Origin of the sequence: Vibrio sp. 661 (assembly GCF_033339315.1) — a bacterium.
Classification (GTDB): domain Bacteria; phylum Pseudomonadota; class Gammaproteobacteria; order Enterobacterales; family Vibrionaceae; genus Vibrio; species Vibrio alginolyticus.
Genome location: NZ_JAWOUJ010000021.1, coordinates 1 through 57,671 on the forward strand (window position 1 = coordinate 1; position 57,671 = coordinate 57,671).

Annotated in this window: 45 protein-coding genes (1 of these 45 running past the window's edge); 22 read left to right on the forward strand and 23 right to left on the reverse strand. The window is 43.7% G+C overall.

Annotated elements, in window-relative coordinates; all coding sequences use genetic code 11:
* Positions 1-6,251: tandem-95 repeat protein (locus R7P69_RS21920; RefSeq protein ID WP_318121691.1), on the reverse strand; the 6,251-nt coding region annotated here is incomplete at its 3' end.
* Between the two features lie 400 nt (positions 6,252-6,651).
* On the opposite strand from R7P69_RS21920, the gene R7P69_RS21925 reads away from it, so the two are divergent.
* From R7P69_RS21925 to R7P69_RS21950, 6 genes are all read left to right on the forward strand, one after another.
* Complete coding sequence (locus R7P69_RS21925; protein ID WP_017635971.1) at positions 6,652-7,962, forward strand: TolC family outer membrane protein; 1,311 nt, start codon at positions 6,652-6,654, stop codon at positions 7,960-7,962.
* Between the two features lie 2 nt (positions 7,963-7,964).
* Positions 7,965-8,579 (forward strand): OmpA family protein, encoded by a 615-nt coding sequence (locus tag R7P69_RS21930; RefSeq protein ID WP_005377354.1) that lies wholly within the window; start codon positions 7,965-7,967, stop codon positions 8,577-8,579.
* Positions 8,580-8,754: 175 nt separating this feature from the next.
* On the forward strand, positions 8,755-9,108 hold the full coding sequence (locus tag R7P69_RS21935; protein WP_005377352.1) for a DUF2750 domain-containing protein: 354 nt from the start codon (positions 8,755-8,757) through the stop codon (positions 9,106-9,108).
* Positions 9,109-9,294: 186 nt separating this feature from the next.
* Positions 9,295-11,265 carry a diguanylate cyclase domain-containing protein gene (locus R7P69_RS21940; protein WP_238951936.1) on the forward strand — a complete coding sequence of 657 codons (1,971 nt, stop codon included), beginning with the start codon at positions 9,295-9,297 and terminating at the stop codon, positions 11,263-11,265.
* An 87-nt stretch (positions 11,266-11,352) separates the two neighbouring features.
* On the forward strand, positions 11,353-12,051 hold the full coding sequence (locus tag R7P69_RS21945; RefSeq protein WP_054575004.1) for an IclR family transcriptional regulator: 699 nt from the start codon (positions 11,353-11,355) through the stop codon (positions 12,049-12,051).
* Positions 12,052-12,157: 106 nt separating this feature from the next.
* Positions 12,158-12,850 (forward strand): SDR family oxidoreductase, encoded by a 693-nt coding sequence (locus R7P69_RS21950; protein WP_054575005.1) that lies wholly within the window; start codon positions 12,158-12,160, stop codon positions 12,848-12,850.
* A gap of 198 nt (positions 12,851-13,048) precedes the next feature.
* On the opposite strand, the gene dkgB is transcribed toward R7P69_RS21950, so the two are convergent.
* Positions 13,049-13,849 carry a 2,5-didehydrogluconate reductase DkgB gene (gene dkgB / locus R7P69_RS21955; protein WP_213961103.1) on the reverse strand — a complete coding sequence of 267 codons (801 nt, stop codon included), beginning with the start codon at positions 13,847-13,849 and terminating at the stop codon, positions 13,049-13,051.
* A 112-nt stretch (positions 13,850-13,961) separates the two neighbouring features.
* Here dkgB and R7P69_RS21960 point away from each other — a divergent pair, with 112 nt between their 5' ends.
* Together R7P69_RS21960 and R7P69_RS21965 are read left to right on the forward strand one after the other, a co-directional pair.
* The gene (locus R7P69_RS21960) at positions 13,962-14,867 is read left to right on the forward strand and encodes a LysR family transcriptional regulator (protein WP_005377343.1); all 906 of its coding nucleotides are present in this window, start codon (positions 13,962-13,964) and stop codon (positions 14,865-14,867) included.
* Between the two features lie 132 nt (positions 14,868-14,999).
* Positions 15,000-15,905 (forward strand): TIGR03571 family LLM class oxidoreductase, encoded by a 906-nt coding sequence (locus tag R7P69_RS21965; RefSeq protein ID WP_238951937.1) that lies wholly within the window; start codon positions 15,000-15,002, stop codon positions 15,903-15,905.
* Between the two features lie 115 nt (positions 15,906-16,020).
* Here the strand turns inward: R7P69_RS21965 and R7P69_RS21970 are convergent, their stop codons facing one another.
* Positions 16,021-16,905: a LysR family transcriptional regulator gene (locus R7P69_RS21970; RefSeq protein WP_005377338.1), complete on the reverse strand. Its 885-nt coding sequence runs from the start codon at positions 16,903-16,905 to the stop codon at positions 16,021-16,023.
* Positions 16,906-17,064: 159 nt separating this feature from the next.
* On the opposite strand from R7P69_RS21970, the gene R7P69_RS21975 reads away from it, so the two are divergent.
* From R7P69_RS21975 to R7P69_RS21985, 3 genes are all read left to right on the forward strand, one after another.
* A complete protein-coding gene (locus R7P69_RS21975; RefSeq protein ID WP_005377337.1) occupies positions 17,065-18,246 on the forward strand; it encodes an MFS transporter in 1,182 nt (393 codons plus the stop codon).
* 143 nt (positions 18,247-18,389) lie between these two features.
* Positions 18,390-18,911: a TetR/AcrR family transcriptional regulator gene (locus R7P69_RS21980; protein ID WP_042523849.1), complete on the forward strand. Its 522-nt coding sequence runs from the start codon at positions 18,390-18,392 to the stop codon at positions 18,909-18,911.
* Positions 18,908-19,957, forward strand: coding sequence for an alcohol dehydrogenase family protein (locus tag R7P69_RS21985; protein WP_042523727.1), 1,050 nt, complete (start codon positions 18,908-18,910; stop codon positions 19,955-19,957). The genes R7P69_RS21980 and R7P69_RS21985 overlap by 4 nt, the downstream gene beginning before the upstream one ends.
* Before the next feature lie 205 nt (positions 19,958-20,162).
* On the opposite strand, the gene R7P69_RS21990 is transcribed toward R7P69_RS21985, so the two are convergent.
* Entirely contained in the window at positions 20,163-21,074 is a 912-nt protein-coding gene (locus tag R7P69_RS21990) for a GlxA family transcriptional regulator (protein WP_193843576.1), read from the reverse strand.
* Positions 21,075-21,188: 114 nt separating this feature from the next.
* On the opposite strand from R7P69_RS21990, the gene R7P69_RS21995 reads away from it, so the two are divergent.
* Together R7P69_RS21995 and R7P69_RS22000 are read left to right on the forward strand one after the other, a co-directional pair.
* Positions 21,189-21,707: a cysteine hydrolase family protein gene (locus tag R7P69_RS21995; protein ID WP_054579520.1), complete on the forward strand. Its 519-nt coding sequence runs from the start codon at positions 21,189-21,191 to the stop codon at positions 21,705-21,707.
* 120 nt (positions 21,708-21,827) lie between these two features.
* Entirely contained in the window at positions 21,828-22,589 is a 762-nt protein-coding gene (locus R7P69_RS22000; RefSeq protein WP_238951938.1) for a transporter substrate-binding domain-containing protein, read from the forward strand.
* 98 nt (positions 22,590-22,687) lie between these two features.
* Here R7P69_RS22000 and R7P69_RS22005 read toward each other — a convergent pair whose 3' ends face one another.
* Entirely contained in the window at positions 22,688-23,761 is a 1,074-nt protein-coding gene (locus R7P69_RS22005; protein ID WP_306416663.1) for a permease, read from the reverse strand.
* A 346-nt stretch (positions 23,762-24,107) separates the two neighbouring features.
* Here R7P69_RS22005 and R7P69_RS22010 point away from each other — a divergent pair, with 346 nt between their 5' ends.
* The gene (locus R7P69_RS22010) at positions 24,108-25,100 is read left to right on the forward strand and encodes a zinc-binding dehydrogenase (protein WP_225455482.1); all 993 of its coding nucleotides are present in this window, start codon (positions 24,108-24,110) and stop codon (positions 25,098-25,100) included.
* Positions 25,101-25,247: 147 nt separating this feature from the next.
* Here the strand turns inward: R7P69_RS22010 and R7P69_RS22015 are convergent, their stop codons facing one another.
* The 4 genes from R7P69_RS22015 to R7P69_RS22030 form a co-directional block, all read right to left on the reverse strand.
* On the reverse strand, positions 25,248-26,150 hold the full coding sequence (locus R7P69_RS22015) for a homocysteine S-methyltransferase family protein (RefSeq protein ID WP_053304412.1): 903 nt from the start codon (positions 26,148-26,150) through the stop codon (positions 25,248-25,250).
* A 276-nt stretch (positions 26,151-26,426) separates the two neighbouring features.
* Entirely contained in the window at positions 26,427-27,161 is a 735-nt protein-coding gene (locus R7P69_RS22020; RefSeq protein ID WP_005377326.1) for an amino acid ABC transporter ATP-binding protein, read from the reverse strand.
* A 14-nt stretch (positions 27,162-27,175) separates the two neighbouring features.
* Positions 27,176-28,123 carry an amino acid ABC transporter permease gene (locus tag R7P69_RS22025; RefSeq protein WP_005377325.1) on the reverse strand — a complete coding sequence of 316 codons (948 nt, stop codon included), beginning with the start codon at positions 28,121-28,123 and terminating at the stop codon, positions 27,176-27,178.
* A gap of 135 nt (positions 28,124-28,258) precedes the next feature.
* Entirely contained in the window at positions 28,259-29,047 is a 789-nt protein-coding gene (locus tag R7P69_RS22030; protein WP_005377324.1) for a transporter substrate-binding domain-containing protein, read from the reverse strand.
* Between the two features lie 461 nt (positions 29,048-29,508).
* Here R7P69_RS22030 and R7P69_RS22035 point away from each other — a divergent pair, with 461 nt between their 5' ends.
* Positions 29,509-29,853 carry a DUF3316 domain-containing protein gene (locus R7P69_RS22035; protein ID WP_005377323.1) on the forward strand — a complete coding sequence of 115 codons (345 nt, stop codon included), beginning with the start codon at positions 29,509-29,511 and terminating at the stop codon, positions 29,851-29,853.
* A gap of 610 nt (positions 29,854-30,463) precedes the next feature.
* Here the strand turns inward: R7P69_RS22035 and R7P69_RS22040 are convergent.
* Both R7P69_RS22040 and R7P69_RS22045 read right to left on the reverse strand, forming a co-directional pair.
* Positions 30,464-31,438, reverse strand: coding sequence for a porin (locus tag R7P69_RS22040; RefSeq protein WP_025768142.1), 975 nt, complete (start codon positions 31,436-31,438; stop codon positions 30,464-30,466).
* 140 nt (positions 31,439-31,578) lie between these two features.
* Positions 31,579-32,502: a LysR family transcriptional regulator gene (locus tag R7P69_RS22045; protein WP_085570005.1), complete on the reverse strand. Its 924-nt coding sequence runs from the start codon at positions 32,500-32,502 to the stop codon at positions 31,579-31,581.
* A gap of 378 nt (positions 32,503-32,880) precedes the next feature.
* Between R7P69_RS22045 and R7P69_RS22050 the strand changes: the two genes are divergently transcribed.
* The 3 genes from R7P69_RS22050 to R7P69_RS22060 all read left to right on the forward strand — a co-directional run bounded on the left by R7P69_RS22050 (position 32,881) and on the right by R7P69_RS22060 (position 38,278).
* Complete coding sequence (locus R7P69_RS22050; protein WP_238951940.1) at positions 32,881-34,050, forward strand: efflux RND transporter periplasmic adaptor subunit; 1,170 nt, start codon at positions 32,881-32,883, stop codon at positions 34,048-34,050.
* A 12-nt stretch (positions 34,051-34,062) separates the two neighbouring features.
* Positions 34,063-37,203, forward strand: coding sequence for an efflux RND transporter permease subunit (locus tag R7P69_RS22055; RefSeq protein WP_025768140.1), 3,141 nt, complete (start codon positions 34,063-34,065; stop codon positions 37,201-37,203).
* Positions 37,204-37,348: 145 nt separating this feature from the next.
* The gene (locus R7P69_RS22060) at positions 37,349-38,278 is read left to right on the forward strand and encodes a LysR family transcriptional regulator (protein ID WP_054575014.1); all 930 of its coding nucleotides are present in this window, start codon (positions 37,349-37,351) and stop codon (positions 38,276-38,278) included.
* A 1,211-nt stretch (positions 38,279-39,489) separates the two neighbouring features.
* Here the strand turns inward: R7P69_RS22060 and R7P69_RS22065 are convergent.
* Entirely contained in the window at positions 39,490-40,389 is a 900-nt protein-coding gene (locus R7P69_RS22065; protein ID WP_025768138.1) for a LysR family transcriptional regulator, read from the reverse strand.
* Between the two features lie 112 nt (positions 40,390-40,501).
* On the opposite strand from R7P69_RS22065, the gene eamB reads away from it, so the two are divergent.
* The 3 genes from eamB (at position 40,502) to queC (ending at position 42,460) form a co-directional block, all read left to right on the forward strand.
* Positions 40,502-41,086, forward strand: coding sequence for a cysteine/O-acetylserine transporter (gene eamB / locus R7P69_RS22070; RefSeq protein WP_025768137.1), 585 nt, complete (start codon positions 40,502-40,504; stop codon positions 41,084-41,086).
* A gap of 308 nt (positions 41,087-41,394) precedes the next feature.
* The gene (locus R7P69_RS22075) at positions 41,395-41,736 is read left to right on the forward strand and encodes a helix-turn-helix domain-containing protein (protein WP_025768136.1); all 342 of its coding nucleotides are present in this window, start codon (positions 41,395-41,397) and stop codon (positions 41,734-41,736) included.
* A gap of 67 nt (positions 41,737-41,803) precedes the next feature.
* A complete protein-coding gene (gene queC / locus R7P69_RS22080; protein WP_005377298.1) occupies positions 41,804-42,460 on the forward strand; it encodes a 7-cyano-7-deazaguanine synthase QueC in 657 nt (218 codons plus the stop codon).
* A gap of 267 nt (positions 42,461-42,727) precedes the next feature.
* Here the strand turns inward: queC and queE are convergent, their stop codons facing one another.
* A complete protein-coding gene (gene queE / locus R7P69_RS22085) occupies positions 42,728-43,378 on the reverse strand; it encodes a 7-carboxy-7-deazaguanine synthase QueE (protein ID WP_005377296.1) in 651 nt (216 codons plus the stop codon).
* Positions 43,379-43,594: 216 nt separating this feature from the next.
* Between queE and R7P69_RS22090 the strand changes: the two genes are divergently transcribed.
* On the forward strand, positions 43,595-44,404 hold the full coding sequence (locus tag R7P69_RS22090) for a Cof-type HAD-IIB family hydrolase (protein WP_238952353.1): 810 nt from the start codon (positions 43,595-43,597) through the stop codon (positions 44,402-44,404).
* A 160-nt stretch (positions 44,405-44,564) separates the two neighbouring features.
* Here the strand turns inward: R7P69_RS22090 and R7P69_RS22095 are convergent, their stop codons facing one another.
* The 10 genes from R7P69_RS22095 to R7P69_RS22140 all read right to left on the reverse strand — a co-directional run.
* Positions 44,565-46,010 (reverse strand): bifunctional NUDIX hydrolase/phosphatase PAP2 family protein, encoded by a 1,446-nt coding sequence (locus R7P69_RS22095; protein ID WP_025768134.1) that lies wholly within the window; start codon positions 46,008-46,010, stop codon positions 44,565-44,567.
* A 385-nt stretch (positions 46,011-46,395) separates the two neighbouring features.
* Entirely contained in the window at positions 46,396-47,727 is a 1,332-nt protein-coding gene (locus R7P69_RS22100; protein ID WP_238951941.1) for a trypsin-like serine protease, read from the reverse strand.
* Between the two features lie 191 nt (positions 47,728-47,918).
* Entirely contained in the window at positions 47,919-48,398 is a 480-nt protein-coding gene (locus tag R7P69_RS22105) for a GNAT family N-acetyltransferase (RefSeq protein ID WP_005377290.1), read from the reverse strand.
* Between the two features lie 189 nt (positions 48,399-48,587).
* Positions 48,588-50,465 (reverse strand): propionyl-CoA synthetase, encoded by a 1,878-nt coding sequence (locus R7P69_RS22110; protein ID WP_054866169.1) that lies wholly within the window; start codon positions 50,463-50,465, stop codon positions 48,588-48,590.
* 77 nt (positions 50,466-50,542) lie between these two features.
* A complete protein-coding gene (gene prpF, locus R7P69_RS22115) occupies positions 50,543-51,739 on the reverse strand; it encodes a 2-methylaconitate cis-trans isomerase PrpF (protein ID WP_238951942.1) in 1,197 nt (398 codons plus the stop codon).
* Positions 51,740-51,748: 9 nt separating this feature from the next.
* A complete protein-coding gene (acnD, locus tag R7P69_RS22120; protein ID WP_206225540.1) occupies positions 51,749-54,340 on the reverse strand; it encodes a Fe/S-dependent 2-methylisocitrate dehydratase AcnD in 2,592 nt (863 codons plus the stop codon).
* Positions 54,341-54,496: 156 nt separating this feature from the next.
* Complete coding sequence (gene prpC, locus R7P69_RS22125) at positions 54,497-55,639, reverse strand: 2-methylcitrate synthase (protein WP_033906152.1); 1,143 nt, start codon at positions 55,637-55,639, stop codon at positions 54,497-54,499.
* A 132-nt stretch (positions 55,640-55,771) separates the two neighbouring features.
* Entirely contained in the window at positions 55,772-56,668 is an 897-nt protein-coding gene (gene prpB, locus R7P69_RS22130; protein WP_005388185.1) for a methylisocitrate lyase, read from the reverse strand.
* Between the two features lie 12 nt (positions 56,669-56,680).
* The gene (locus tag R7P69_RS22135; RefSeq protein ID WP_042523755.1) at positions 56,681-57,394 is read right to left on the reverse strand and encodes a GntR family transcriptional regulator; all 714 of its coding nucleotides are present in this window, start codon (positions 57,392-57,394) and stop codon (positions 56,681-56,683) included.
* Positions 57,395-57,658: 264 nt separating this feature from the next.
* On the reverse strand, positions 57,659-57,671 hold the final stretch of the coding sequence (locus tag R7P69_RS22140) for a GFA family protein (RefSeq protein WP_017633774.1). 386 nt of this gene lie beyond the right edge of the window; only the last 13 of its 399 coding nucleotides appear in the window; its start codon lies beyond the right edge, outside the window; the stop codon is at positions 57,659-57,661.

Genomic DNA, 57,671 nt, shown 5'->3' on the forward strand with positions numbered 1-57,671 from the left:
TCCGTAACGGTGTAAGTGATTTCAGCATCGCCATTGAAGTTCTCAGCTGGTGTGAACACCAATTTGCCATCAACAATCTCAACTGTACCTTGGTCACTCGGCACAGACGCTGATTGGATAGACAGCGTATCACCATCGATGTCGGTGTCGTTTAGTAGGACATCAATCGTGACAGCGGTATCTTCTTGTGTTGTTGCCGCGTCATCTTTTGCCACTGGCGCATCGTTCACTGGTGTGACATCGACGTTCACCGTGGTGGACTCACTGACGCCACCGGAGGTAACGATGTAGGTAAAGCTGTCTGCCCCGTGGAAGTTGTCATTTGGCGTGTAAGTGACGCTGCCATCAGGATTGACCGAGACCGTGCCGTTCGCTGGACCGTGATTGGTATCCAGCGACACCACTTTATCGTCGCCTTCGAACGTGTCGTTACCTAAGACCTTGATGATGGTCGGCGTGTCTTCCACAACCGTCGCTTTGTCTGCCACGATGTCCGCCACAGGCGCAACCGTAAAGTTCACCGTTTGGCTAACGCTTTCACCGCTTGGATCGGTAGCAGTAAAGGTCAATGCTTCTGAGCCGTTCCAGTCTGCGGTTGGAGTGAACGTAGCAATACCGTTGACGATCGCCACTTGAATGTTGCTGTTGCCAGAGACACTGAAGCTCAGCTCGCCATCAACATTATCCACATCACTGAAGGCCGTATTCAGATCGATGCTGTATGGCGTAAAATCTTCCGCCAAGGTTTGGTCTGCAATGTTGCTTTCAACCACAGGCGTGTCGTTCACCGCATTCACGGTGACGTTGACCGTTGCTTGGTCAGTCAGTGCACCATCAGTAATCGTGTAAGTAATTTCAGCGTCACCATGGAAGTTCTCAGCTGGCGTGAACACCAACTTGCCGTCAACAATCTCGACTGTCCCTTGCTCACTCGGCACAGACGCCGATTGGATAGACAGCGTATCACCATCAATATCGGTGTCGTTTGGCAGGACATCAATCGTCACTGGCGTGTCTTCGTCAGTAACGGCATTGTCATTGGTCGCCACTGGCGCATCGTTCACTGGCGTCACATCGACGTTCACCGTGGTGGACTCTGATACCCCACCTGACGTAACGATGTAGGTAAAGCTGTCTGCACCGTGGTAGTTGTCGTTTGGCGTGTAAGTCACGCTGCCATCCGGGTTGACCGAGACCGTACCGTTAGCTGGACCGTTGTTGGTATCGAGCGACACCACTTTATCGTCGCCTTCGAACGTGTCGTTACCTAGGACGTTAATTATGGTCGGCGTGTCTTCCACAACCGTCGCGTTGTCTGCCACGATGTCCGCCACAGGCGCTACCGTGAAGTTCACCGTTTGGCTAACGCTCTCGCCGCTTGGATCGGTGGCCGTAAAGGTCAGCGCTTCTGAGCCGTTCCAGTCTGCGGTTGGAGTGAACGTAGCAATACCATTTTCTATTGAGACATTGACATTACTGTTGCCTGAGACGCTAAACGTTAACTCGCCATCCACATTATCCACATCGCTGAAAGCGGTATTTAGATCGATGCTGTATGGCGTAAAATCTTCCGCCAAGGTTTGGTCTGCGAGGTTGCTTTCAACCACAGGCGTGTCGTTCACCGCATTCACGGTGACGTTGACCGTCGCTTGGTCGGTCAGTGCACCATCGGTCACGGTGTAAGAGATTTCAGCGTCACCATGGAAGTTCTCGGCCGGTGTGAACACCAGTTTTCCGTCAACGATCTCAACTGTACCTTGTGTTTCAGGTACGGAAGCCGATTGGATAGACAGCGTATCGCCATCAATGTCGGTGTCGTTTGGCAGAACATCAATTGTCACTGGCGTGTCTTCGTCAGTAACAGCGGTATCATCGTTTGCCACTGGCGCATCGTTCACTGGCGTCACATCGACGTTCACTGTGGTGGACTCTGATACCCCACCGGACGTAACGATGTAGATGAAGCTGTCTGTGCCGTGGAAGTTGTCGTTTGGTGTGTAAGTGACGCTGCCATCCGGGTTGACCGAGACCGTGCCGTTGGCTGGGCCGTGATTGGTATCCAGCGACACCACTTTATCGTTGCCTTCGAACGTGTCGTTATCTAAAACCTTAATGATGGTTGGTGTGTCTTCCACAACCGTCGCTTTATCTGCCACGATGTCCGCCACAGGCGCTACTGTGAAGTTCACCGTTTGGCTGACGCTTTCACCGCTTGGATCGGTGGCCGTAAACGTTAGGATTTCAGAGCCGTTCCAGTCTGCCGTTGGAGTGAACGTAGCAATCCCATTGACGATCGCCACTTGAATGTTGCTGTTGCCAGAGACGCTAAACGTTAACTCGCCATCCACGTTATCCACATCACTGAAGGCCGTATTTAGATTGATGGTGTATGGCGTAAAGTCTTCCGCCAAGGTTTGGTCTGCAATGCTACTTTCAACCACAGGCGTGTCGTTCACCGCATTCACGGTGACGTTGACCGTCGCTTGGTCGGTCAGCGAACCATCGGTCACGGTGTAAGAGATTTCAGCGTCACCATTGAAGTTCTCAGCCGGTGTGAACACCAGTTTTCCATCAACAATCTCGACTGTCCCTTGCTCACTCGGCACAGATGCCGAGTCAATCGACAGCGTATCGCCATCGATGTCAGTATCGTTTGGTAGGACATCAATCGTGACAGCGGTATCTTCTTGTGTTGTTGCCGCGTCATCGTTTGCCACTGGCGCATCGTTCACTGGTGTGACATCGACGTTCACCGTGGTGGACTCCGATACCCCACCGGAGGTGACGATGTAGGTGAAGCTGTCTGTACCGTGGTAGTTGTCATTCGGCGTGTAGGTCACGCTGCCATCCGGGTTGACCGAGACCGTGCCGTTCGCTGGACCGTTATTGGTATCCAGCGACACCACTTTATCGTCGCCTTCGAACGTGTCGTTACCTAAGACCTTGATGATGGTCGGCGTGTCTTCCACAACCGTCGCTTTGTCTGCCACGATGTCCGCCACAGGCGCAACCGTAAAGTTCACCGTTTGGCTAACGCTTTCACCGCTTGGATCGGTAGCAGTAAACGTCAGCGCTTCTGAGCCGTTCCAGTCTGCCGTTGGAGTGAACGTAGCAATCCCATTGACGATCGCCACTTGAATGTTGCTGTTGCCAGAGACGCTGAAGCTCAGATCGCCATCCACGTTATCCACATCGCTGAAAGCGGTATTCAGATCGATGCTGTATGGCGTAAAGTCTTCTGCCAAGGTTTGATCTGCAATGCCGCTTTCAACCACAGGCGTGTCGTTCACCGCATTTACGGTGACGTTGACCGTAGCTTGGTCAGTCAGTGCACCATCGGTGATGGTGTAAGTAATTTCGGCGTCGCCATTGAAGTTCTCAGCTGGCGTGAACACCAACTTGCCGTCAACGATCTCGACTGTGCCTTGTGCTTCAGGTACAGACGCTGATTGGATAGACAGCGTATCACCATCAATATCGGTGTCGTTTGGCAGGACATCAATCGTCACTGGCGTGTCTTCGTCAGTAACGGCATTGTCATTGGTCGCCACTGGCGCGTCATTGACTGGTGTGACATCGACGTTCACCGTGGTGGACTCTGATACCCCACCGGAAGTGACGATGTAGGTAAAGCTGTCTGTACCGTGGTAGTTGTCGTTTGGCGTGTAAGTGACGCTGCCATCCGGGTTGACCGAGACCGTGCCGTTGGCTGGACCGTTATTGGTATCCAGCGACACCACTTTGTCGTCGCCTTCGAACGTGTCGTTACCTAAGACCTTGATGATGGTTGGCGTATCTTCCACAACCGTCGCGTTGTCTGCCACGATGTCCGCCACAGGCGCTACCGTGAAGTTCACCGTTTGGCTAACGCTCTCGCCGCTTGGATCGGTAGCCGTAAAGGTCAATGCTTCTGAGCCGCTCCAGTCCGCGGTTGGAGTGAACGTAGCAATGCCATTGACGATCGCCACTTGAATGTTGCTATTACCAGAAACGCTGAAGCTCAGCTCGCCATCAACATTATCCACATCGCTGAAGGCCGTATTTAGATCGATGCTGTATGGCGTGAAATCTTCCGCCAAGGTTTGGTCTGCAATGTTGCTCTCAACCACAGGCGTGTCGTTCACCGCATTCACGGTGACGTTGACCGTTGCTTGGTCAGTCAGTGCACCATCCGTAATCGTGTAAGTAATTTCAGCGTCACCATGGAAGTTCTCAGCCGGTGTGAACACCAGTTTGCCGTCAACAATCTCAACTGTACCTTGTGTTTCAGGTACGGAAGCTGATTGAATAGACAGCGTATCGCCATCAATATCGGTGTCGTTTGGCAGAACATCAATCGTCACTGGTGTATCTTCGTCAGTAACAGCGGTATCATCGTTTACCACTGGCGCATCGTTCACTGGCGTCACATCGACGTTCACCGTGGTGGACTCTGATACCCCACCGGACGTAACGATGTAGATGAAGCTGTCTGTGCCGTGGAAGTTGTCGTTTGGTGTGTAAGTGACGCTGCCATCCGGGTTGACCGAGACCGTGCCGTTGGCTGGGCCGTGATTGGTATCCAGCGACACCACTTTATCGTTGCCTTCGAACGTGTCGTTATCTAAAACCTTAATGATGGTTGGTGTGTCTTCCACAACCGTCGCTTTATCTGCCACGATGTCCGCCACAGGCGCTACCGTGAAGTTCACCGTTTGGCTAACGCTCTCGCCGCTTGGATCGGCGGCAGTAAAGGTCAGCGCTTCAGAGCCGTTCCAGTCTGCCGTTGGGCTAATGGTCGCGATGCCATTTTCAATCGACACCAACACGTTGCTGTTGCCAGAGACGCTAAACGTTAACTCGCCATCCACGTTATCCACATCGCTGAAAGCGGTATTTAGATCGATGCTGTATGGCGTAAAGTCTTCCGCCAAGGCTTGGTCTGCAATGCTGCTTTCAACCACAGGCGTGTCGTTCACCGCATTTACGGTGACGTTGACCGTCGCTTGGTCAGTCAGCGAACCATCGGTCACGGTGTAAGAGATTACAGCGTCACCATGGAAGTTCTCAGCCGGTGTGAACACCAGTTTTCCATCAATAATTTCGACAGAACCTTGGTCACTCGGCACAGACGCTGATTCAATCGACAGCTTATCACCATCAATATCGGTGTCGTTTGGCAGGACATCAATCGTTACTGAGCTATCTTCCTCTGTAATTGTTGTATCATTAGAGGCAATAGGCGCATCGTTAACTGAGTTTACTGTTACCGAAACTTGAGCTTCATCCTCTAACTCACCATCTGAGATGGTGTAGCTAATCGTTGCATTACCGTTGAAATTTTCAGCCGGAGTGAAAACAAGCTTACCATCGATAATCTCAACGATACCTTGCTCTTCTGGTACAGAAGCAGAGGTAATGATTAAATCATCACCTTCAATATCACTGTCGTTAGCGAGCACATCAATTACAACCAGGGAATCTTCGTCAGTTTGAATCGCATCATTAGTTGCTATTGGCGCGTCATTAACAGGCGTAATATCTAAGTTAGCAGTGCCATTAATAACACCACCATCATCATCAATGATGTCATAGGAGAATGACACTTCAGTGTCATCATCAGCTTCTGGGATGTAAGTCCAAGAGCCATCGCTGTTATCAATTAAGGTGCCATTCCCACTCTCAATAGTGACGTTTGTAATGACAAGAGTATCGGCATCATCAATATTGACATTCGATAGTAATTCTTCAGTAGTTATCGTGATTGGATCGCTATCTTCCTCAACAGCGCTTAATGTCACTGGAGAATTAGTAAGTGGCTTACTTGAGCCATCCCCACTTGTCTCGATACCTGTTGTGAAGAAGTCATTTAAGGTCAACGCTTGTGTTTCAGATAAGCCGAGGGATTCTAGGCCAATAGTTTCAAAGTTTGTTGAGGCTAGCACTTCAGTACCATCTCGTACAATCGTGGCACTATTTTGCAAACTGGAGCCACTATTTTCACCCGCTGCAGGTGCGAGTTCTTCATCAATAGCAGAAGGGTCTTGACCTTGCTCAATAGCACTAATAATCTGTGCTACATCGTCTGAAATATCTTTTAAACCTTGCTCTTGAGCAAGCTGAATTTTCAGGTCTTGAGGCGCAGCATCTGTCATTGCCACTATCACTTCACCTGGTAGAGGCTGCTGTCCTTCTGCAAGGACTCTCAGCTGCCCATCCAAACCTATTACGACGACTTGATTACCGAGTGGCACTAATGCTGTACGATCCATATAAACCTTAACCCTAAATAACTGTCAAGTTTTTGACTAACAATACTAATTTGCTATATATTGCCCGAATATATAGTGCAATAACAGCAATTTGATGCTCAATAAAGTAATTATGTGTCATACATCAATAAGAATCCAGATGCATAAGTGTTTTATTTTATTAAAATCTGGACTCTCGTTTCTAGCCATTACCTCCATGTTTAATTTGAGATCTTAATTCAATTTTTAGGCAGATTTAGTAGGTTGATTTATCAAAATTGAAACAAATGAACAGCGAATCAACAGGTTACTTCATCGCATATTAATGTTATTGTGCGCTAAATTATTGACGCCCTTATAAGTATTCCACTTATAAGCCCTATCACCTCGAGAATTTTTACCATTATCTAGGAGAATCACAGTGAAGTGGACTCGTGCCAACGCCTTTTGTATTGGTATGTTCACCGCTAGTCATGCTTTTGGGCAAACGCTAGAGCAAGCGGTTGAAAACACATTAAAAACCAATCCTGACATCAAAAGTGCGTTCAATGAATTCGTTAGCAAGCAGTATGTGAATGAAGCATCTGGTGGTGCTTACCTCCCATCCGTAGACTTAGATGCCGGTATCGGTTACGAAGGAATCAAACCCGCAGAGTCAGGGCGAGATTCAACCGATCTGACAAGAAAAGAAGCCACCGTGACACTAACCCAGCTAATATGGGATGGCTCAGCGACACTTAATGATATGGATCGAACAGCAGCTGATGCTGAATCGGTCCGTTATCAACTTCTAGCTGATGCCCAAGACACCGCTCTAGAGGTCGCGAAAGTTTATTTAGACTCAGTAAAAGCTTATGAAATTCTTACACTTTCCGAGAATAACTTGAAAGTGCATAAGAAGATCTATGAAGACATTAAAAAGCGAGTTAACTCAGGTATCGGTTCTACAGCAGACCTAACCCAGGTAGAGGCTCGTTTAGCAAAGGCTCACGGTAACTTGGTGGCAGCTCAGAACAACTTATATGACAGCCACACCACCTTTACACGCCTTGTCGGACAGTCACCACAAGGATTGATTTTCCCAAGAGCGGACCAAAACTTTATTCCCTACACCATCGATGAAGCGATTGACTTGGCATTCGAGTCACATCCAGTAATCAAAATTTCGGTAGCTGATGTGGACTCTGCAAAGTTCCAATACAAGCAATCTAAGGGAACTTACTACCCAACGATATCGGTAGAAGCGGCTCAAACATGGCGTGATGATGCAAGCGGTATCGAAGGAAGCAGCGAAGAGACAACAGCAATGTTACGTATGCGTTACAACCTCTTTAACGGTGGTAGTGACGTAGCCAACGCTGAAAGTTTTGCCTACCAACTAAATAAAGCAAAAGACCTAAGAGAACGTGCATACCGCCAAGTAGAAGAAGGTCTTCGTCTATCTTGGAGTGCGTTAGATTTAACACTTCAACAAAAAGAGTTCCTAGCGGATCACGTAGATTCGGCCTCTGAAACTGTCATCGCCTACGAAAAGCAGTATCGCATTGGAAAACGCACTCTGCTGGACTTGTTAAATACTGAAAACGAACTTTTCGAAGCAAGAAAGAACTACTTGGATGCTCGATACTCAGAGCAGTACGCCAAGTACCGCGTTATGAACGCGACTGGCCAATTGTTAAATGCCTTGCGTGTCGATGTACCTACAGAATGGAATGAAAAGGTGGAGTACTGATCATGAAACCAGTGAAGATTCTATTTGCATTGGGTATGCTCGCCATCACTCAACACGTTGTTGCTGAAGACGAATATGAGTATCGTCCTGTACCAAATGCAGAACAAATAGCAGATTTGCAAGATGACGATAACGATGGTGTCATCAATGCTCGAGATATGTGCCCAGGTACACCTGAAGGCTCAGAGGTCGACAACGACGGTTGTGGAGAATACATTAAAGCATCAGATAACATGCAAGTGCGGATACTTTTTGCTAACGACTCTGATGAGATCAATCCAGTCTTCAGAAGACAAGTCCGAGAGCTTTCCGACTTTTTAAAAGAGTACCCTACTACTTCGATAGAGCTGCACGGCTATGCTAGTAAAGTTGGTGGTTCAAAGCACAACCAAGATCTTTCTGAAAGACGAGCACGCAATGTCCGTGAAGCCCTACTAAGCTACGACATCGAACCGAGTAGAGTCCGCATTGTTGGTTTTGGTGACACTCACTTAGCACAACAAGGGACCGATGAAGTCAGCCATGCTTTAAATCGTCGAGTAACCGCATCAGTCGTTGGTTACAAAGGCGAGATAAAAAGAGAGTGGACAATATTCACAACTCTTCCAGAAAGGTAAAGTACCTGTTTTTGTCTGCTCTGCAAGCATAAAGCAAACAAAAACGAGTGAATACTTAACCTCAGAAAAGGAGCTTCGGCTCCTTTATTTTTACTCATTTCGACAACCGTATTATGCTTTAGGAATCGGCACTTTAGTGTTACTCTAGCCACGTCATACCAACGAGAGTTTTGAAATGAGCAAACTTACATCAGATATCCAAGCGAACCTTGACCTTTTTGTTGCAGAAACGAAAGAAAACCAATTGGTTTGGGGTTTACGCAATGAAGAAGGTTGGCTATCTTGCGATTCAACCGAATTCGAAAACAGCGAAGTCATGCCTTTCTGGTCTTCTAAAGAAGATGCAGAAGCACATAATGTTGAAGAATGGGCAGATTTTACTGTACTAGAAATCCCATTAGATATCTTTGTTGAAGATTGGCTTTTGACTCTTGCTGAAGATGGTGTTCTTGTTGGAACTAACTGGAACGATCAGTTAGAAGGCAAAGAAATGGAGCCTCAAGATCTAGCAAAGCTTTACATTGATTAAAGATTTCTGACCTCAACTTTATGTTGAGGTCTTTCTTTTTATGCCTCTTCTTTCAATATCTCGACCAAGTGCATAGTTTTACTACTCTTTTTCTTAGTACACCCAACTTAATCACAACGCTGATGCGTTAAAAGCGCTATGATAACTCAACTTTAAAGGCACCTTAAATTAAAGGCTCGTTTAAACATGCGCGTGCTCTATCCCTTGCTTGCGTCACTTTTGCTCACTCCAGTATATGCAAGCGACACTCAAGATATTGAACCAAACCAAAATATCACACAGTGGCACTCTGTCTACCAAACTACACTACGAAGCAACCCTGAGTCGGCATTGAGCATGCTTCAAGATCGCTACCATACAGCGAAATCGGACAGCGAAAAGCTCTACGTAAGTGGATTGATTTATGAATATATGTCAAACATAAATCAGCCTTACTACGGCAGCAGTCAAGTCTTAGACAACCCTTTTTCTCAATTAGAATCAGAATATATTCTTGCCTTAAATGAACGTAAGCATGGTAGTTACGAGGCCTCAGTAGATAGCTTTTCTTCTTTGCGACAGACAATGAAGAAAATATCCGATTCCGAAGGCAAGGCTCTGATGAACTATCAACTTTGTTATACGCTGAATCAACAAGGTCGTTATCACAAAGCAAACTTTTATTGCTCATCCTTAGAGAGCCACTTAAATCATAAGCATCAAGAAAACTTCCCTGTTGATCTTGCTTTGCGCGTAATAGCAAATAACTACAATTACCGCGGTGACTATGAAAAAGCCTTAAGTTTGTATCGACAGTTGATGGCCAACATGTCGACGCAAAGCGATCCTTCAGGGATTTACAATGACGTCGGCAATTTACTTGCAGAGCTGGGGCAATTTGAACAATCAGAGCAATATCTCATTCAAGCCCTACTGGTTCGCCAAGATGAAGGGACACCTCTTGAAGTTGCACAAGTCGAACATAGTCTAGGAGCGATGTACAGAAAATCCAAAGAACTCGATAAGTCCATCAGCCACTACAAAAATGCATTAACGATTCTCGAACAACTTCATTATCCATACGGGCAAGGGTTGACCTATTTAGGGTTATCTGCTGCTTTGGCCGATTCTGGGCAATTGGATACCGCGGTAGATTACATTGGAAGAGCATTAAACATTGCCCAAACTTATGAGAATACGCACCTTGAAACAGAGGGTCATTTGGCTGCTGGATTGGCATATTTAAAGAACCATACACCCGAAAAATCGATTGAACACGGTACAATTGCGTTAAGATTAGCGGTAAAAAACGCTAGGCCCTTATTGCAAGCGCAAGCCCAATTACTCCTCTCAAAAGCATACCAAGCTCAAAATGATTACAAAAAGGCACTGGAGCATCACAAGGCCTACTCGACGATTGAACTAACGAACCGAGACGCGAGTAATATCAAGGCGTTAGAGGCACTAGATCTCACTAAAAAAGAGTATGAATATGATCTACAAGTCGCGCAGTTGAACAACGAAACTTTTCTAAGTCAGTACCAGTTTGAAAAACTCACAGACCAACAACGCACTTATAATTTTGTTGTTTTCTGTTTATTGATTCTCCTCGCTCTGGCATTGATGGTTCAGCGACAAACACGCTTAAAAGCCAAAATAGACAGCTTAACGTGTGCATTAAACAGAGCGGCAATTATAGAGACGATTAAAAGCCAAACCTCCAAAGCGGAAGGAGACTTCCGCTACGTTCTAGCATTAATCGATCTAGATGACTTTAAGGCGATTAATGATCAGTACGGTCATTCGACTGGCGACTTAGTACTACAACAGGTATGCAAAGCGCTTAAAACTAAACTTAATAAGGGAGAGTACTTGGGTCGTTTAGGTGGAGAAGAGTTTATCTTGCTATTGAAAAACGTCGATGAGATTGACGTTCCCTTTAGAATACAAAGTCTGCATAAAACAATTTCAGAAAAGAGTGTACATTCGCTTAATAACCATCAATTGAATATATCTGCGAGTCTGGCCTATCTATCAACCTCAATGCCACTCACCAACTTTGATGAGCTCTATTCGATATTAGACCAAGCGTTATACAATGCTAAGAAGCAAGGAAAAAACTCCCTTGTGGACGCATACAACGAGCCGATCAGTTTAAGTGCTGAGTATATTCTCTAATAAAGCCAAACCACCAGCGTAGTGGTTTGTTATAGGTGGAAGCATCAGTAAGCCATTCAGATGCAACACCATCATCAAGGAGTCTTTGTGCCCAAGGCAAGAAAAAACATTCAGTCTCTAGAGCGAGGTTTTCTAATCCTCGAGTTGCTCTCGATGAGTGAGTCTCCCCTATCATTACAGACGATCAGTAATGCGATCCAGTTAAATAAGACGACTGTTCACGGGTTACTTGCGACTCTACACTCTCTTGGATATGTATCCAAACACAACCATAGCTACAGCCTAGGGTTTAGATGCTATGAACTGTCTAAGCCGATTGAACAAAAAAACGAAGCTATCCGACAACATTTTGTTCCATTGCTGAAAAAAATGGCCCAAGTGACTAACAACACAGCTTACCTCGCTGTACAAAGTGGCGCTAAAGAGTACTTGTATATCGATGCTATAGAGCAGGATAACCCTCTTACTATCCGTAGCCCGAGAGGGAAACGAGAAGGACTCACAACATCTGCGATCGGCAAAGTTTTTCTTAGTTTTGATGATGAGCTTCGTCGAACATTACGCCTTGAAAACCAAATATCCCCCACGTTAGAAACTGAACTTAATCAGGTTGTATTATCAGGTTACGCACTCGATTTAGAAGAGGCAGAGCCAAACCTCAATTGCTTAGCGATCCCCCTTTACTTGGATGGTAAGGTCGTTGCTGTTGCAGGTGTTAGCGGTGCTGCCTCCGAACTGACGGTCACTAGGCTAAAACACTTTGCCAGCATCTTTCTCAAATTTTAAGATTTGACAATGTCGAATCCTAGGCCATTTTTATACTGTTTTGATTACATGCTTATACGTCGCCTCTAATATGGTCGTTGTTCAACTCAACAACGTAGGAGAAGCGATGTCTACTGTATTAATCACCGGCGCTAACCGTGGCTTAGGCTTGCAATTTGTCCGCCACTACCTTGGAAAAGGTTGGCAAGTTATCGCAACTTGTCGTTCACCAGAAAATGCTAAGCAGCTCAATGAACTAGTAACCCAATCTAATCAACTTCAACTGATGGCTCTAGACGTCACTAACCAACAAGATATCGATCAGTTAGCCACTCAATTAGCGGATCGTCCGCTCGATCATTTAATTCTTAATGCAGGTGTATTAGGCGAAGAGTGTGCAAAGCTTGGCGAAATGACCCAGAAAAAATGGCTAGAAGTACTAAACATAAATACCGTCGCACCTGCCCTGCTAATTCAAGCCCTACAAGACAACGTTGCGAAAAGTCAGCACAAAACCATCGTGGGAATCTCAACCCGAGTTGCGAGTTTAAGCGATAACAGTTCAGGTAACATGTACAGTTATCGAGCATCTAAAGCAGCGCTTAATCAGGTTCTAGTATCAGCAGCACGCAATCTCGAATCGCGAGGAGTAAAAACTGTCGCAGTTCATCCCGGCTGGGTAAAAACCGATATGGGCGGTGAGGACGCAACCTTTTCTGCCGAGGAAAGTGTTGCAGGCATTGTTTCGGTCGCAGAACAGCTAACACTTGAGCAATCCGGAAGCTTCCGCGTATTTGATGGCTCTACAATTGACTGGTAACTGATCTCTAAATGACGTCTCCCGGCCAAATTGAAGGCCGGGAGAATACAGTAAACTAATAGGCCAAAAAGATAAAAGCTCGCACTATCGTCAGACAAGCGAGCCGTTATCGTCTATGGTGTTGTACTACCGTCAAACGCTGAGGAAGTCAGCGATTGCAGAGGTGTCATTTAGGCAATGATTTCCCGTGAAACTCACTCAATCATCCCACTCAGGCGCTAGCCCTTCAGGGTTTACTTCGCGGCCATTTCTTTCCAACGCATCTATCTTTGCAATCGCCTCTTCACTCAGATTAAGTTCAAGTGCTTTCAGGTTACTTGCTAAATTCTCTCGTTTAGTTGAAGACGGGATCACCGCGTAACCTTTTGACAAAGCCCAAGCAAGCGCGACTTGAGCTGGCGTGGCCTGATAGTCCTCAGCAATACCTGCAATAGTTGGGTCCCCAAGTACTTTCCCATATGCCAAGGTCATGTAAGACGTTACCTGAATATCGTTTTCCTGCATGAAGCTGACCAACTTACGATTTTGCAAATAAGGGCTAAGTTCGATTTGGTTAGTAACAATATTCTCTTTACCGACCACTTCTATCGCTTGTTGCAACAAGTCAATATTAAAGTTGGATACGCCAATATTACGGGTTAACCCTTGCGATTTAGCTTCAAGTAATGAAGCCATGTATTCGTTCAAGTTATTGTTATTGCCAGGCCAATGGATCAAGGTCAAATCCACATAATCTGTATTTAGCTTTTCTAAGCTCTCTTTTAGACTTGGAATGAGTTGTTCCGTGTTCATGTTATCAACCCAGATCTTGGTCGTAATGAATAGCTCATCACGTGCAATACCGGACTTTGTCAATACTTCACCGATTTCTGCCTCATTACCGTAAATCTGTGCAGTATCAATTACGCGGTAACCCACTTCTAACGCATTACGGACTGAATCCTTAACTACTTCACCCTCTAAACGAAACGTGCCGACGCCAAATGATGGTACTTTCATCTAAATCTCCTGAATTATCGATTTTATAGTTGATTCGAAGCAAAACTTTACGCCGCAAGAAACTTTCCGTAAAGTTAACAATAATCAAATCTAATTTGAAATATATTCAACAATGAAAGCTACTCTAGATGAAATGCGCACCTTTATGGCCGTGGTCGATACGGGTTCAATCAGCTCTGCGGCTGAACTGTTATCGATGACCGTCTCGGCGGTGAGTCGATCGGTATCTCGGCTAGAAGCCAAACTCGAAACGACCTTGTTAAATCGCACAACCCGTAAGTTAGATGTTACTAATGAAGGAACGATATACCTCGATAAAGTCAGACATATTGTAGAAGCAGTAGAGAATGCCGAAGCACAACTGAAAAGCCAGAAATATAAGCCCTCTGGCCTCCTACGAATAAACGCAGCTACCCCCTTCTTACTGCACGTACTAACGCCGCACATTGCTAAATATCAGAGCTTGTATCCGGAAGTCGAAATCGATCTCAATTCCAATGAGGAAAATATTAGCCTTTTGGGAACAAAAACCGATATTGCTTTTCGTATCGGTGAGCTACAAAACTCAACCATGCGCGCGATATTTCTTGGTAAAAGTCGGATTCGAATCGTCGCGAGTCCAGAGTATTTAAGACAACATGGTACTCCAACCTCAATAGATCAGTTACTCAATCACAAGCTACTTGGATTCAACAAGCCGGAGTATCTTAAGGAATGGCCGATCATGGATGATAAGAACAAACTTCTGCGTATTATGAGTAGCCTAAGATCTGATAATGGCGAGACGCTAAGATGTTTAGCCTTACATGGTGCGGGGATAGCTTGCCTGTCTGACTTTATGACCTACTCTGACCGACAAGCTGGTCGCTTAGTGGGCGTGCTTAGTGAACACACGCATAATGTTGAACAGCCAGTTCATGCGGTGTATTACAAAAATGCCAGTACCTCACGCCGGATCAGCTCTTTTATTGACTTCATCAAGCAAGAAATCAAGGTAGAGAACCACCAGTTCCTTTAAAGACCACCGCTGTTTGTGGCAAAACACTTTTGTCTTTTTGCCGCTTTTTCTCACAACAAAAATCTCATAGTGTCCTGAATATCAGGGAGGCACCTTGCCTCCTAGTACTCAAAGTAATAGTCAGGCTTCATAATGCATAAAGATTTAAGTAACAGATTCACCATCGGTGTTGAGCTCCCCCTAGATAATGACTGGACCCAAGAAGGCCAGACAAAACGCCTGCTCCAACGAAAACCATTCGGCGTACCAGACATGAGTGCACATAAACAGCGTATTATGTTAGCCGATAAGTTAGGCTTTAACGTAGCGTGGGTGAGAGATGTCCCGTTGTACGACCCTAACTTTGGAGACGCGGCACAAATTTATGAACCGTTCAGTTATCTTGGCTATCTCTCTGCGTGCACCGACAACATTCTACTAGGGACAGCAGCGATAGTATTACCGTTAAGACAACCTTGGCTAGTAAAAAAAGCCGCTGCGACCATCAACGAGTTAAGTGGTGACCGCCTGATACTCGGTGTGGCTAGTGGAGACCGTCCTAGTGAATATCCCGTTTTTAACGCTAACTTTGACAGCCGTGGCTCGGCTTTTCGAGAAAGTGTAGAGATTTTGAAAGATACGCAAAATGATAAGCTGGGTAACGATCTACAGTTATTACCCGAGTTTGCTGATATTCCTATCTATGTCGCAGGGTTAGCGCAGCAAAGTCCACAATGGATAGGAGAAAACCTAGACGGCTGGCTCGCCTACCCAGGCACACCTGATGATCATGAACACCGCGTTGCACTTTGGCGCTCCGTAGCGGGAAACAAACCCTACGCCAGCTTTATTCATCTTGATTTAGTCGATAACCCAAATGCACCAGTCGTTCGGCATCATTTTGGTATCCGGGCCGGAGTCAATGGCTTGAGCGATGAGCTAGAAAAAATGCAAGAAGCAGGAGTCAATCACATCGGGTTGCATTTCCGTCGTAATAGCCAACCAATTGAGAAATCAATGGAACAGATCGCTCAGTACGTGTTGCCACGCTTTAACTAAGATCAAATAAAAATATGTGCCACCTTACTAAGGGGTGGCACGCTAGGCTTGGCAGTTGAAAAAACAAAAGCTGCAATAACAACAAAACTCTTTTATTAAAACAACAATAATAGTGTTATTTTAAAGTAAGTCTTGGTTGAATAAAGTCGATGAACGCGGAAATACGTTTAGAGACTGAAGAAGATTTGTAGAACACGGCATTGACCTGTTCTCGTCCAGTATTTGTGATTTTTTCCGATTCAAACAATGCCACTAACCGTCCAGAATCAAGATCATCTTTCACCATAAAGCCAGATAAACATGCAATGCCGTTCCCTGCCAGCACTAACTGTCTAACCGTTTCACCACTGCTGGATAGGATATCAGGCTCTATCATCTCAAACCCTCGTAATGGCCACTGATTTAACACTTTAGCGCCAGAAAAACCGATCAAGTTATGACTGCGCAAATCGCTCACCGCTTCAGGGAAACCTCGTTTAGATAAATAACCAGGCGTGGCAACGATAAATAGTGGGCTTGTTCCTAAAGGTTTAGCATGCAGTGTTGAATCCGATAATCGTCCAATACGTATCGCCACATCGGTTCTTTTTTCCAATAGATCCACAAAACCCTCATTAGAGGTAAGATCGAGTTGAATATCAGGATAAGCCTCTTTAAATGGCTGAATTAACGGCACGAGTTGATGTAAAACAAATGGGCTAGCGGCATCAACTCTTAAGCGCCCCTTAGGTAATTCACCTCGTGTAATGATCTCTTCTTCAGCTTGCTGTATTTGTAGTAAACCTAAGCGAACCGCTTCAACAAACTGATGCCCTTCCTCAGTAACTTCCACTCTGCGTGTCGTGCGATTCAGCAAGGTTACCCCCAACTGTGATTCAACTTTACTAACCGCACGAGATACCCTAGCGACTTGAATACCTAGTGCATCAGCAGCGGAAGAAAATCCACCACTATCCACAACTGCCATGAGAATCTCTAATTCATCTGATCGGGTTAACATTTCATCCCCTTTCTTAATTGCGCATTTCCATCATTTATAGCAAAAGTATTTTGTAATAAACACCATTTTTCGCAACGAATAACTCTTTAATAATACACGACATGGAAACGGGCTATTCGTTTATCCATTCATATTCAATGATTATAAGAGAGAGTTGTTATGCCTTTAGCTTTACTTGCATTGACGCTTAGCGCCTTTGCTATTGGAACCACGGAGTTTGTAATTGTCGGTCTGATACCGACTATGGCCTCCGACCTCAACGTATCATTACCTTCAGCGGGTCTTTTAGTTAGCCTGTACGCACTTGGTGTCGCGGTTGGTGCTCCCGTTTTAACAGCGCTGACTGGTAACTGGAAAAGAAAGTACGTTCTGCTTTCTGTTATGGCACTGTTTGTTCTTGGCAATCTGTTAGCCTGGCAAGCACCTGGATACAACACTCTAGTTACAGCAAGGATACTGACCGGGCTTGCACACGGTGTGTTCTTTTCGATCGGCTCGACTATCGCCACTGGCCTAGTGTCAAAAGAAAAAGCCGCTAGCGCAATTGCTATTATGTTTACCGGTCTGACCGTAGCTCTAGTGACGGGCGTGCCACTTGGCACCTGGATTGGCCAGACATTTGGTTGGCAGGCAACCTTCCTAATCGTCGCGATCCTTGGAATCATCGCACTGATAGGAAGCGCTCTGCTAGTGCCGAGTAATCTGAAACAACCACCAGCAACCAAGCTGTCATCGCAAGTAAAAGTCTTGACTCAACCTCGTCTACTTTTGGTGTACGCAATCACCGCGCTCGGTTACGGTGGTACGTTCACAGCCTTCACTTACTTGGCTCCTATTTTGGAAGAAGTTTCGGGGTTTGGCTCTAGCGCTATCAGCCTAATTATGTTGGTTTATGGTGTATCAGTCGCATTCGGCAACATCTGGGGCGGAAAGATGGCCGACTCTATGGGGCCAATCAAAGCTCTGACAGCGATTTTCTCGGGCCTAATTGTGGTATTGCTCGTGTTTAGTGTCACAGCATTTAATCCAACTTCTGCAGTAGTGACCATTCTTGTCTGGGGTGCCTTTGCCTTTGGTAACGTTCCAGGACTTCAAGTTTATGTTGTCAAACTAGCAGAGAAATATTCACCTGATGCAGTCGACGTCGCTTCCGGTCTCAACATTGCTGCATTTAACGTAGGTATTGCACTGGGTTCTTGGGGCGGTGGCCTTATCGTGGCCAATGCTGGGCTGATGCACACACCTTGGATTGGCGCGATCGTAGTATTAGGTGCTCTACTACTAACCCGTTTCAGCGGAATGCTAGACAAGCGTGGAGAGCAGCACGCAACGGCACACTGATTCACGTTCCGAATATATAAAAATCACTTAAATTAGCCCGGCATTACGTCGGGCTTTCAATACAGAGTTTAAATACACCATTGACTGAGGTAGAAAGTTTATTCTACCCTTGGGTAAAACAAACGTTCTACCTGGTATGTCAAATAGTGAAAGAAAAAATCGCAGCAAGCCTAGAAAAAGCATTTAGTCAGTATGGCTTCGCCGAGCCGAGCGTACCCCAACTCAAAAACGCCTGCGAAGTCAGCCTGAGAACCCTGTACAAATACTACCCCTCCAAGGAAGCGATGATTGTTGCAGCTCTCGAGCATCGCCATCAAAGGTATTTGAGTTTTTTGCTCGAAGACGCCCCTGCCAATGGAACACCGGCTGTATTACACCTATTCACTCGCCTCGAGGATTGGATGAAGGAGTTTGCACCGAATGGCTGCATGTCCATCAATGCATTAGCAGCCTATCCAGAAAATCTATCGATTAATCAAGCAGTAAAACAACACAAATTGGCGGTCCGTCAGCTTATGCTCCAACTAAGTCAGCGAGAAGACCTCGCAACCACACTCTTCTTGTTACATGAAGGTTTATCCAACGCATGGCCGGTTCTCGGTCACGCTGCCTTTGCATCCGCTGAACACACTCTGCTAGAACTAATGAAGGAGAACAATCAATGACCACAATCCCGAAAGTAATGAAAGGCGTCCAACTTATCGGTCATGGTGGGCCAGATATGCTTCGTTACCGCGATGATATACCTGTGCCAGTCCCCTCGCCTGATGATGTATTGATCCAAGTAGCCGCCGCCGGAGTCAATAACACCGACATCAATACCCGAACAGCATGGTATTCTAAAAACGACGCCAATAGCATGGATGCAAGTTGGTCAGGAGACGCGCTATCTCTCCCTCGAATCCAAGGTGCCGATGTATGCGGTACCATCGTCGCTGTTGGTGAGAATATCTGCCCATCACGAGTCGGCCAGCGCGTGCTCATCGAACCATGTATTACGCGCTTCAACAGTCAAGCACTTAGCTTGCCTTGGTACTTCGGTTCAGAATGTGATGGTGGCTTTGCTCAGTTCACTGTTGTTGACAGTAAACATGCATATGCAGTGAATAGTAGTTTATCGGATATCGACTTGGCCTCCTTCCCTTGTTCTTATTCAACTGCAGAGAACATGCTTGTCCGCTCTAATGTCACAGCGAGCGATACCGTACTGATTTCAGGGGCATCCGGTGGTGTTGGCTCTGCCGCAATCCAACTGGCGAAGGCGCGTGGAGCATACGTCATTGCTATCGCCAGCCCAGAAAAGAAAGAACAGATCACGGCATTAGGAGCAAACCAAGTTATCCCTCGCGATGCAAATTTAACAGCGACTCTCGGAGAAAACAGCGTTGACGTAGTGATTGATTTGGTCGCAGGAGAGCAGTGGCCACAATTTCTTCAGGTACTAAAGCCAGGATCAAGATACGCTGTTTCCGGCGCCATAGGCGGCCCAATTGTCGAGCTGGATGTAAGAACTCTTTACCTTAAAGACCTAGCGTTATTTGGTTGTACCGTTTTGGCACCAGAAGTATTCGGTAACTTAGTTCGCTATATCGAACAGAACGCAATTCGTCCCTTAGTCGCGGAGTCATTTCCCTTGAACCAGATAGGTCAAGCGCAAGAAGTATTTTCACGCAAGCAACATATTGGGAAACTGGTTTTGGAAATCACATAGCTTTTGTGATTAACAACGACCTATACAAGTCATTGTAATTTGAGAACCCTTTAAGCATTCTACAAAATGTTCAGTAATTAGGAGTGCGCTACGGTTGGCTTAGCTTGTTATCCCTTTTCATCACGCTAAGCCAGCTTGTAAAAATATGCGGTGTTTGCTTCTGAGTTATAAATGTTTAATACCAACATTATCTTACTTCTGGCGTTCATGAACAGAACCGAGATCTGAACGACTTCGGTGTTAAACCTACGATTCTATTAAATATTTTCCTGAACGCGCTCACATCTTGGTAACCCACTCTAAATGATATTGCGTCAAATGTTAGGGTTGTCGACTCAAGTAAATCACAAGCTTTTTGTACTCTTAAGCTTTGTATGTATTGGTTAACATTGAAACCTGTCGCCTTTTTAAAGCGTCGCTGCAATGTCCTTTCTGTTAAACAACTCAACTCTGCAAGCTCTTTATTGCTCAGTTTTCCTTGATAATGATCGTTTATATAGTGCTGTATTTGAACAATTACCTCATCACCATGTTGGAAGTTTGGAGTAAACTGTTGATAAAAGCGTTGCTCTCTCGGACCAGTATCAATAACCAACATTTTTCCTAACAGGCGCATTACTGCCGGTGACGCAAATAAGGAAACCAACTCCAAACCTAAATCCACCCATGACATCATACCCCCAGCCGTAATGATCGTTCCTTCGTTAATAAGGATGGCTTCTTGTCTTACGTGGATATCGGGAAACTGACTCGCTAATGAAGGAGCCAAGCCCCAGTGTGTCGTACAAGACTTATTGGTCAACAACTGGGTTTGAGCAAGAATAAAAGTACCAGCGCAGGCGGAGGCTAAAATCGCACCTTTACTATATTGGACATTTAACCAGTCGAGTAGCTCTGGCTCTGGTTCTAAGTAATATTGACCAGTGCCGCTAGGCGGAATCATTACCGCTGTTTTCACATCGAAGTGCGTGTTTGACCAGTGATCCAATATCTCTACTTCAAAGTGCACATCAACGCCCAATTTAGCCGCCGCACGGTTTGCCATCTCGAAGAGTTCGCTTAAACCATATACGGAGGCTTGCGAGCTATCTGGGTAATTAACGAGTGCTATTTTCATTTATCTTCAAGTGTCGCTTTTTGACTCTTTTGTGTCATTTTAGACTCTAAAGAAGGTGGCTAAAAGTCTTTATATTATTCGTATCGCAATGATCCTCAATAAAAGGAAAAGAAAATGACTCAAAAAGCCCTACTTGTAATTGATTTGCAAAACGACTATTTCACGGAAGGAAAGTTTCCTTTATGGAATACAGAATCAACTTTAGACAATGTTAAGAGAGCAATAACTAAAGCCAATGAGCAAAACATTCCTGTGATTCATATTCAGCATATTGCCGATCCTGCCATGGGCATTGCCCCATTCTTCAATGAAGGCAGCGACGGTGCCAATATTCACCCAGAAGTTCTTGCTTTAGCGCCGAATTCCGAAATCGTGGTAAAGCACTTCGCAGATAGCTTTGAAGGAACACGTTTAGAAGAAGTATTGGCAAGCAAAAATGTAACGGAGTTACTTGTATGCGGAATGATGACACAAAACTGCGTGACACATACTGCTATTTCAAAATCTGCGGACAAGTATGATGTTTCGATCTTAATGGATAGCTGTACCACGGTCGATGAAATGATTCACAACATTGCACTTCACGCTGTCTCAACGAGAGTTCCCCTCGTAACTATTGAAGATAAGCTGTAATACACGCAAAACCTTTCGCTCACACAATGCGGGCGAAAGGTCACACATATATGCACTTTCATTGATATTTGCTTACTTTGTGTTAAACATTGGTTTCCAAACAGTTACAAGGAAACGTTTATGAAATGGATAGTCGTATTGTTTATTAGCTTATTTTCAGTTTTCAGCCATGCGAAAGAGTGGAAACAAATTCGCTTCACTGTTGAAGGGGCTTACCCCCCATTTAGCTGGACGACAAAAGAGGGAAAGCTAGAAGGGTTTGAAGTCGACCTCGCTAACGCGTTATGCAAAGAGTTAGAAGTAAAGTGCGTTATCTCAAAAATGGATTGGGATGGCATCATCCCTTCTCTCCTTAGTCGCAAGAACGATGCGATTATTGCTGCAATGACAATCACAGAAGAACGAGAAAAGAAAGTCGATTTCACCGTCCCTTATGCAAAAGTACCGACTCGTTTTATAATGAAAAATGATAGAGAAATCAACATGGATGACGGCAGCCTAAATCGTTTATCTATTGGAGTTCAAAGAGCCACAATTGGTGATAAGTACCTTTCTGCCTTGTATCCAGATATTGATATTCGTCGTTATGGTACGTTCGATGAGGCATTTACCGATCTACTCAATGGACGGTTAGATGCTGTATTTGGCGGCTCAATCGGTTTAAGTGCTGGTTTTCTTGAAACTGCACAAGGTAAAGGCTATCACTTTACTGGACCAGCGTTTACAGAGGAAAAGTGGTTCGGCCGTGGCATTGGCGTAGCAGTGAGAAAACAAGACAAAGAATTAAAAGCATTACTCGATAGCGGAATACAAAAATTGATCCAGAGCGGTAAGCATAAAACCATCGCCAGCAAGTATTTCTCCTATAGTATTTACGAGTAACCTCGTTATTTTTTTATAGTCTGCGCGGTATAGGAAACTTCCCTTTCCCTATATGGCGACAAAAACAGAGCCCTCTAGCAATCGCCCGAGGGTTATTTTTATAAAAAAGCCCAGCTATATAAGTAACCCGCTCCCATGGCCATCGTTAAGATAACGATTAGGAAGGCAGCGATCATTTGGTTCTTAAAAATTGATTTCAACAAAATCACTTCTGTAAGACTTGCGCCAGCACTACCAATAATAAGCGCCATAACAGATCCAAGAGCCATACCTTTTTGTACTAGTGCCGCGCTAAGTGGAATGACCGCCTCTGCACGGATGTACAATGGAATACCAATGATTGCTGCGACCGGAATCGCGTACCACTTCGCTTCACCAGCGAACTCCGCAATGAACTCCGTCGGGATGAAGCCATAGATAAATGAACCAATCGCAATGCCCATCATGAGATAAGGGAACACTTGCTTAAAGTCTTTCCAAGTTGATTGCCAAATACGTACCCAGCGGCTAGGCTCTTTCTCTTCCACGACTGTCGCTGTTGCACTACCGTCTGATGAACAGCAAGATACTTCCACTTTAGGTTCAGGTTTTGGTACATCACCACAACAAGATGTTTTCGCCGCAACTGGCGTAGGTTCATTGCAGGCGCTGGTATCACAGCTTGATGCTGGTCTCGCTTCTTCTTTTTTCTTGCTTGAATCTCCACAAGAAGTACCGCACGAAGAAGAACCTACCGCTTGATATGCTTCTGGTTTGACGTAACGTTCAAACCCTAGTTTTTCAAGTACATAGCCTGCTACCACTGATACTGACATCGCAATAGCAAAGTAAAATACCGCAACTTTCCAACCAAAAGTCACCACAAACAAGCCAATAATCACTGGGTTAAGCAACGGGCTTGCAAATAGGAACACCATCATAGGTCCAAAACCTGCTCTTGCACGCAACAAGCCTTTTAAGAAAGGAATGGTCGAACACGAACAGAAAGGCGTAATCGAACCTAGCAACGCAGCAATGAAGTAACCTTTACCCTTTTTCGAGCTGAGAATAGATTGAATTTTTTCTGGCGTTAGAAAATCTTGCAACACACCGACAATGTAGCTAATTGCCAGAAATAAGATGATAAGTTCGGTTGCTAGAAACGCAAACATATCCAGCGCTTCTTTAGCCATAGTTATAATTTCTGTATTCACATTTACTCTCCTCGTCATTTTTCGCTAACAAGCTTACCTGATAGACAAGCCTTTATTTCGACATTTTTGGAATTATAGAATCACAAAACAAAAGATCAATAAAATATTTCCATAAAAATGGAATAATAAAACTAGTCATTACTTATCATAAAGTTACATGTCGTTAGCTATGCAGACTGGTTGTCGATGATAATTTCAGAGCATCTCGAATCCTTTTTATCAAACATAACCTAAAATTATCAAAATAAGAAAAAACCATAATTATTGCAGCAGCACCCTCTGAGTTAGTATGACTTTCGACCATTCTTAATAATAAGGAAAACCTATGAGAGCGATAACTTACCAACGAGATAACGATACTTTCTCTTTATCCGAATTACCTACACCAAAACTAGAAACCCAATTTGATGTATTGGTTAAAGTTAACGCTGTTGGTTTGAACCCTGTCGATGCAAAAATTCATTATTGGTCAGACATGGTCACTAACATGGATAACAATTTTGTTGGCGGGTTAGACGTATCAGGAGAAATAGTCTCTGTAGGCGATGCGGTCGTTGATTGGAAGGTTGGCGATAAAGTGTTGTATCACGGAAACATGAGACGCCATCACGGTGGATTCGCTGAATTTGCTATCCATGATTCAAGAACGCTCATAAAGCACCCTCAGGTTCCGGTTGAAGTAGCAGCATCTACACCTTGTGCAGCCTGGACCGCATATCGCGCTTTGGTAGACAAGCTCGATATTTCAAATCGAAGCAGCATTTTTATCGCCGGAGGTGCTGGCGGCGTTGGAAGCTTTGCTATTCAGTTAGCAAAGACATTTGGTGTTGAACAGATCATTGCTACTAGTTCAGAAGCTAATCACGCATATTTGTCCTCGTTAGGAGCAACCCATATGATTGATTATCATCATGAAGATGTAGTTCAGCGAGTAATGGACATTACCGGAAATCATGGCGTTGAGGTTGCACTCGATTGTGTAGGCGGTGATAACGACCGAATTGCAACCTCGGTGTTAACCTTTGAGGGCGAAATGGTGGAGCTCGTCAAGACTGTCGACCCTTCTCAATATCCAGATGCCTTCTTAAAAGGCTTGGGCTTCCACCAAATAAGTTTGGGCTCTGGTCATGTCTTTGGCGAGAGAGGGTTTGCAAGTATCGTTAATGCCGGAAAGGAAGTGTCTGAGCTATTAGAAAATGGAGAATTGGAAGTACCGAAACTGAAGATCATCGGCTTAGAGGATGTAGGTAACGCACTCTTGGACATGCGAAATCAGAGAACAGTTGGAAAGATTGTCGTTAATCTGAACCAAAAATAATTAATAAAGATCTCGAGGCAAACTGGCAAAGTAATGAGCAAGTTAAAGCATCTTGTTACTTTGCCAGATATGAAAGACCTTTATTTTGTCTATAACGATGAATGAAAAACAAAACCTCTTGCCATACTTCCCTGCGCTTCACCAAAATTAGGCGTTTTCGAGAGTGTCTCTCCAAGTCGCTAGCAATTTAATATGACGTGGTTCAATCCCACAGCAACCACCAATAATGCTTGCTCCCTGCGCATGCCACTTTTTAGCATACTCAAGATATTCAGTCGGAGAGAAATGGCGAACTTCCTGAATGGTCTCGTTGGCTTGGTGCGCTTGCTTTATCGGAGCAAAGCTATTTGCGAAAACACCTATCGTCAATTCTCTACCTGACTCACTCAATACTGCTTGTGTATCTATGATCGCTTGCTCGACAACTTCAGGAATAGAGCAATTGAAAAAGATACCTGAAACATTTGTTTTCAACAGCGTATTAACCGCGACTTTAAGAGATTCCCCTGAGCGAAGGCGAGGCAAAGAGTTAGGCTCATCCATTAAGGTGAAAGCAATATAATTGGGCTTATCTGTTTTGGCTAAAATTATTGATAGAACTTCAACTTCAGCGAGGCTAGACACGGTCTCAGCTAACCAAATATCAACATATTGATCTTGAGCTTCAAATAACTCAGAAGCCACTTCCAGTGCCCTTTTCGGCTCGAATAATTCAGGCCTGTAAGACCCCATTACAGGAGGAAGAGAGCCCGCAACGAGCACTCTATCGTTAGAGCTGGTGACTACATCTCTGGCAATTTTAGCTGCAGATTTTGCTAACTCAGTCCCCCGTTTTGCATAGAGTTCCTCGCCTAAGTGAAATGGGACACATGCATAACTGTTAACAGTGATAATCTCTGCGCCAGCGTCTATGAAATTCTCATGGGCCATTTTTACATGTTGTGGTGATTCAATTAGCGCTTGTGCACTCCAAAGCGGCTGAGAAAAAGGGGCGCCAATACGTTTCAACTCTCGCCCCATGCCACCATCTAAAATTGTTACTTTCTTCATTTAGACATCCATACCGCCAAACATCCATAAGCTCTATTCAAACACAATTTTTATCAATTCAAAATGAAATTGTTATGTTTAAAGTGAACAAAGACTTAATGGCTGATTAAACACTTTAGTATTTACCAGACCTTTCATTTGGACCAAGCTAATGTTATCGCCATTAACTTCGAGTAAAAAGCCCATTATCTATGTCTCTCGGCGAGGCGAACGTTACGAGCCACAATAGTGCATGAAGTGATTGAGGGGCTAACCCTCAATCAAATTTTCTTTTTATTATAAGACCTTAGATAAAAATTTCTGCAATCTAGGATTGGAGGGGTTATCAAAAAATCGCTCAGGAGAGTCAGAAACCAAAAGCTCACCATCTTCCATAAACAACACCCTATCAGCGACCTCTTTTGCGAAACCCATTTCATGAGTAACCACGACCATGGTCATTCCGTCCTTGGCCAAATCTTTCATCACATCAAGAACTTCTCCAACCATTTCAGGGTCTAGTGCTGATGTGGGTTCATCAAACAACATAATGTTGGGCTTCATTGCTAACGCACGAGCGATTGCGACGCGCTGCTGCTGTCCACCTGATAAATGATTAGGATAATTATCCATTCTCTCCGACAGACCGACTTTATAAAGCAAATCTTTTGCTTCTTTCTTCACCGATTCAGGGTCACGTTTAGAAACCTTTAAAGGTGCTAACATGACGTTCTCTATCGCCGTTTTATGTGGAAAAAGGTTGAAGCCTTGAAATACCATGCCCACATCAGCGCGTAGTTTATTGATATCCGTAGATTTGTGGTACATATCGATACCATCTACGATAATAGACCCACTATTTATTGTCTCTAATTGATTAATCGTCCGTAAGAATGTTGACTTACCAGAACCTGACGGTCCTACGATGACAATCACTTCCCCTTTTTCTACATTTACCGATACGTCCTTGAGCGCATGGCAGCCATTAGGGTAAATTTTATTAATTGTTTTTGCTGAAATAATGTATTCCATTAATGACTCCACCATTAATCACTTGCTGCCAATTTCTTTTCTAACGTTTGTATTGCCCAAGATAAGGTACTAGTTAGAAGCAAATAAAGGGCCGCAACGGTAAACCAAACTTCAAATGGGGCAAAACTACCACTTACGACTTCCCTGCCCGCTTTTGTCAGATCAGTAATCGAGATCACGGAGACGAGTGAGGAATCTTTTATCAGGTTGATAAACTGCCCGGCTAAGGGAGGTAATGTCTGCTTAAACGCTTGAGGTAAAATGACATAAATCATCGCTTTGGGATAATTCATTCCTAGTGAACGCGCCGCTTCCATTTGTCCTCTTGGGATTGACTGGATTCCTGACCGCACAATTTCTGCGACATAAGCAGCGGTAAACACGGAGAGCGCTATCACTCCCGCAGTAAAACGCTCAAGGTCAAGCACAGTACCAATAAAGAAGTAAACGATAAAAATCTGTACTAAAAGAGGCGTTCCACGAATAACCTCGACATACACAAGCGCCAGCTTTTTTAATGCCGGATTGCTGGATATGCGCATTAGTCCGACAACTAAGCCCAACGCTAGAGCAATGATAAGTGACCAGAGTGAGATTTTAATGGTCGTCACAACACCATCTAAAATTGGGCCAGAGCGCCACTCTTTTATAGTTGCTAAGGTATCTCCTTCAAAAATAAGATCACCTTCATAGACGTCCACAGACTTATATTGGCTTAGTTCAAGAACAATATCACCATGAATACTCTCCAGAGCCAGTTGGTTATTCTCGTCGAGAATGATGTTCCCATCGACAGGCGCGGTAATGGATGAAGCAGCGTTAGTGGCAATATAAGGAAGGACACGCTCCCAATTCCAGCTGTAATCGATTCGCTTACCTGACAGATAGACAAGACCGCAAATTGATAGCAAAACAAGAACAAAAACAGCGTTCCACAATAGGGATTTAAAGTTATTTTGCATGTGATTCCGAGAATGACTTTGATTAAAGTTGGTTGGGTATTTGAATAAAGAAAAGCGTTAGCTTCACAGCGCGAACCGTTTGGTTGGCGATGAACCAAGCCAGAAGCTAACCGCTCCTCTACAATAACAATATGATTACTTGACTTGCTTTAACCATTTATCGTCGTTAAACCACTTATCGTAAATGCGATCGTAAGTTCCATCGCCCTTAATTTGACGTAAATAGTTGTTTAAGAAGTTGAGCGTATCTGGATTTCCTTGCGGCACAGCCCAACCCAAAGGCTCGTAAGTAAACGGTTTAGCCAAGTGCATTAACTGCCCTTTGTTTTCCGCCACATAAATAGAGTTGTAAGGAAAGTCATAAACAAACGCATCTACCTTTCCGTTGGCAACCTCAAGTACCGCTTCAGACTGAGTTTCGTATAGATTTATCTTAGCTTTCGGAAGGTATCGTTTTACCGCTTGCTCACCCGTTGTCCCAAGCTTAGTTGCAACAACATATTCTGGACTATTGAGATCTCGGTAACTAGACACTTTACCTTCATGTTTGAGATCTACGAGAATGGATTGACCAATAACCACATAGGGATCAGCGAAATTCACCTGAGTATTTCGCATAGGTGTGATAGTCATCCCGCCCATAATCATGTGACACTTACCAGTCAACAGTGTTGGGATAATGCCATCCCATGAAGTGTTTACCGGAACAAACTTAACATCCATGGCACGCGCCATTTGCTTACCCAAATCGATATCAAACCCGATGTACTGCCCATTTTTTGCTGTCATTTCAAAAGGCATATACCCAGAATCAAAGCAGACTTTTAGCTCCCCTGTACTTTTGATGTCGTCTAAAATTGGGTCTGCATTAACCGTCGTCGAAACAGCTAACCCCAGTGCAGCAAAACACAATAACTTTTTCATGGATATTCCTTTATCATTTGTTGTAAAGTTTTTTTATACACGACAATAGAATAAAAAACCACAAATAATGACTTTTTAATCACTAGAATTTGTAGGATCGTCACTAAGACGGAAGATCTGAATGAAAATCTATACCAAGGCATTGCAATTGAATTGCATGCATTAAGTGATTAAGTTGTAGGCAGGTCACTATAACGACAACAAACATACGCTTTGACTGAATAGTCAGCGTTTCCGAAAGTGGTTTAATTATTAACGAAACCATACAGATATTCGCTTTTTCACATTGACCGTAATGTCAAAAGTGCTTGAGTTTTATTGTTGACAATTCTTCCATAGTCAATGGTCACAAATGTGATGTACAGCACATTTCTATAATGGCACTATCACCTTTGTCGAGAGATATTAACAAGGATTCGTTGGACATCTTGACTTTGTAATACAAATAAAAAGGTGACTATATGAAAAAACTAATGACGCTCTCATCACTATTATTATTCAGTTTATCTGCTACTGCTGGTATTCATGTCGAACACTCTACAAACAAAGTTGTTCTCAATGACTTTACGACAAAAGATGCCGCTTATAGCTCTGCGTTTGATCTTGTCGATGAATACCAAACGCTATCAAAACATGAACTTAGAAATCGTCTAAACATCATTGGAAGCGGTTTCCCTCGTGATATTGCAATCGATGATAGTAAGGTGAGAGTTGAAGAATACGCACTTAACCGTGATGAAGTTAAATATCGTGCAATCATAAACTTCGATTATCACTTCAGAACAAGTGACGGCGGTAAAAACTAAAAAATCATCTGCACCTTTACTTTCTTAGAGCCCTTCCTATTTTAAGAAAGTAAAGGTGTCTAATCACATTGAAACGACGGCTTTTCATAAATCGCTCTCTCCTTACATAAACAGTATCAATCCCTACCTCTATCGTTTACATAAAAATAATTTTTCCAATCTTCATTGAGATACATTTCGTCGTTTGGCGCTTTATCATTCACTTGGTTCGCCATATGGATTCCACATCACTTAAATGAAAAAGACCCTTGAAATTGAGTTCACTTTTTTATGAAGATTAACTCAACCTAAGATTGACAATTGTCGTTATATTTTTCTCGTTTATAGCAATATATAAAAAACTCTTTTTGTTTTAATTAACCATAAGACGTAAAAATAAAAAAAGGCAACAAGATACTTCTTGTTGCCAAAGAAAAAAATCATCATTCAAAAAATATGAAAATGAAAACTAGCAGTGGACTAGCTAACAAAACAATTATATCCAAAACACTTTAACAAGTAACGATCAATATAATCCATTATATATGGATGAAAATCAGCACTTATAAAATTACACCGATAAATAAAAAAGCCTGAAAATAGTTTCAGGCTTTTTATATTTATTAATTTTTTAGAATGAATATCTCGCAGCTATTGCAAGAATATCGTCTTCATTGTCTACATCTGTAATTCTGTATTCTGCTAGTGCTTTAAAATTAGAAGTCAAATCGTACTCTGCACCTAGTGAGTAGTAATCGACGACGTCTTCATCATCACGCTCTAGATTGTTATAGCCAACAAGTGCCCAAAGCTTATCTGTTATTTCATAAGTGGCAACTGCTTCAATACCGGTGTAATCAATATTACTTTCAGAACCATCTTTAGCCCAGTTTTCACCATCACTGTATAAAACAGAGGCATAAAACTTGTCGTATTCAAATGCAATAGCACCCGTTAGCAGCTCTGCATCTTCTGCACCCGATTGCCCTTCACCTTCGTTGTAACCAAGCGCAACTTTGAAGCCATATGGCAACTTGTAGTCCGCCGCCGCACCATAAGAGGCTGCATCTGTTGACACTTCATCGTTTTCAGCCTGATAGCTAACATGAATATTCAAACCTTCATAGCTTGTCGTTAGCTTAAATACTGAATCGGAGCGACCGGTACCATATAGATCCGCACTTACGCCAGCAGCTTCATTACCAAACTCCGGGAAAATATCCGTGTAGTCAGATACTAAAGTGACCGCACCGTATTGACGTCCATAACTTACTGTTCCGTAATCTGCACCAACTCCTACATAGCCTTTTCGGATATCAAATTCATCATCTTCAATCCCATCAGCATCTCTGCGATTAGACTTAAATTCCAACTCATATAAGCCGAAGGCATAAAGATCTTCATTTATTTTAGACTCACCTGCAAGTCCTACACGAATGTAGCTATTATCTCCGTCTGCATTTTTATCATCAGAGAAATAATACATCCCTTGCGCTCGGCCATGAATATTTAATACTGATTCTTGATCTTCATAAACTACGGCTGAATTTGCAGCACTTGCAGAAAAAAGTGCAGCGATTGCGATCGACGTTCTTGTCATTTTCATTTAATTACCACTACTTGTGTTGTTTGAATCGAGTGAAATTATGAACAGTGGCAATTATTTTTAAAGTGCAAATTCAACCATATTCTATGGATAAATATAAACAAGCCCTCAATCTAAAACATTATGTCCTAGTACTCATATTAGTTGAGATAATCCATCCAAACAGGAGGCGTCCCTATTATTTTTTGAACAGTATCAATGAATAGTTTGGCTAATGGTTGTTGATTTCGGTGAGTATACATTGCATATATTTCCCCTATTGCGGGAAGATTATAATCAGGAAGCAACTGGACAAGATCTTGTTTACTCAAACTCTCCTGAAGAAAGAACTGCCCTATTAAAGCATACCCTAGATCAGATTTTACGGCATCGAGCATTAACTCAGTTTCATTCACGAAGTACTGCCCGTTGATATTATACGTTCTAACGTCGCTTGATGACTGGCTTGGCGCTATACGTAGCTTATCCGCCTTAAAGTTAGCATTAGAGTATATTACTGCTGGCATTTTTATAAGCTCTTCTGGAGAGCTCGGGGCTCCATACTTGTCAATAAAACTCTTCGATGCAACCAGTGCCATATTATTGCTTGCCAACTTACGCACTATCATGTTGGACTCTCGGATTGGTCCGATACGAAACACAACATCAAAACCTTCGTGGATAACGTCGACTCGATTATCATCGAGCAGCAGCTCTACAGTAATGTTTGGGTACTGTTTTATAAACTCTTTAACTGCCTGATTTAAGTATGCTCTGCCAAAGAAAGTGGAGCTTGATATTTTCAAGTTACCCTTCGGTTCATCCTGAAATGTAGCAGCAATACTACGAGTTTCGGTTAGAACCTCTCTTACTTTCTTGGCTTGCGCCACCATCTCAACACCTGCATTGGTCAGGGATAGCGAACGCGTGGAACGGTTTAACAGCCGTAAGCCCAATTCATCCTCTAGCTTTTTGATCTGTTTTGACAAAGCTGAACGATCTATATGATTTCTGTCAGCAGCCTTAGCAAAAGTTCCGTATTCAGAGACATCCAGTAGTAATTCAAGTTGGCTTGCGAGATCCACTGCACAATTCCTTATTTAGTTTTTATTCTTTATGTGATGGGAAATGGATTTTACAAAATTAATTTCAATTTTTTATGGTTCAAATTGCATCAGTGAATTGCAAATAATGCACGAATTAAAAACGCTTTAATTTTCGTCGCTATCTTTAGCTTCTGTTTAGTTATTCCTATCTATTATGGCTTATTACATTTAACAATACTCCACGTCTTTAAAACCCTAAACTGATCTTTTTCAAACCAAAAAATGAGCATTTTGACCAATATTTAATCGTGCATTTTTATCACTACTCTATGTTCGCTGAGGGCCTATTTACCCATAGGTACAATGAATACAATGCCGTTCCTTTTAGTATGAACAGAATCATTTAGGGCGCGACAAATGTTAAAGAAAGTTTTCGGCATTGGCCTTTTATCCGTTTTAGCTGCTTGTGCAGACGAAGAGATAACCAAACAACCTAATACTCCCTTACCTACGATAGACGTCTCCAAAGTCATCTATGAGCCCGTTCAATCGTGGTTCACCTTTACAACAAGGCTTCAAGCCCCAGAGAAAGTTTCTTTAATGCCACGCGTTTCCGGAGTTATTGAAACGGTAGAGTTCAAAGACGGACAGAGTGTCAACAAAGGCGACTTACTCGTCACTCTTGATGATCGAACCTTCAAAGCTCAGGTCTCACGACTTGAAGCGCAAGTTAAGAGTGCTCGAGCTGCGCTAGAGCAAGCAGCAAACGAACAAAAGAGAGCCGCTCAACTTGTTAAGCGAAAGGCCATCTCAGCGGAACAAGCAGAGGCCCGAGATACCGCAGTAAAACAACGCTCTGCAGAACTAATGGCCTTGCGTGCTCAGTTAGAATCCGCAAAGTTAGATCTTGAGTTTACGAAGATATATGCCCCTATTAGCGGCACTATTTCAAGAGCATTCATTACTAAAGGAAACAATGTAAACGCAAATCAAAGCGTTATATCAAACATTGTCTCTAACGATCAGGTATATGCATACTTTGATGTCGATGAGCGAACTTGGAACCGTTACTTCTCGACAATCAATGCCGACTCTAACTTACCTACTCGTCTTGAACTATCTGGACAAAATGGGCAGGAGTTTTTTGGACGCGTTGACTTTGTCGACAACTCCATCAACGAAAACACCGGTACTTTGCAGGTTCGAGCGGTATTCGATGCAACAAAATCAAACTTAAAAGTGGGATCGTTTGGCCGAGTTCAGATATCAACAACCAAACCAGTTGAACGAGTTCTCGTTCCAGAGCGTTCTATTGGCACAGATCTAGAAAACCGCTTTGTATTAACACTCAATAAAGAGAATACGTTGCAATACAGCGTCGTAACCTTAGGCGAACGTTACGGAACATTTCGTGCTATCGAGAATGGCTTGAACGCCGACTCAATTATTGCGGTAAATGGTCCAGCAAAAGTTGGCCCAAATAGCAAAGTCACACCAAAAAATGTCACGCTAGATATTAGCAATACTTCATTGATTATGGCTTCAAACTCAACATCGTTGCCAAACAAACGTTTAGCTCTAGACTAAGAAGACAACCGAATGAAATTTGCACACTTTTTTATTCAAAGACCCATATTTGCCTCTATGTTATCGCTATTGATATTAATAGTAGGCGCAATTTCACTTTTGCAGTTGCCTGTGAGTGAATATCCAGAGGTTGTCCCTCCTACAGTAGTAGTTACAGCAAACTATCCTGGTGCGAACCCAAAAGTAATCGCAGAAACAGTTGCTACGCCTCTGGAGCAAGAAATTAATGGTACAGAAAACATGTTATATATGTTTTCACAGGCAACCAGTGACGGCAGAATGACATTGACCGTAACCTTTGCTTTAGGTACGGACTTGGACAAAGCTCAGGTTCAAATTCAAAATCGCGTCACTACAGCTTTGCCCCGATTACCAGAAGCCGTCCAACGGTTAGGAGTTGTTGCCGAAAAAGCCTCTCCTGATCTCACCATGGTTGTGCATATATATTCTCCAGATTCTAGCCGTGAAGTCAGTTATTTAGCTAACTACGCTAATTTAAACTTGAAAGATGAGATAGCTCGGCTCGGAGGCGTTGGTGATGTGCGCCTTTTCGGTGGTGACGAGTACTCAATGCGCTTGTGGTTAAATCCAGATGAGCTCGCTTCTAGAAATCTAACCGTAATGGACGTTGTCTCCGCCGTCCGATCTCAAAACCAACAGGTGGCAGCAGGCTCATTAGGTGCGCAACCAGCCGCTAATGAAAACCAATTCCAAGTTTTGTTGAACGTAAAAGGCCGCTTGGAGAATATTGATGAATTCAACGACATTGTAGTAAAAGTTGACGAAACAGGGGCTTTGACACGTCTTAAAGACGTTGCACGCGTAGAGCTAGGTCAAAACTCTTATGCACTGCGCGCCTTGTTAAATGGTAAACCAGCGGTGGCGATGCCCGTATTCCAGCGCCCTGGTGCTAATGCTATTGAGCTATCTAATCAGGTTCGTTCAACCATGGACCGTTTACAAACAGCCTTTCCAGCTGGAGTTTCATATGAAATAGCCTACGACCCGACCGTCTTTGTTCGTGGTTCGATAGACGCGGTGGTTCATACTCTGCTAGAGGCAATTGTACTTGTTGTTGTCGTAGTCATTTTGTTTTTGCAAACATGGCGCGCGTCTATCATCCCTATCATTGCGGTGCCTGTTTCATTAATCGGTACGTTCGCCGTAATGCAAATGCTTGGAGTATCGATTAACACGCTTTCGTTGTTTGGGCTTGTTCTCGCCATAGGCATCGTCGTCGATGACGCCATTGTCGTCGTCGAAAACGTGGAACGGAACATCCATAATGGACTTGCACCACTAGAAGCAACGAAACAAGCAATGACCGAAGTTACCGGGCCAATTATTGCAATTGCTTTAGTGTTATGTGCGGTGTTCATCCCGACGACCTTTATTACAGGGTTATCCGGTCAGTTTTATAAGCAGTTCGCACTAACAATTACGATCTCGACGATTATTTCAGCAATTAACTCGTTGACGTTATCGCCTGCTTTATCAGCACTGCTATTACAAGATAAGAACGCAAAACCCGATCGGCTAACCAAGCTCTTGGATGCGGTTTTTGGTAAGTATGTTTTTGCGCCATTCAATAGAATTTTTGAGTATAGCTCGAACCAATATCAAGCTCTGGTCAAGAAGCTGATTCGCTTTAGCCTTGTTGTTGTGGTGGTATACATTGCGTTACTCGGGGGAACGGCTTCTCTATTCAAAGCTGTTCCTGGAGGATTCATTCCTCAACAAGATAAGCAGTATTTAGTTGCGATCGCCCAACTTCCAGATGCAGCAAGTTTAGATCGAACAGAGTCCGTTATTAAAGAAATGGAAAACCTCGCGCTGGCAACACCTGGCGTAGCACAAACCATTTCTTTCCCAGGCTTATCGGTCAATGGTTTTACTAACAGTCCGAATAGTGGCATCGTTTTTGTTACGCTTGAGGACTTCGATAAACGAAATGATCCAACTCTCGGAGCAAATGCGATTGTTGCATCTTTGAATAAGAGCTTTTCAATCATTGATGAAGCCTTCGTTGCGATTTTTCCACCACCACCAATCCAAGGACTTGGCTCTACTGGCGGCTTTAAACTTCAAATCGAAGACCGTGCGAACAAGGGGTTTGATGAGCTCTTCAAGCAATTGAACTTGGTAATAAGTGAGGCATCAACAAGACCCGAGCTGATGGGATTATATTCCACATTTCGTATACAAGTGCCGCAGATGGACATCCAAATAGATCGTGAACAAGCGATGCTGCAAGGTGTTCCTCTAGAGCAGGTTTTTGATGCGCTTCAAGTTTATTTAGGATCATTATACGTCAATGACTTCAATATGTTTGGTAGAACATACAAAGTGAATGCCCAGGCAGACATGAACTATCGTCTCGAACCTGACCAAATACTTAACTACAAAGTAAGAAATGCTGCCGGACAAATGGTTCCTCTCGGCGCTGTACTGGAGATCATACCCACGATTGGGCCTGACCGCGTGATGCACTATAACGGCTACCCTAGTGCAGAACTAAACGGCAGTCCTGCTTTTGGTTACAGTTCTGACCAAGCCCAAACGGCTATTGAGGAAGTACTGGATCAAAACCTAGCAGAGGGAATGGTTTATGAATGGACTGATGTAACCTACCAGCAGATTTTGGCTGGTAACACGATGGTGTATATATTCCCACTTGTTGTTTTGTTAGTTTTCATGGTGCTAGCTTCGCAGTACGAGAGTTTAAAACTGCCATTCGCTATCATTTTGATCGTTCCTATGACCATTTTTTCTGCACTAGCAGGTGTTTGGTTCATTGGTGGTGACAACAATATATTCACACAAATTGCTTTGATTGTCCTTGTGGCTCTAGCGTGTAAAAATGCCATCTTGATGGTGGAGTTCGCTAAAGAACTTAAAGACAATGGCCAAGATACCTTATCAGCGATTTTGGAAGCATGTCGTTTACGTCTTCGACCGATTCTAATGACATCAATTGCATTTACCGCTGGTGTTATTCCATTAATGATTGGTACAGGGGCCGGAGCGGAAATGCGACAAGCAATGGGTATTGCCGTATTCTCGGGTATGGTAGGCGTAACGGTATTTGGATTACTACTCACACCTGTTTTTTACATGTTAGTGAGTCGAAACAAAAAACGTCAAACACTATAACCATAATATAAATACTCATTTAAATTCATACTAAAGGGAGCTATTGCTCCCTTTTCTTTTGGTTATTAAGTATATTAATAATTTCTAGACAGAGCAGTAGTTATACATGAAACTAATACGCTAATATCTAACTTGGATAAACATTGTGGATTTAGCAAATAAACTACACCTGCTTTTAGAAGTCTCTAAAGCTGGATCTTTTGCAAAAGCAGCAGATGGGATGAATATCGACCGCTCTGTTTTGTCTAAACACATCAAGCAGTTAGAAGAGCACTTAGGAGTTAGGCTATTAAACAGAACGACTCGCTCTCTTTCATTAACACAAGTCGGCCAGCAAATAGTTGAAAAAGCAGACCAAATATCTCAACTCCTTGATGATACTCAACAAATAGCGGAGAACTTTCAGACTGAGCCTTCAGGGAAAGTACGAATTTCAAGCTCAACATTATTTGGAAAACTCTATCTACAACCTTCGATAGAGAAGTTTTTACATAAGTACCCAAAAGCAAGTGTTGAACTAATGCTAGATGATCTTCATGTAGACGTGATTAGAAGTAATTTTGATATTGCTTTTCGAATCGGACCTATGAGGGATTCATCAATGGTAGCAAGAAAATTAGCAAAAAATACGACTGCAATCATTGCTTCTCGAAATTTAATTGAAAAACATGGTAACCCAGAAACGCCGGATGAGTTAGTTAAGCTACCTTTTATTATTTATTCAAATGGTAATTTTATTGTCGATAAACTTAAATTCTACGACAAAGCAAAATCAGATGGTTTAGATACATACCCAATATCAGGGTCATACATGGTAAATGAAGCTGAGCTAATAATTGAAAGCGTAAAGTCAGGTCTGGGCGCAGCACTTATAGGTCAATTTATGCTTCCTAAAAACCTAGAGTCTTCTAATTTAGTCCAACTTTTACCAGAATATGAAACTCAAGATTTTGGTGATATTTATGCCATGTACTCACACCGTCAGCAATCACCATTGGTTAGGGCATTCATTGATATCGTTCAAGAAGAAATTGGCATACCACCAATATGGGAAAAGCATTTCAATAAAAGCTAGGCGATTCTATTTAACCAAAATTAACAAAAAAATCAATAAAATCAATAAGTTAAACCAGAAAGAATTTAAGATTCAACGAAGTTTAATGTTAGGTGAATTAAGTTCCATTCTAAATGGCGCTTAATTCACTAAATATAAAACATTCTTGATTTATAATACTAACAAATCCATCACCTATACAAGTTACGATGTATATTAAAGAAAAACACACCTCGGTCACTAGTTTGTTAGTATATAAAATATCTTATCTTATTTTTTTGGTTATTTATACGTTAGCAACGATTTATTTTAGCGTACAAATGGACAAAAGCACATCGGAGAACTCTCTTATAGAAATGACTCAAATAGCATTTGTGCTTTTTTCATCGTTAATGTGTTTGTATAAATCTAAGAAATATCTTGAACTCAAACACATATTAGTAATAATGTCTTCATTTTTTATGGTTATATTCGTTAGAGAAATGGACTACCACATAGAGCAGTATTTCTCTCACGGTTCATGGAAGTACCCTGCTTGGATTATAATAGTCTCGGTCTGTTATTTTTGTTTTAATAACATAGTTAACATAAAAAATGAGGTCAAACTTTTCATTTCTCATTCTAGCTTCACGACATTAACGATTGGCTTTTTCATTGTTTTCTTATTCTCACGCTTTGCAGGGTATGGTGATTTTTGGGTCGAGTTTATGGGGAACTCATACAATAGAGACGTGAAAAACTTGGTCGAAGAAAGCTTAGAGTTACTAGGTTACGCGATACTTTTAAACGGTGTTTTACTTATTAAAGTAGAAAACCACTAAGTATAAATAAAAGTTCATAGCTTGTAGTTCAAGCTTTGAACTTTTTTGGTTAAAAAAAAGCAGCAAATTATGAAAAAAACAATATGCGTAAGTTAACTTCCTAGCAATGGATGCGTTAACGAGTTAATAATAACGAACCGTAACAATTAAGTCTCGTTGAAAATAATCCATAAAGAATGGCATTTATTACACTGTTAATTATGTAACCTTATCTAATCTAGTTATCACACGCCGTCGTTTTTATATCTTATCTCTTTCTGTCAATAAATAGCTCTTCACATCAGATCCCATTTATCATCCCACAACAGTCGGATTCAAAACAAAGCAATAAAAATCAATAAATTAGAAGTAGCCACTTAGAAAATAAAAAGGAGTAAAAACGAAACTATATCAGATAGAACATATTAAAGATCACCGACTCTGAGTAGAAAACCGTTCATACTCGTTACGCATACAATCAATAAAGACTTCCATCGCCGGCGTCACACACTTCCCAGCATGATAAGCACAGAGTGGCTTGATCATCTGTGAAAACTCGGTGAATTCAAGCTCTTGTAAACTGCCCTCTTGCAACTCTTTTTCAACCGTAAAACGAGGTAAGTAAGAGATACCAATATTACTCTCAACGCAATTTTTGATCGTATTAATACTGCTAAGTTCGATCATGTTGTCGATGCTAATATCACGCTCCTGAATAATGCTCTCAAACATCCGTCGAAAAAGGCACTTAGGGCCATTGCTTATAAACCCTAAATCAATATGTTGCTCTCTCTTCTTTAAATCTAGCCCTTTTAAAAGCGGTGAAGCAACCAATACCAGTGGCTCCTGCTCAAACTCGTGGACCTTGAGCGTATCGTCATTACCTACTCGATAAAACACACCTAAATCAGCTTTATCCGCTATCAACTCATCTCGAATCTGATAGCAATTTTGTGATTGCAGAGAGAGTCGGACATTGGGCGCTCTGATCCTGAACTCTTTTAAAACATTAGCCATCTTATAAGCAAGTTGAGTCTCAGCAACCAGCACTTTCAATTCACCGGTCGGCTCCGAGTTTTCTTGCTGTGCTGTTCCCTCAATATTTTCCATCACTCGCGCCAGTTCATAGACGTAAGGCAGTATCTTTTCTCCTGCTTGAGTCAAAACCATCTTACGCCCTATTTTTTCGAACAGCTGCAAAGACAGATCTTGTTCCAACTGCTTGATTTGAAAGGTGACGGTTGATTGCGTGCAATAAAGCTTCTGTGACGCTTTTAGAAACGATCCTTCTTCAACAATAGCTTTAAAAGTAAGAAAGCGTTTTAGATTCATGACTAGACTCCACAACCAACAGTTCAATAAATTAAAAGTCTAAGTTTTAATTTATTCAATTTTTTAATCAATTGTAGCGAAGTATAGTGCAGTAAAAACAGGAGAGATAGAGATGACCGCCATCTACACCGCATTTTTTACTTACGTAATCATTACTTCAATTACACCAGGGCCAAACAACATTTTATCGCTCAGCATCGCGACGCAATATGGACTAAAACGCTCAACAAAAGTGATTTCGGGGATGTTTTGTGGCTATGTTGTTTTGATGCTACTTTGTGGCGCTTTCACGTATAACATGATCAGCCTCTTGCCCGTGATTACACCTTGGCTAACATGGATTGGAGCAGCTTACATTGTTTGGTTGGCTTGGGGGCTTGCTACGAGTGAGATCAAAACTTCATCGGATAATTCTAAAGGTATCAGTTTCTTAACAGGTTTAGGTTTGCAGTTCGTTAATGTGAAAATCATTCTTTATGGAATTACCTCTATTTCTACGTTCGTACTGCCCCACACTCAGAATATCTACTGGATCTTAGCGACTAGCCTCATTCTTGCTTTGATCGCACTTCTTAGCAACGTAGTTTGGGCCGTTGCAGGAAAGCTACTTCAATCGCAATTCCAGAGATATGGCAAAGTCATCAATATGAGCTTAGCAGCAGCTCTGATCTATTGTGCGACACAGTTATTTACTTAAGTATATAGTTGATCATCAAGAACAATATTGCTCTTCAACTTAGACGACTACGTTTATGTGAAGAGCAAATTCTGCTCTACAAATCGCTGCGGTTTCTCGTGCCCTTACTCGCTCCTCCCGCGCCTCCATACGGCAGTTTTTGAAGAAGTAGATTCAACGTCACTTAATCAACCTAAAGATACGAAATCTTGTTTAGCTATACATACACGGCCTTGGCGACCTCGGCAATAACTAAGCATTACTTAGTATACACAAATCAGAAAAACTAAGATAATCTTAGTCATCCAAGTCCTTCGTATGAACTTTAAGTGTTGTTTAATAACCCACTCCCAGCCCGCCTTAAGCATGCGCGTAAACAAGCGAATCTGTCCCAAAAAGCACTGGGCATCCGTATCGGCATGGATGATAGTTCTGCAAGTGCAAGGATGAACCAATACGAAAGGGAGCGCCATACTCCCGACGTAAAAACGCTCAAACTTATCGCAGATGAGCTAAACGTACCTCTAAACTATTTTTTTTGTGAAGATGAAATCACCGCTGAACTTGCTGTGAATCTCCACAAGCTGTCAAATGATGACAAGCAAAGAGTGCTTGAGAGCACAGCCCAGTTGATTGCGGACGCAATCGCTACGAACAAGTCGAGTACGTAATTGGGATTAAACGCCTAAGAATACGTATCAATACCAAAGAATCAAAGAGCATAACTAAGGGTTCAACATGGCTACAACAAAAGCACTTGTGGTTTTTTCCGGTGGGCAGGACTCTACGACCTGCTTAATCGATGCATTAAATACATATGATGAGGTTCATGCTATAACGTTTGATTATGGCCAGCGTCATTCAGATGAAATAGATATCGCTATCGAATTAGGTAAGCAACTTAACATCAAAAGCCACAAAGTCCTGGATGTAAAATCAATTAATGAGTTAGCGATAAGCTCGCTGACAAGAGACAACATTCCGGTATCTAATGACTTAAGCGACGCTAACGTACCCAATACATTCGTTCCAGGGAGAAACATCCTCTTTCTTACTTACGCATGTATCCATGCTTACCAGCTTGGTATTCAAGACATCATTACGGGAGTTTGCGAAACAGACTTTAGTGGTTACCCTGACTGCCGAGACAACTTTATTCGCTCTCTAAATCTCTCTTGCAATTTAGGTATGGATAAAGCCTTCAATATTAAGACTCCTTTAATGTGGCTTACTAAAGCAGAGACCTGGGCTCTAGCTGATAAGCACAATATGTTGGAGTTTGTCCAAAACAATACTTTAACATGTTACAACGGAATCGTTGGTAAAGGCTGTGGTGAATGCCCAGCGTGCCTACTGCGACAAAGCGGCTTAGAAGAATACTTAGCGAGCAAATAGTCTTTGTTAGCGGTAATAGCGGTGGGATGAAACCTTTTGCGTTAGCTTCTAAACGCTTTATCTCAGCGTGAAACTCCAGCCAACAGAGCTTCATTTTGATGCCGCCAGATTGGTGGCATCAATTAAATGCGAAACGATTGTCGAACCAAAGATAGCACCACACCACAGCAGTCAACACTTCTTAGCTTTTACAACGCTATAAACTGTTTAGATATATCGACAATGTTTCGATAGCAAAGCTACCTCGAATGATGACGAGTCTCTCGTCTAAGCAATACTCAAATATTTATGAGTTTGAACAGACAAACGCCAATTGCGGGCAATGCACGTATCAATACACAATTGCGTAGCACGAGGCTTCTGGCTAATTGGTTGTAGTGCAATGATAGTCTCAGCCGCTACGTTCGCATTTGCTAAAAGGTCATCAAGGTGGTCGATGTCTTTCTGGGTGCCGACTGGATGCTTAATCTCATTTGCCCGCTCTAACGCACTATTAAGCACTGGCAGTTTACCTTTCATTGCTACTTTTGGTGACACTGTCACCCACGTATTTTCTGAAGTAATCACTTCTGATGTGCCACTGGTTTCAATTTGGCATTGGCACCCCATATCTTCAAACGCCTTTGTTAAAGGGCGCAGATCATAAATACAAGGCTCTCCACCAGTAATCACGATATGCTTAGCATTAAAGCCTTGCTGTTGATATTGCTCTACGATGTTCTCGGCAGATGCAACACACCACGTCGGAGAATCTTCCGTTTTCACCAGAATATCGCCTATTTGACGTTGATCATTCTCATCTGCATACCACGTTTGTTTGGTATCGCACCATGAGCAACCAACCGGACACTCTTGAAGCCGAACAAAAACAGCAGGGACTCCAGTAAAAACCCCTTCCCCTTGGATGGTTTCAAACATCTCATTTAGCTTATACAACGCAGAACTCACTCAACTCATAACATTTCGAGGCGAAGACCATAATGGACACGCGTGTCTAGGTCAATTTAAACCAAAAATTAATTGTTAAAATAGACCATTTTGTAGTTTCATAGCGTAATGAATATAGGTTTCTGGTTAACGTTAAACCAAGCCTTATTCACTGACAGCTCCCAAAAAACTTTAAGGTAAGAAATGATGTATAAACTGATCGCACTAGATATGGATGGCACGCTACTCAATAGTGATAAAGCCATTTCTGAAGAAAACAAACAAGCGATCGCAAAAGCTCGAGAAGCAGGCGTTACTGTCGTTCTCGCTTCTGGTCGCCCATTAGAAGGAATGCAAGACAAGCTCGACGAACTGAATATCCATTCCGATCGAGATTTTGTTCTTTACTACAACGGTTCGATGGTCAAGAACGTAGGCACAAACGACATCATCCACCAGCAAATCATAGATGGTAAAGCTGCAAAATTGGTGGCGCGAAAAGCCGAAGAGCTAGGTGCGTACGTCCATGCTTTTAGTCAAGTTCATGGTTTAATCACCAACGAACACAACCCTTACACCGATATTGAAGCAAAGATAAATGGCTTAAATGTCACCGAGATGAACTTCGAATCACTAGAAGACGATCATCCAATCATCAAAGCTATGATGGTTGCAGAGCCAAGCAAACTAACAGAAGTTATAGCAGCACTGCCAGCTGAAATGCGCGAAGCGTTTACGGTTGTTCAAAGCGCTCCGTTTTTCCTTGAGTTTCTTAACCCTGCGAGCAACAAAGGTATTGGTGTTGCCGCAATTGCCGAGTATCTGGGAATTAAACCGGAAGAAGTTATCTGTATGGGTGACGCAGAAAATGACCACCACATGCTGAAATACGCTGGCCTTGGTATCGCGATGGCAAATGCAATGGAAAAAACCAAGCAAATCGCTGACTACATTACGGCAAGTAATGATGAGCACGGTGTCGCTAAAGCTATAGAAAAGTTCGTGCTCAATGCATAGCCCTTTCCGCCATGTCTGTTGCGTTAAGCTTCTTACGTTTAACACCCCTAGCCGTCCAAGATAGGCAAGCGGCGTTGTTCGTGGACTAAACGTGTAAAAGCCTTGCTGTAATGCAAGGCTTTGTTTTTACTCAAATACTAATAGATAACAAATACAGCCATCAATCTAGCAACGTTTTGCTCGGTTGGTTTTCACAAGTCAGCTTCCTTGCAAGCAGCATAAATAACAACATTAATAATGGATAATGTAACGTCGACAAGACTAATGACCACAAACCGCTAAACGATACGATATTAGCCGAGTACAAATAGAGTTGATCAACAAGCAACAATGCTAGCGTCACAAAGATCATCTGCCGAGTATCTAAATGTGCTTTCGACTCTTTAAATGTCATGACCAACGCTGATGCAGTGATTAAAATTGCTAACCAGCGACCAAACACAGGTAATGGCCAGATGACGGAGATGACCGCTGTTGTCGCAGTCATAATGAACCAGACGCCTTTTGAGCTTAGAACTTGATCAACGTTCACATCTTGATTTGTCTCCAGTCGAAGAACATGCCAAGCCACCAAGCTGCCTAACAGCGCGCCAAATAACATATCTAAAATAAAGGCACTGCCGAGGAAAAACTTACCTAACACCACAGTAAGAGTGATGAACACGAAGACTGCCGTTGTTCCATTCAAACCAAAATACTGGGTTCTATGAAACAAGAACGTCAGCACACAAAACCACACAGCGATAGGCAAGCTAGGAAAACTAAAGCCAAAGCTGTGCGTTAACTCCATCATTGGTATATAGACATGTGGGCGCGGTAGCGAAAAGCCTTGTTGAGCGACAAGCACCATAAGCGACGTTGCACTAATTGCGAAAAAGAGTCGGTACACAAACCGGCTACCAAAGCGCATCATGGCAAAAGGAAATAGAAAGAGTAGTACCGTCGGTTCTGTCAGATCTATAACGAGTTTCGAGATCTGACTAGCTACCTCGTAACTCGTTTCTGACAACGCCCCTACCCAACTCTGTAAATCTATCAGCCACGCCAATTCAACCTGACGAAATGAAGGCGCGGATTCGATCAACTGAGTCACATAAGATACTGATTGCTTGGTAGCTTGATCAAAAAACTGAGTGGCTTGTGGCCATTGCTCAGGATAACGATATAAAGATGATGGTAATTCAGATGGGCTAAGCAACATCGCTGACGCAACTTCTACTCCATAATGAGGGGCAAACCAAATAGGCAGTTCATTTCCACCTAAAGAATTATTCATAGAAAAAGCGATAATGTCAGAGTCTGATATACAGTCGTAAAAAACCGCAGTGTCCGTTCTGCCAAGCTCCTCTCCAACCGTAACCACTATACCGGTTTCTTCCCACGTTTCTCGTTGAGCAGCAACTTGTGGAGACTCACCATCAATAATGGTTCCGCCAGGTAGAGAAATCTTATCCGTTAATACTTCATGAACTAACACTAACTTGTCATCAGCGCGAACAATACAGAGCGCTCCTTTAACTTCGCTCGCAGTGGCTTTAGCCGTAGAGATCGGTGAAACAGGTAACAAAATAAAACAAAGGATGAGTAATAACAGCTGTCTCAACACAAAATATGACCTTAAATAAACATAATGATAACCAATGAATCATGGCAGTTAATCTTATCTTTTTCGACAAAAATTAAGTAACGAGTTATGCCAAACTGAGTTGATCGCGTAAAACCTGATCTCAACGCTCACTGGAGAATAATTTAATGCAAACCTGACAAAAATCAGACAAAACATAAAATGTTGATCGCAATTCTGCCAGTTATATAAAGATAACGTCAGGAAAAAGTCATACACATTTTATGGGTTCTCATAGTTGACACAATAAAAAAGGGCTTATTATTCGCAAACAATAAACCCCAGTTATGGTAACTATGTACTGATCGTTGAAACCAAGAATGAATCTTATCTCATGGTCAACGAATCAAATTCACTGGCCCGATCGTTAGTTAGACTTGCAATTCGCATCGCCGACTTTTTGCCAAACACCCCAAGGCCCTGAGTCTGCTGGATTATCACCTTGAGTCCACCACTGCGCTTGCCAAACTTTACCATTCCAAGTAACCGTATCTCCTTTGAGATACACTAAGCTGGCTTGCCATACAGTTGTACAGCTATCTGTGGGAGGCGTTGTCACCGTTTTCGCTTGAGCAGATACTAACGCTTGGTATTGTGTGCTGGTCTTATCAACGTTGAAGTTCAAAGCCACTCTTGCTTCTCCGCTCTGAGTAGCACCAAATTCAACATCAACACGACAACTTGCATTCATTGCTAACGTCGCCTGAGAGCACTGATCATTGGCAATAACAGCTGCATCAGTAACACCCGAAGCAAACGCGCGAACATTTTCCACAGTGAACGTGGTGTTCCCTGAATTCTGGATAACAAAGCTATGTTGCTGTAACTCCCCAACATTAAATGATGCCAGTGTCTGTTCGGTGGTGTATCCAACAGAAACATTCTCTTTTGGTGGTGTTACTGTTCCGATAACACCATCGACAAAATTGCGCATAGCAGCGATATCGCTATAAACCCCATACATACCAGGACGAGCACAACCTATTCCCCAACTGACCACACCAAGTTGAGTAATTACACCACTGCGATTAATGACGATTGGACCACCACTATCTCCCTGACAAGAATCTATCCCACCTTGAGGAATACCAGCACAGAATGACACTTCTCCAACCGTTGTGTAGTTGCCACCGGCTTGACGGCAAGTCATATCCGACACAAGTGGGACGTCAACCTCTTGCAATCGAGACGGAGAGCTTCCTCCTTCAGAAGTTCGCCCTAAGCCAGCAACACTAAGCCAATCTCCGATGCTCGCGTATTGCGTTAGACTACCATTCGCAATCTCAACTGAAGAAACACCTTGAGGCACAGAGTCGAGCTTCAATACCGCGAGGTCATGAGAAAGCGTCGCGCGGCGATATGCCGGGTGCATATGGATCTCACTGACGTTTGCACGAACACCATCACTACCGTTATAAACAACGCCACCGATTTTAACCGCAATCTGACTCGGAGAATCACCCTCAACACAATGCGCAGCAGTCAGGACGTAACCATTCCCGATATAACTGGCCCCACAATATGATCGGTTACCATAACGACTAACAATTTGGGTGTAGAATTTCCAGTCACGTGGGTCGGCAGTTACTCCGCCTACGATCTGGGGTTGGATAGTATGATTTTGCGTCTGTGACAAATCATCAGCACTTGCGAACATTGGCAAAACGGCTAAAGCAAGTAACGATTTTGTTAGTTTCAAAATATTGTCCTCTTGTTTTTGTAAGCACGATCCTCGTGCTACTAATAAACAAGCAGACAAAAACGCCGATACCAATGTGGGTGCATATCAATTTGTTAACATTGCGAGCAACTTATAGAGAAAAGTCTATTGACGAACTGAATGATTTCAATTCGATAGAACCTAAATCACAATATTAAAGTTAAATACGATTATTCGTTCAGCGGTTTTCTTAAATAGTGGATATGATGTGCAAATCCTTGTTTTTCATACAAAGATATTGCGCCCTGGTTAAAATGCCATACTTCAACAAACATCTGTTTTGCACCGTAATCAGAGAACGTTGACTCAATTTTATTAATCAATGCCTGCGCCGTACCTTGTTTTCGATATTCAGGCAGCACATAGAGCTCATCCACACTTCCCATCATAACTGGCTGGCTGACGGTAGAAATAAGTTCACAGAAGTGACCAGAGATAAAGCCAATAATTTCATCTCCTTGTTTTGCTACGTAAACAAGGCACTCAGGGTCGTCAATATATCGAGCAATGCTTTTTTCTTGTTCTATCTCCTCTGCCGTTTTGAAAAGCTCAGGAGATTGAAGATGATGCTCATCATGAAGCTCGAACATAAGATCGTTGAGCAACTCTAGGTCGCTAAAACACGCAGGTTTAATCGCAAACGTGGTCATACAAAGGGTCACTAAAAATGGAATGGCTGTAGTTTGTGAGGAAAACGTCGTATTGGCAAGTCACAAATGCTTTCACGATACGTTTGTACTGTTTGAACAACAAAAAGGCCCCTGCACTTAATAAACGTACAGAGGCAGAACCAACCAACAGAGTTCGAGGAGCAGGGGTTAGTTAGAATTGAGTTTTTCTCAGCGTCGTAGCACTCGCTCAATTTCGTTCAAGCTACTTGGGTCATCAATCGTTGACGGAACGGTGTATTTTTCACCATCAGCTATTTGACGTATAGTTCGACGCAAAATTTTACCTGAACGTGTTTTCGGTAAACGGTCTACAACCAACGCATGCTTGAAGCAAGCAACTGCACCTATCTCACTACGCACTTTGCCCACAAGCTCACCTTCAAGGTCTAGCTCATCCACTTTTACACCGTCTTTTAGTACCACAAAGCCAAGTGGAAGCTGACCTTTTAGATCATCGTGGATACCAACCACCGCACATTCTGCAATCGCTGGGTGGCCTCCTACTATTTCTTCCATTTCACCTGTCGACAATCGGTGTCCAGCGACATTAATCACGTCATCAATACGTCCCATAATAAACAGGTAACCGTCTTCATCCAGATAGCCACCATCACCTGACACGTAGTAGCCTGGGAATTGGCTAAGATAACCAGTTTCAAAACGGTCATGATTACGCCAAACCGTTGGCAGACAACTTGGTGGTAGCGGACGTTTTAATGCGACAAAGCCTTGTTGGTTAGGCCCGACAGCCTCTCCAAGTTCATTCAGAATCTCGACCTGATAACCCGGAATGGGCTTCGTCGAAGAACCAGCTTTAACTGGCATCATTTCGACACCTGTCGGGTTGCCCGCGATGGCCCAGCCCGTCTCGGTTTGCCACCAGTGGTCAATAACGGGCTTGTCCGCTTTGCTCTGAACCCACTCCAGTGTCGGAGGGTCGAGGCGTTCTCCCGCCATAAAGATGGTTTTCAGATTCGACAAGTCGTACTGTTTTAAGTGCTCACCTTCCGGGTCCTCTTTCTTAATCGCACGAAACGCCGTTGGTGCAGAGAACAACGCATCTACTTTATATTCATCACACACTCGCCAAAATGCGCCAGGATCCGGTGTTCGAACAGGCTTGCCTTCGAATAGTATAGTAGTGCAACCGTGAATCAGTGGAGCGTAAACAATGTAAGAGTGCCCTACTACCCATCCCACATCAGATGCCGCCCAAAAGACGCCATCTTGAGGAATGTTATAGATTGCGCTCATGGAGTACTTCATCGCGACAGCATGGCCACCGTTATCACGCACAACGCCTTTCGGCTTACCTGTCGTACCTGATGTATAGAGTATGTAGAGCGGATCGGTTGCTAACACCGGAACACAACCATGTGGCAGCGCTTGTTTGTACTCTCGCTGCCAATCTAAGTCTCTTTCTTGGTTTAGCTCAGCGTCGCACTCTGGACGTTGGAAAACAAACACTTTCTCAGGCTTCCAACGGCTGTCCATAATGGCTTTGTCTACCATTGGTTTGTATGGAATGACTTTGTTGATCTCAATCCCGCACGACGCCGTCATGATCACTTTCGGCTCTGCATCTTCAATTCGTACAGCAAGCTCATTAGGTGCAAAACCGCCGAATACTACGGAATGAATAGCCCCCAAACGCGCGCAGGCAAGCATCGCCATTGCGGCTTCTGGGATCATCGGCATGTAAATAACGACTCGGTCGCCTTTTTCAACACCTTGAGCAGACAGCATGCCAGCAATTTTGGCTACTTGGTCACGTAGATCGCTATAGGTGTACGTGGCTTTACGACCTGTCACTGGCGAGTCATAAATGAGTGCAGTATTATCACCGCGTCCTTGCTCGCAATGGTAATCTAATGCTAACCAGCACGTATTCATTACACCATCTGGAAACCAACGTTCTATGCCGTTTTCATCAGATTTCAAGATAGTTTTAGGAGATTCAAACCAATCGAGATTCTCCGCTTGAGCGCGCCAAAAACTCTCCGGTTCATTCTTCGCCCATAAGTATTCTTTTTCGTATGAAGACATATTGCTTCCTCCAGTATGTCCTGACATTGCTCTCGTTCTACTCAAAGATCGCTCTTTTAATCCAAAGATCGTCTCTTTTAATCGAAGACATAGAAGGGTACACGCACAAATCCCTCCATCAGTATTCTCGCACTTCGGCTCATAATGGCTTTTTGCACCACCCAGCCCTGCTCAGTTTGCTTCGCTTGTGCCCCAACTTTTAACGTTCCTGACGGGTGACCAAAAGTCACGGACTCTTTTTCACCGCCACCAGCGGCTAAATTCACTAACGTTCCGGGCACACACGCAGCAGAAGCAATAGCAACGGCTGCTGTTCCCATCATTGCATGATGTAGCTTGCCCATCGACAGCGCGCGAACGAGCACATCAATATCCAACTCATTAACGGCTTTACCACTTGAAGACAGGTAACTTTTCGGTTTAGAAACAAACGCTATTTTCGGCGTATGTTGGCGTGTTTGAGCTTGTTCTAAATCAGAAATCAGGCCCATTTTTAACGCGCCATATGCGCGGATGGATTCGAACATCGCTAATGCTGTGTCATCGTTGTTGATATCGTCTTGCAGCTCGGTGCCCTGATATCCTATCGATTCAGCATCAATAAAAATGGTTGGTATGCCCGCGTTAATAAAGGTCGCGTTGAACGTACCCACATCCGGCACCACCAAATCATCAACTAAGTTGCCCGTTGGGAACATACTTCCTTCGCCATCGGAAGGATCAACAAAATCCACTTGAATCTCTGCCGCTGGAAACGTGACACCATCGAGTTCAAACTCTCCGGTTTCTTGGACGAAACCATTGACGATTGGCACGTGAATCAAAATCGTTTTGCTTATGTTCACTTGCCAAACACGCACCGTCACAATGCCATTTTCTGGAATACGGTCTTGTGGGATCAGACCAGCATGAATGGCGAAAGGACCGACAGCGGCAGACAAGTTGCCGCAGTTACCACTCCAATCGACGAATGGTTTGTCGATCGACACTTGGCCAAATAAGTAGTCAACATCGTGATCGGCTCTGCTGCTGCGCGAAACAATCACTGTTTTACTGGTGCTTGACGTCGCGCCCCCCATGCCATCAATTTGCTTCGCGTAAGGATCAGGGCTGCCAATAACGCGTAGCAACAGTTTGTCACGTGCGGCTCCAGCCACTTGCGCTTCTTGAGGTAAATCCTCTAGGTTGAAAAAGACACCTTTACTCGTGCCGCCACGCATGTACGTCGCGGGCACTTTTATTTGGCTTGTTTGATTCGGAGTATTATTTGACATACGCACTCCTTATTGTGCCAAGAAATCTTGCGCGAAACGCTGCAGAACACCGCCCGCGTTGTACACGTGAACTTCGTCAGCGGTATCTAAGCGACAAGTAACCGGAACATCGACTTTATCGCCGTTGCTGCGTGTGATAACCAGCGCTAAATCAGCGCCCGGCTTGATTTCTCCAACCACGTCGTAAAGTTCCGTACCATCCAGCTCTAGCGTATTGCGGTTAACGCCTGGCTTAAATTGCAGTGGTAGTACGCCCATGCCAACCAAGTTAGTACGGTGAATACGCTCAAAGCCTTCAGCAACAATGGCTTCTACGCCTGCCAGTCGAACGCCTTTTGCTGCCCAGTCACGGGATGACCCCTGACCGTAATCCGCGCCAGCCACCACGATCAATGGTTGTTTACGATTCATGTAGGTTTCAATCGCTTCCCACATACGAACCACCTGCCCATCTGGCTCTACACGCGCCAGAGATCCCTGCACGACTTCGCCGTTTTCCTTCACCATTTCATTGAACAACTTTGGGTTAGCGAAGGTCGCGCGTTGCGCCGTTAAGTGGTCACCACGGTGAGTCGCGTAAGAGTTGAAATCCTCTTCTGGCACACCCATTTTCGCTAAGTATTCACCTGCTGCGCTGCTTGCGAGAATCGCGTTGGATGGTGATAAGTGATCAGTGGTGATGTTGTCGCCCAGAATCGCCAATGGACGCATACCAGACAATGTTCTTTCTCCCGCTAGCGCACCTTCCCAGTACGGTGGTCGGCGGATATAGGTACTCATCGGACGCCAGTCGTACAGCGGGTTGGGATTTTGCTCTTGATCATTCAGCTTAAACATCTGAATGTAAACTTGCTTAAACTGCTCAGGTTTAACATGAGTACCGACAACTGCATCGATCTCTTCATCGCTTGGCCACAAATCATTTAAGTAAATTGGTTTGCCGTTTTGGTCCGTGCCAAGCGCATCGCGCTCGATATCAAAACGAATGGTACCGGCCAGCGCATAAGCGACAACCAATGGTGGTGAAGCCAAGAAAGCTTGTTTGGCGTACGGATGGATTCGACCATCAAAGTTACGGTTACCAGAAAGCACCGCTGTCGCATATAAATCACGGTCGATGATCTCTTGTTGGATTTTTGGATCCAGCGCACCACTCATACCGTTACAAGTTGTACATGCGTAACCAACAATGCCAAAGCCAAGCTTCTCTAGCTCTGGTAATAAGCCCGCTTCTTCCAGATACAAGCGTGCAACTTTAGAACCCGGAGCAAAAGACGATTTCACCCACGGTTTACGTACAAGACCAAGTTCGTTGGCTTTCTTCGCCACAAGGCCAGCAGCAACCACGTTTCTTGGGTTACTGGTATTCGTACATGAGGTAATAGCAGCGATGATCACTGCACCATCTGGCAACTCGCCTTCTTTCTCTTCCCACGCTCCAGAAATGCCGCGCTGTGCCAACTCAGAAGTTGGTAAACGACGATGAGGGTTTGACGGACCAGCCAAGTTACGGCTAACTGATGATAAATCGAACTCAAGTACGCGCTCGTAAACGGCGCTATCAAGATCGTCTGCCCAAAGACCGGTTTGTTTTGCGTAATTTTCTACTAGAGCAACTTGTTCTTCATCTCGACCAGTTAGTTTCAAGTAATTGATGGTCTGCTCATCAATATAAAACATGCCAGCTGTTGCGCCGTATTCTGGTGTCATGTTTGAAATCGTTGCGCGGTCTCCGATCGTTAGATCACGTGCGCCTTCTCCGAAGAATTCAAGATATGAAGATACCACACGCTCATTACGCAGAAACTCAGTAATCGCGAGGACAATATCCGTTGCGGTAATGCCCGGTTGACGTTTACCCGTCAGTTTGACACCGACAATATCTGGTAGACGCATCATTGATGGTCGGCCAAGCATGACGGTTTCTGCTTCCAGACCACCGACACCTATCGCAATAACACCAAGAGCGTCTACGTGAGGCGTGTGACTGTCCGTACCCACACAGGTGTCTGGGTAGGCAATGCCCTGCTTTGCTTGTACCACAGGAGACATTTTTTCCAAGTTGATTTGGTGCATGATGCCATTCCCAGCTGGAATCACGCTGACGTTTTCAAACGCTGTTTTACACCACTCAATAAAGTGGAATCGGTCTTCATTACGGCGCTCTTCAATCGCGCGGTTTTTGTCGAAGGCATCAGGGTCAAAGCCCGCATGTTCAACCGCTAAAGAGTGGTCAACGATCAATTGTGTCTCAACCACTGGGTTCACTTTTGCAGGATCGCCGCCCTGATCTGAAATGGCATCGCGTAGACCCGCTAAATCGACTAGAGCGGTCTGACCAAGAATGTCATGACAAACAACGCGTGCTGGATACCAAGGAAAATCAAGATCGCGTTTGCGTTCAATTAACTGTTTCAGGCTATCTGTCAATGTGTTCGGGTCACAGCGACGGACCAGTTGCTCAGCTAGCACGCGAGAGGTATAAGGGAGTGTTTCATAGGCTCCAGGAGAAATGGCATTGACGGCTTCGCGTGCATCAAAATAATCCAGTTGAGTTCCCGGAAGCGGCTTACGATATTGAGTATTAATATTTGTGTTCATGGTTTGCTTCCATTCAGTCTTTACATCTTGCCTTCATCAAGGTTTTCCATTGCTCCAGAAACACAGTGATGAGAGGATCTCCTTCCTCTGTTAGAGAGAATGACAAAGGAAGGAGGTGGTCAACCAAAGCATATAATGCCCTCGTTGACCTTCGCGCTAGCGATTCTCGATAGGCACCCATTCTTGATGATCTGGGCCCGTGTAATCAGCACTTGGGCGAATAATACGGTTATTGGCACGCTGTTCATAAACGTGTGCAGCCCAGCCCGTTAAACGACTCATCACAAAGATTGGGGTAAATAGTTTGGTTGGAATGTCCATGAAGTGGTAAGCCGATGCATGGAAGAAGTCCGCATTACAGAACAGACCTTTCTCTCGCTTCATCACTGATTCAACACGCTCAGAAACCGCATATAGATGTGTATCACCAACTTGCTTCGATAACTCTTTGGACCAGCGTTTTATTAAGGCGTTGCGAGGGTCACTTTCACGATAAATCGCATGACCAAAGCCCATGATCTTGTCTTTATTGGCTAGCATTTTCATGATGTTCGCTTCCGCCTCGTCGGGCGTTTGCCAATCTTCAATCATTTCCATCGCCGCTTCGTTCGCACCTCCGTGAAGTGGTCCACGAAGCGTACCGATTGCTGCCGTGATACAAGAATGGATGTCTGACAACGTTGATGCACAAACGCGTGCTGCGAATGTAGAAGCATTAAACTCATGTTCAGCATAAAGAATAAGCGAGCAATGCATCACTTGTTTGTGCAGCGCAGATGGCGCTTTGTCTGTAAGTAATCGCAAAAAGTAACCACCGATGCAATCTTCAGTCTGATCCTCGGTGTTGATACGCACGCCATCATGACTAAAGCGGTACCAGTAACAGATGATGGCAGGGAACAAGGCTAGCATACGTTCGGTTGCTTTCAGTTGCTCCTCGAAGCTCATTTCCTGCTCTAGGTTACCCAATACAGAACAACCCGTGCGCATTACGTCCATTGGGTGTGCGCTTGCAGGAATCAACTCTAAAGCTTGTTTTAGCTCGGCTGGCAAACCTCTAAAGCTGAGTAGGTGTGTCTTGTACGCATCAAGTTCTTGTTGATTCGGCAAGTGACCGCGTAACAGAAGGTGAGCCACTTCTTCAAACTGTGCGTTGTTCGCAAGATCAGTAATATCGTATCCACGATAAGTTAAACCAGTTCCCGTTTTTCCGACAGTACATAAAGCTGTGCTTCCTGCGCTTTGACCACGAAGGCCTGCGCCACCTAATTCTGCTTTCTTTTCTGCAGTTTGAGACATTGTTTGAACTCCTTTTCTGTCTGACTTTTCCCTCTCTGGGGTGTTTTTAGCCAAACGAATTTCACGTTATTAGATGAGATAAATTCCGATTATCTTTTTCTTGGGCTTCCGTTTATTTTTGCTTTTCCCCCGCTATTTCCCTTCAGAGAATAACTGGTCAAGTTTGTCTTCGTAGTCGTGGTAATTCAGGTGCTGATACAACTCTTTACGTGTTTGCATCGAATCAACCAGTGCTTCCTGATTACCCACTTCTAGCAAATGTTTGTAGACCGTTTCAGCAGCTTTGTTCATGGCACGGAACGCACTTAATGGATAAAGCACCATGTCCACTTTTGCTTTCGCTAGCTCATCACAGCCATACAGCGGTGTCGCGCCAAATTCTGTAATATTCGCCAGAATAGGAACGTGCTTTCCGGTCGCTTGCTCAAGCGCATTTGAAAACTGAAGGTACTGGTCCAGCTTGTTCATCGCTTCGGGGAAGATCATGTCTGCGCCAGCTTCCACACACGCAATCGCACGCTCGATTGCGCTGTCCATGCCTTCAACAGCTAACGCGTCAGTACGAGCCATAATCACGAAACTTTCATCATTGCGTGCATCAACCGCGGCTTTTACACGATCAACCATCTCTTGCTGGCTGACTATTGCTTTGTTCGGACGATGACCACAACGTTTCTGTGCGACTTGGTCTTCCATGTGCACCGCTGCCGCGCCCGCTTTTTCCATCGCTTTGATCGTGCGAGCAATGTTAAATGCACCGCCAAAACCCGTGTCGATATCAACCAAAAGAGGCAAATCACATGCGTTAGTGATGCGGTCAACATCAACCAAAACGTCGTTTAATGTTGTGATACCGAGATCCGGCAATCCGTATGACGCATTTGCGATACCGCCACCAGACAAGTAAATCGCTTGGTGACCCAAGTTTTTTGCCATCATGGCGCAATACGGGTTTATAGTGCCGACAATTTGTAGTGGATTATTTTGTTCAATGGCGAGTCTGAATTTCGCTCCCGGTGTTAAGCTCATGACGAATTCCTTCTAGTCTTTGTCTAAACTTTCTGTATGTATAATTTGAGATTGGATGAGCTTTCGACTTCCTGATATGTGTCTTCTCATCAACATTTCTGCAAGCTCTTCATCGCGATTGCGAATGGCTTCCAAAATGAATTTGTGTTCGGTGAGCGCCTCATTCGGGCGAGATTGCGCACGTGGCGACTGGTAACGATACATCCGTAATAAGTGATAGAGTTCATCACACAGCAGAGATATTAACTTACTGTTTCTGCTCGCTTGGATGATGCGATAGTGAAAATCAAAGTCACCATGTTGATGGAAGTAAGACGCGCCTTCCATTTGGTCTATATGCTTGGAATGTGTCGACAATAGCATTTCCAAGCTTAAGAGCTCTTCTTGCGTAATGTGTCGCGCAGCTAACCTTGCTGCCATGCCTTCCAATGCTTCTCGAACGGCATAAAGTTCTATCAGCTTTTCCGGAGAAAAAGTGGTCACTCTGGCCCCAACATGAGGAATTCGCTCGATGAGCCCTAGCCCCTCTAAGCGCATCAATGCTTCACGCAAAGGCCCACGACTGACTTGATATTTCTTTGCTAGCTCAGGCTCTGATATCTTATGGCCAGGCTTCACATCGCCATTAACAATGACTTCAATCAGTGTTTCGGTCAGCGTTTCGGATTTGGTGTGTTCTTTCTCAGAACCCAGCACTTTACAACGAGCTTTCAACTCAGAGTTCATATTCAGATACTCTTGTTACCGACATCGAAATGTCTACAATTTCTTAACCTGAATATAAAGTAGTCGATCAAAGTGTCGACAATCAAGTAAATTGTCGACAATTTAGACTAAGGTCGTAATTTAAATGGGCCTAAAATGCCCATTAAGTGCCTTTTTTAGCAGAAATAAAGAATGGTGAGTTCATATTGTCGACAACTTATAAACCTTTAAGCTTATGATCTAAAAACTAAAAGCTCAGCTGTCGAACAATAATCGGATAAAAAACTATTCTTTAGGT

Bases quoted from the DNA above. Each gene is read 5' to 3' on its own strand.
- R7P69_RS22020 (WP_005377326.1), bottom strand. From the start codon at position 27,161: ATGGAATACATTATTTCAGCAAAAACAATTAATAAAATTTACCCTAAT.
- R7P69_RS21965 (WP_238951937.1), top strand. From the start codon at position 15,000: ATGCATAAAGATTTAAGTAACAGATTCACCATCGGTGTTGAGCTCCCC.
- R7P69_RS21970 (WP_005377338.1), bottom strand. From the start codon at position 16,905: ATGTTAACCCGATCAGATGAATTAGAGATTCTCATGGCAGTTGTGGAT.
- R7P69_RS21950 (WP_054575005.1), top strand. From the start codon at position 12,158: ATGTCTACTGTATTAATCACCGGCGCTAACCGTGGCTTAGGCTTGCAA.
- queE (WP_005377296.1), bottom strand. From the start codon at position 43,378: ATGTTTGAAACCATCCAAGGGGAAGGGGTTTTTACTGGAGTCCCTGCT.
- R7P69_RS22135 (WP_042523755.1), bottom strand. From the start codon at position 57,394: ATGAACTCTGAGTTGAAAGCTCGTTGTAAAGTGCTGGGTTCTGAGAAA.
- R7P69_RS22055 (WP_025768140.1), top strand. From the start codon at position 34,063: ATGAAATTTGCACACTTTTTTATTCAAAGACCCATATTTGCCTCTATG.
- R7P69_RS22040 (WP_025768142.1), bottom strand. From the start codon at position 31,438: ATGAAAATGACAAGAACGTCGATCGCAATCGCTGCACTTTTTTCTGCA.
- R7P69_RS21990 (WP_193843576.1), bottom strand. From the start codon at position 21,074: ATGAAAATAGCACTCGTTAATTACCCAGATAGCTCGCAAGCCTCCGTA.
- prpB (WP_005388185.1), bottom strand. From the start codon at position 56,668: ATGAGCTTAACACCGGGAGCGAAATTCAGACTCGCCATTGAACAAAAT.
- R7P69_RS21935 (WP_005377352.1), top strand. From the start codon at position 8,755: ATGAGCAAACTTACATCAGATATCCAAGCGAACCTTGACCTTTTTGTT.
- R7P69_RS22000 (WP_238951938.1), top strand. From the start codon at position 21,828: ATGAAATGGATAGTCGTATTGTTTATTAGCTTATTTTCAGTTTTCAGC.
- R7P69_RS21930 (WP_005377354.1), top strand. From the start codon at position 7,965: ATGAAACCAGTGAAGATTCTATTTGCATTGGGTATGCTCGCCATCACT.
- R7P69_RS22005 (WP_306416663.1), bottom strand. From the start codon at position 23,761: ATGGCTAAAGAAGCGCTGGATATGTTTGCGTTTCTAGCAACCGAACTT.
- R7P69_RS22090 (WP_238952353.1), top strand. From the start codon at position 43,595: ATGTATAAACTGATCGCACTAGATATGGATGGCACGCTACTCAATAGT.
- R7P69_RS21975 (WP_005377337.1), top strand. From the start codon at position 17,065: ATGCCTTTAGCTTTACTTGCATTGACGCTTAGCGCCTTTGCTATTGGA.
- prpF (WP_238951942.1), bottom strand. From the start codon at position 51,739: ATGTCAAATAATACTCCGAATCAAACAAGCCAAATAAAAGTGCCCGCG.
- R7P69_RS22010 (WP_225455482.1), top strand. From the start codon at position 24,108: ATGAGAGCGATAACTTACCAACGAGATAACGATACTTTCTCTTTATCC.
- R7P69_RS22065 (WP_025768138.1), bottom strand. From the start codon at position 40,389: ATGAATCTAAAACGCTTTCTTACTTTTAAAGCTATTGTTGAAGAAGGA.
- R7P69_RS22105 (WP_005377290.1), bottom strand. From the start codon at position 48,398: ATGACCACGTTTGCGATTAAACCTGCGTGTTTTAGCGACCTAGAGTTG.
- R7P69_RS21960 (WP_005377343.1), top strand. From the start codon at position 13,962: ATGAAAGCTACTCTAGATGAAATGCGCACCTTTATGGCCGTGGTCGAT.
- eamB (WP_025768137.1), top strand. From the start codon at position 40,502: ATGACCGCCATCTACACCGCATTTTTTACTTACGTAATCATTACTTCA.
- acnD (WP_206225540.1), bottom strand. From the start codon at position 54,340: ATGAACACAAATATTAATACTCAATATCGTAAGCCGCTTCCGGGAACT.
- R7P69_RS22025 (WP_005377325.1), bottom strand. From the start codon at position 28,123: ATGCAAAATAACTTTAAATCCCTATTGTGGAACGCTGTTTTTGTTCTT.
- R7P69_RS21985 (WP_042523727.1), top strand. From the start codon at position 18,908: ATGACCACAATCCCGAAAGTAATGAAAGGCGTCCAACTTATCGGTCAT.
- prpC (WP_033906152.1), bottom strand. From the start codon at position 55,639: ATGTCTCAAACTGCAGAAAAGAAAGCAGAATTAGGTGGCGCAGGCCTT.
- R7P69_RS22015 (WP_053304412.1), bottom strand. From the start codon at position 26,150: ATGAAGAAAGTAACAATTTTAGATGGTGGCATGGGGCGAGAGTTGAAA.
- R7P69_RS21995 (WP_054579520.1), top strand. From the start codon at position 21,189: ATGACTCAAAAAGCCCTACTTGTAATTGATTTGCAAAACGACTATTTC.
- R7P69_RS22110 (WP_054866169.1), bottom strand. From the start codon at position 50,465: ATGTCTTCATACGAAAAAGAATACTTATGGGCGAAGAATGAACCGGAG.
- dkgB (WP_213961103.1), bottom strand. From the start codon at position 13,849: ATGAAAGTACCATCATTTGGCGTCGGCACGTTTCGTTTAGAGGGTGAA.
- R7P69_RS21940 (WP_238951936.1), top strand. From the start codon at position 9,295: ATGCGCGTGCTCTATCCCTTGCTTGCGTCACTTTTGCTCACTCCAGTA.
- queC (WP_005377298.1), top strand. From the start codon at position 41,804: ATGGCTACAACAAAAGCACTTGTGGTTTTTTCCGGTGGGCAGGACTCT.
- R7P69_RS22030 (WP_005377324.1), bottom strand. From the start codon at position 29,047: ATGAAAAAGTTATTGTGTTTTGCTGCACTGGGGTTAGCTGTTTCGACG.
- R7P69_RS22050 (WP_238951940.1), top strand. From the start codon at position 32,881: ATGTTAAAGAAAGTTTTCGGCATTGGCCTTTTATCCGTTTTAGCTGCT.
- R7P69_RS22035 (WP_005377323.1), top strand. From the start codon at position 29,509: ATGAAAAAACTAATGACGCTCTCATCACTATTATTATTCAGTTTATCT.